Here is a 57,671-nt window from a genome sequence, read left to right as displayed (position 1 = left end):
TGCAATCACGAAAGCACGTAAGATGAACTAGCGTGTAAAGCCCCTTTACGGGGCTTATTCAAAGTAGTCTGGAAAACATATTATCTAGGCTTACTAAGCAACAGCTTCTACAAAGTTGAGGTCGAAACGTCCGTCCGGATCTTCTACTTTGATAAGCTCGTTAAGCGGTTTGTTTTTTAATGCCTTATTTTCAGCAAAGATGTCTAACAATAGTGGTTTTACTGCGTTTCCGCATAGCGCCTTGGCGAGTGCTTCATGAGAAAGCTTGAACAACAGGTCCATATTCTCGTCCTCGTCTTCAACGAGTTCTATATCTTCCCAGCTCTCGAAAATGTCTCTCAGTTTACTGACTTCTGCGCAGTCATCTTCAAAGTCAGATAAGATGATAAACTCGTCTGAGGCAACGTTTTTATGTTGTTCAAAACGGCTTTCTGGCAGGCTATAGATATTCCAATTTACATCGTAATGCCAAAACTCAACAGATAACGACATATGAGAATAAGCGCTTTGATTTACATAAAATTTTAGTTCGTTGATGCGCCTTTTAATAAGTGTAATTAAAACGTTTTCGTAAGCTTCAATAAGCGTATTTTTATCAAACATAATGTATCCTAACTGCGGTCTTAAATGCTAAGACTACGTGCTCCTATATTTGTTCTCAGTATTAATTCCACTCTACTATGTAAATGTGAACTTTTGTTACTGGCGTTTGCTAAAAGGTAATTTATCCAAAACAGGTTAATTTAACCACCAGTGTAGAAAAAATGCCAGTCTCTGCCGAGCCAATATGGCTTTAAATTGACAGTGTACGTTTAGTCAAAATAAGCTTGCTGTTTCGTTGTATAGCCATCGCACGATAGGCCCTTTGCTTTGATCTCTGCGTTGCACGATACCCATTTCGACGACCAGCGGGTTAGGAATATGTTCGGTTGATAGCTCGACCAGTTCGTTCATGTACCATGGCGTGTTGACAACATGTTCAGGTACTAATGCCCAACCAACCCCTCTAATAGCTAAACCCATGATGTAATAGTAACTGTCAATATGCCAGTGGCTTGTAGATATGGCTTGTGACTGAGTATTACCAATGCGGTCACGTATAACGAGCTGCCGATGTTGGTTTAGCTCCTCAATGCTTGGAGCAGAATGTTGTGCAAGCGGGTGGTGAGGGGAGCAGATCAAGATTTGTTTAAAGCTGCTAATTGAGGTGAAATCCAGCGATTCTGGCAATGGTTTTTGGTGAAATAAAATGCCTATTTCTGCCCTTTTTGCGCTCACCCATTGTGCAATGTCGTCTTGGGAACCATTAATAATGGCTAATTTTAATAGCGGAAATTGCTGAGCTAATCGTTCAAACAATGATTCAAATGCGATGATGGGCACTGCTTCATCCATGGCAACAGTGAGAGACACCTCTTCGCCACTATTAAGAGAATTGGCTCTTGATTGCAGGCGCTGACACTGCATGAGCACCGCTTCAGCTTCTTTAAACAGATCGAGACCAGCTTGATTTAACACTGGCAGTCTGGCGGAGCGGTCAAAAAGTGCAAAACCTAGATCGGCTTCCAAATTGGCAATTGCGGTGCTGACCCGAGATTGTGCCTTCCCCAAGTGTCTTGCTGCAGCTGAAAATGACCCCAACCTGACGGCGGTAACAAAGGCTTCAAGTTGATCGAGTGTCCAATGCATAATGATTAACCTATCCGAATTTCGGATGGATACTAACTTTGACCAATCTCAATTACAAGGATAATAACGGTTTTTCTTGCTTAAGGATTTCATCATGCTGTTAGATTCAGCGAGCAAAACCCCCACAAAAGACACCAACGTTACCCGCACTTTTTGGCGTTATACCATCCCTGCCGTTGTCGCAATGATGGTCAATGGATTGTACCAAATCGTCGATGGTATTTTTATTGGTCACTACCTTGGTGCTCAGGGGTTGGCTGCTGTAAACCTTGCTTGGCCCATTATAGGGATCATTATTGGTTTTGGCGTTTTAATCGGGATGGGATCTGGCAGTTTGCTGTCGATATATCGTGGCGCTGGCGACAATACCGATGTGCAGCAGCTGATGGGCACTAGCTTTTGGCTCATCGCTATCTTGACTGTGGTTGCAATGACTGTCCTTGTATTATTCGGACCTACTTTGCTTGAGCTTCAAGGTGCATCGGGTGAACTTTTACATTCCAGTTTGGCCTACTTACAGGTATTGAATTGGGGAGCTGGGTTACCATTGCGGCAGGTGCGTTGCCGTTACTACTAAGAAACAATGGTAAACCAGAATTGGCAACGGCTTTGCTGATTGTAGGGGCGCTCGGCAACATAGTGCTCGATTATTTTATGATTGTGGAAATGCAATGGCAACTACCCGGTGCTGCACTTGCTACGCTGATTTCACAAGGGATAGTCGCACTTGCAGCGCTCTACTTTTTACTCACTTCTGGTGAAGAAAATAAACCCAAAGGTGCGTTTAATCAGCCCCTAGCCCTAGAAATACTAAAGCAAGGCGCAGCAGGATTGGTGATGTTTTTGTATTTTGGCTTTATCGTTGCGTTACATAACAAGCAGTTGCTGATATTTGCCAGTGAAGTTGAGGTGGCGGCCTTCGCTGTGGTTGGTTACCTTGGCGTTATTTACTATTTTATCGCAGAAGGCGTAGCGAATGGTGTCCAGCCGCCTATCAGTTATTATTATGGAGCAGGCCTTTACCAGCGCATTCACACTATGTTTAAGCTGGCGCTCAAAGTGAGCTTGGGTTTTGGTGTGATGATGGTAACTATGTTTTATCTGTTTCCGAAGGATGTACTTGGGCTCTTCAGTGAGGATTTGGCTTTGCTCAACGCGGCCGAGCGTGGTTTGCAGCTGCATCTATCCACGTTATTCTTGGATGGTTTTATATTTCTTACCTCGATGTACTTTGTTGCGGTAGGTAAAGGCGGTAAAGCGTTGGTTATTTCACTTGGAAACATGTTGGTGCAATTGCCGTTTTTATATTTATTGCCCTTCTGGTTTGGTGTCGATGGGGTGTGGCTTGCGGTGCCTATCTCAAACATCACATTAACCGTTATTATCATCCCTCTGCTTTGGCGTGATTTATATCAGTTAAAGCATGCAGATATGGAAGCTACGTCAGGTGATAAGCTGTGCGCTTAGTTGCATACTGCAGGCGCTTATTTTAAGCGCCTTCTTAGGGTTATCTTTGGCGTACGTAGTAATTTTTTACCACGCAATCTAAATATCTCACAGCATTCACATGTCTAAATTTAAGCGGTTCGTTTAATTCTCCGAATAAAGGTATTCCGCCACCTAAAATAGTTGGAATGGTCGTGATAATTAGCTCATCAATGAGATCTTGTTGAAGAAAGCTTTGTATGGTTTTTCCGCCATCAATGTAAAGATTTTTAAAGCCCTGCTGAGCCAGTTGTTCGGCGATATCTGTCAGTTCACCCCGTACAAGCGATACCTTATCTGAAAAAACTTTTGGCACTTCTTTAAGCGTATTACTTAATACAAAAACAGGTTTATTGTATGGCCAGTCGCAATCAAATCCTTGGATTGTCTCAAAGGTATTACGTCCCATGATGATGGCATCTATGCGGGCCATAAAATCGGCGAACCCCAAGTCTGAACCTTCAGGGTTGGGTAAATCATGTAGCCAATCTAAGTGGTTGTTTTTATCCGCGATAAAGCCGTCTAGGCTTGCCCCAATATAGACGATGTTTGCCATTTTATACTCCAATTGAACCCTAAACTATTTCAAGATAAAATAAATTCTACACTGTAGAATTTATTTTATCTTAGCGAGAGTAAACAATGAGTGTCAAGGATAAGAAGCGTGGCCGACCGTTAGCGGAAGGTAAAGCACTAAGTCAGGAGCTGATCATACAAGCAGCCAAATTGCAGATGAAGGAAAGTAGAAAAGTGCCTAGTATTCGAGCGTTGGCGAGCAGCCTAAATGTCGATGCGATGGCAATTTATCACTACTTTAAAAACAAACAGGCTTTGCTCGAAGCTTTGACCTGCTCTTTAGTCGATGAAATATATGAACCTAGCTGCGATGAACAGTGGCAAACAGAGCTACAAAAGCTCAGTGTAAGTTATTTACAGCTACTCGACGACTATCCAGGGCTGTTAACTGTGCTGCTATCAATGGACTCAGTAGGTCCAGCTGAAGTGTTTCAAACCCGATTTGAGGTGATCACTCAAACGCTTGAATTACAGGGGCAGGCACAACAAGATGCGATTTGCTTACTGGTTGATTATTTACATGGTTTTGCACTTGCTATGGAGTGTCACCCAGATAGAGAAGCGTTAAATGTCTCGATGACAAACGGTACAATTGCACTAATTTGTAAAGCGATTGAGGCTTAATGTCATTGCGTTGTGGCGTTGTAAAGGGGCATTACAACACATAGAGGCGAAGTACCTGTTAGGGACGCTTGAGATAACGATTGGGAGTGGTGCCGATTATTTCTTTAAAATCTCTAATAAGATGTGACTGATCGGTATAGTTCAACTGAGCAACAATGTCTGCCATTGTAGTCGCATTGGATTCAAGCAGTGCAAGTGCTTGGTGCAAGCGGTACTTTCGAATTAGCCATTTAGGACTAAAACCGATGTAGTGTTGGCAAAGCCTTTGTATTTGTCGTATTGGCATGTCGCATTGTTTGGCAAGTTGCTCAACCGTAAAAATATCGCTGTGATCTTGCAAGGTGTTGAGAATACCTTCGGCCATAGCAGCACCTGTGCTTTGAGGGAGTGTAAACGACATTAAAAATTGTGATAGCACTTTTACCCGCTCTGCATCATCACTTGCCATGGTTAATGAAGAAACAAGCGAACTCGATGGCATATCGCAAAGATGCTGCAAAGAAAAGGTTTTATCGACACATGCCAAAGGAGTGATATCAAATTGTTCTACTAGGGCACCGACCCTAAATTTAACCCCCAAGAGCTGCCCTTTTCCATGCATTGTGTAATCGTATACTTTGCTTACAGGGCCAATAATTTTTATCTCATCGGTACTTAGCAGTAAATGAAAGTTGGGATCTGGTAAGTTTCGTTGTGTATGGGTTTTATTATCCGGCAAACACCAGTCGACAAACCAAAATTGCTCGACAAGACCTTTTAACTCTGTGCATGGGAAATACCGTCTAAGCTGGTAGTTTGGAGCGCTTTGTTGTTGGTGGAGTACACCGGTGACTGGACTAAGGTTAGATTTCATCGTTGCCTTGTTATGGATAGAACTCATTGTTTGTTGTCGCGTTTTTACAATACCAATTTTAAATTGCGTGCTAGATTTAAAACAAGCTGCATGAAACTGCAGAGCAAGATCAAACTCTTTTACTATAAAATTAAGGGAAATGCGATGCAACTAACAGGTGTGTACGAAATTATCAATTGGCAAGAAACCACAGAAAAACAATTTGATGATGGTGCCAAACTCTCCAAAGCCGTGGTGAGCCTCAGTTACGAAGGCGAAATTGAAGGCAGTAGCGAAGTTTATTATCAGCTTCACTATGCCGAAGAAGGAGATGTTGAGTTTAATGGCTTTGAAGCAGTAATCGGGTACTTTTCTGGGCAACAAGGCAAGGTTGTATTGATGCACGATGGTCGTTTTAAGCACGGTAAAGCACATAGTAATTTTACAGTGGTACAAAGCGATGTTGATGCTATTGCTGTGGGTGATAAAGGGTCGTTTGAGTCGACTGAGGGAAAAAAGGCAAACTACCAAATAACACATAACTGATAGCTTCAATGTTATTGCGCTAGGCTAAGTAGCGGTGTCTTCTTATGTCTAGCGTGTACAGCGCATCCACTAACTCCGCAAAGTGACTAATGACAACATCTGCTTGCTCTGCGTAGTGAGGTTTGTCATTAGGGGCAAACAAGCATGACGGCATGTTGGCGTTATGTGCCGCCTCTATATCGTAGAGGTAATCGCCAACATAAACACATTGATAAGGTGGCACTTGCCAGGTCTGAGCAACTTGCAGCAGCGCGGCTGGGTCTGGTTTGGCTGGCGCATCGTCTCTTGTTAAAATCAATGGAATTGGCAATCCCGCTGTTTTAAGCTTCAATCGCGCCGCTTTTGCAAAGTTTCTGGTCACAACGGCAAGCGGGACCCCCATTCTCGAAAGGTGCGCAACAGACTCCTTAACCCCAGGAATAACTTCACAGTGCTGTGCGTCACATAATTCATGTTGGTGGACGATGTTCATAGCCTCTTCACGCATGTAAGGTGAAGGCAATGTACTGATAAAACTGAGTAAGTCTTGCCCTACCGGACAGCCAATTTGCGCCCGAATAAGTGAGAAGTCGAGTTCAGATGTCACTAGTGTGCCATCTAGGTCAAAAATAATGCCTTTAACCGGTATCCTATCCATTTTTAATATCCTTTGGTTTCGCATGTGTACTGCGTAGCCCTACTTAAAGGTAGGTACGTAATTGAAGTTTGTAAAGATCAAGACGATGGAGTTTTGCTTTTGCGAGATGAGTGGCTCACTGATGGTAACGGTGAGCCACTTTTTAGTCTTTTCGAAGTTTTATGCGAGTTTGCGTAGTAGCCCTTGCGTGTTTTGTTTCATGGTGTTCGCCACCATAAAGTAACCAATCACAGCGACGAATGTTGCGCCAGTTGCAGGCCCTAATAGCCAAATATAGGGGTGCAAACGGCCATCCACATCGAATGTTTGAACTTGGATCACCAACAGTGCAATGTCACTGACCACGGCAGCTACCAGTCCTGCTAATCCGCCAAGTAATAAAAATTCATAAAGCGTGGCGAGTTTTATCAAACGACCTTTGGCACCGAGTGTGCGCAAGATAACGATTTCCTGCATACGTTCGGCAAGGCTTGCCTGAACCTGAGAAATGAGCACCAAAGAACCGCTGATAAGCACGATACTAAGTACAAAGCTAATCGCCAGTGAGACTTGAGAAATCATCGATTGTGCCTGTTTGAGCTGGCTCTGAATGTCGATCATACTAATTGTTGGATACGCTTTCAAAAACTGACTAATAACCTTAGTGTCTGCTATTTCAAGCTTGGCGGCAGTAAAGTAAGTCACAGGGAATTGGCCGGCGATTTTATCGTTGAATATCATCACAAAGTTAGGTTTCAGTGAGCCCCAATTGACACTACGTAAACTCGTCACTTTGGCTTCAATTGTTTGACTATTGATTAGGAAGCTAAGCGTGTCCCCCACTTTTATCCCTACCCGCTCGGCAAGCCCTTGAGCGACGGAAACTTGAAGCGCATCAGAGTCATCAAACCACTCGCCATCGACTACTTCATTACCCGCTGGCAATTCATCTAACCAAGTAAAATTGAGCTCGCGCCCTACCCCATCACGTGCATCTTCGTCTTTTTCTTCACCCTCTTGCAGTGAGACCCTGCGTGCAAACTCTTCGCCATTTAGCGCATTTACACGACCCAAAAAGACGGGATAAAAATGTTCATGTTTGATGCCACTTTCATCGAGTTTGCTTTGCATTGGCTGAATTTCTTGTTCCATGATATTGATAAAAAACGCATTGGGTGCGTCTTCAGGCACTTGCATCTGCCAATCTGAGATCATGTCATTTTTCAGCACCACTAAAAACAACATTAATTTGATAGCCAGAGCAAAGCTAATAAGCTGTACCGCATTTGCATTGGCACGTTTTTGCAGTGTGGCAATGGCAAGAGACCAACTTGAGCCCGGACTCAACCCTAGTTTTCTGCCCGCTGAAAATAATAGTCGTGAGATCACGTATAGCACGGCCATGAGTAGCAAGGTTGCGCCGAATAAAATCGCGGTGATCTTAATATCGCGACTAAATAGCCACATTAACCCGAAAATTGTTAATACTGAAAGCGCCATATGAATTCGACTAATCGCGATGGTGTCTCCAAGGTTGCGTCTTAGGACGCGCAGCGGCGGGATGTCAAATAAATCTAATAGTGGTTTTAATGAAAACATCATTGCGCATACCACACCCACGGCAATGCTCAACAGCCAAGGCCTAAACCCTGCTTCAGGCAGGGCCGTATCCATAAAGTTAATCAGGTAAGCGGCCCCAACACTTTGCAGCCCGTAACCGATAGCTAGACCGACTACAACGGAAAAAAAGGTCACTAAAGAAAGGTGTAAAAGATAAATACGGCGGATGGTTTTGCGACTACCTCCGAGCGTTTTCATCATGGCGACGGGATCATATTGGCGCTCACAGTAGCGCTTTGCAGAAACCGCCATCGCTACGGCAGCGAGCATGATCCCAAATAGTCCAGCAAGGAGCAAAAAGCTCTCTGAGCGAGCTAAGTTTTCACCTAAGGGTGATTGCCTATCTTTTATTCCCTGCCAAGATTGGTTGCTTTTGAGTTGTGGCTTGAGCCAAGTGTAGTACTCTCCCAGCTGCTGCTCTGAGCCCGAAAATAATAGTCGGTAGAATACTCGGCTCCCGGGTTGAATGGCTTTAGTCACCGCAATATCATCATGATTAATAAGGACGCGTTTGTTCCCCGCCAGCGAGAAGAAAGGGGCATCAGGCTCGCTAATAAGCACCTTACTCACTGTAAACTGCCCTGCCCCTATTTCTACCACATCGCCAATTTTAAGGCCAAGGGAATAAAACAAGCCTTCGCTGAGCCATACATTGCCCTTTTTCGGAGCGGCTTGAACTTGGTAATTCTCGCCATTAAGGCTATCTCTTAAAGTAAGTTTACCTCTAAGTGGATATGTATCTGTCACCGCTTTTAGCGCGCCAAGTATTAACTCATCGTTGGCAAATAACATCGAGTCAAAATACACTTGCTTGGCGGTATTTAAGCCAAACTCTCGTGCTGTGGTCAGTACTCGGTCGTCGAAATCATGGTTGCTCGAAAGCCGCCTGTCAGCAGCGATAAAGTCTGCGGATTTTTGTTCTAGATTCAAACGGATCCGCTCGGTAATGGAAGACAAGCTAAACACAGTCAATACTGCAAGCGCAATTGCAGCTAGGATGATGGTGAGCTCGCCTCGTCTAAATTCCCTAGAGAATAAAGTAAGTGCTAACTTAAACCACATTGACAGCCGCTCCTTGTTTTATTACTTCTAGTTTTCCAGCTTCAATATGAATGATGCGATCACACTGTTGAGCGAGTTGCTCATCATGGGTAACAAGCACCAAAGTGGTGCCATTCTCTTTGTTTAGGTCAAACAGCAAACGCTCGATAAGATGGCCGTTCTTGCTGTCTAAATTAGCCGATGGTTCGTCGGCGAATAGGATTTTGGGTTTGCCAACAAAGGCTCTGGCTATAGCCACTCGTTGCTGTTCGCCACCCGAAAGTTGTGAAGGATAGTGCGTTAGACGATGAGACAAGCCAACTTTTTCTAATAACTCTGTCGCTTGATTTTTTGCACCTTTGTCCCCAGCTAATTCAGCAGGAAGCATCACATTTTCAAGTGCTGTTAAGCTTTGCACTAACATAAATGACTGAAATACGAAGCCGACTTTTTCTGCTCGCAGTTGAGCTCGAGCTTCTTCATCCATTTTTTGTAATGATTCGCCATCTAAATGAACTTCTCCTTTGGATGCGATATCTAATCCGGCAAGCAAACTAAGTAAGGTTGACTTACCTGAGCCTGAAGCGCCAACGATAGCCACGGACTCACCTGACTTGACAGTGAAATCGATATCACTAAGGATAGTGAGATTACCTTCAACGGTAGAGACCTGTTTAGTAAGGCCTTTTACTTGGATCATATTTAACTGAGAAAGCACTGACATGAAGTACTATTTCCTAAAGTTGTTGTTCATACTTGTTATTGTAATGACGCCGTTAAGCGCAAATGCCAAGCAAAAACTCATGATAGTTGGTGATAGCTTAAGCGCCGCTTATGGCCTGAAACAAGATGATGGTTGGGTTAAATTGTTACAAAATAAATACGAAACAGAACAAAATCCGATCGAAATTATCAATGTTAGCGTTAGCGGTCAAACAACAGGTAATGCTGTGGCAAAAATAAATCAGCAATTGAAAACGATTTCGCCTACTCATGTATTAATCGAATTGGGTGGTAATGATGGCCTACGCGGATTTCCTGTAAAAAGGTTAAAGGCAAATCTCACACTGCTGGTGCAATCTAGCCAACAAGCAGGCGCCAACGTTGCCGTAATGGAAATCCAAATCCCCCCTAATTTAGGTCCTCGCTATACCAGTATGTTTACCGAGAGCTACCAACAAGTGACAGAGCAAACCGGTAGCTACCTAATGCCCTACTTTATGCTAGAAGTGGCGGCCAAACCGGAATTAATGCAAAGCGATAACTTACACCCCAACAAAGAAGCGCAACCTCTAATCCGCGACTTTATGTATCAAGAAATCAATCAATGGCTGGAAAAATAAGCATACAAAGCACAAAAAAACCCGCTAAGAGCGCGGGTTTGGGTGTGTTTTAGTTTGAAACTTTAACTTATTGCAGTAGTGCTTAATTAACTACATTGCGATTACTTGAAGTTTGCGATACTCGTTTTAGTCGCATCTACCGTTTTCCAAGCATATGATTGACCAACTACACCATAAGGCACGCCGCCAAGAGACCAGTTCGGGTTAGCAAAGTAGTCGTATTGTGTTGCATTACCAAATACATGTGGATAAGCCATGATACTAGCGAAGTTGTCTTGTACACCGTGGCCCATGCCATCAACGTATACACCACCGCTGGTGTCACCTTGTTTGCGTGAATGCGCTAGACCTTGGTTGTGACCAAGCTCATGTACAAAGGTTGTTGCACCACAATCGATACCTGTAATGCTGAACATACGGTTGCTCATGCTTGAATATAGGTTGCCATTGCTACCTTGACCTACCCAAGCTAGACCACATGTGATGTAGTTACCATTGCGCTCACCTGTACCAAGTACCGCAACCATATCTGCACGCCAAGTATTACGAAGGTTAGCTACATAGCTACTGTTAGTCACAGAATCTAACCAAGCACTCGTTGGTGTGATGTTGTAGTTACCTAAGTTTTGTGTACCTGCAAGACGTAGTTGCAGATCGATGCCATTTTGGCTGTAAACTTGGTTTGTAAACGCAATCAGCTGATTGATTTTAGTATTAATGTTTGACGTAGCAGCCGCAGATTGATCGGTATAAAGAATGCCGATATCGACGGTTACTGCTGATGCGCTTGCAGATAGAGCGAGTGCCGTTGCCAGCGATGCTGCCTTTACTGTTGTTTTCATTGTTTTTCCTTTCTTTTTAGTTAACGTTACTTTTGGGTTGAAAAATATCTTTCTTCACAGAAACTGAGTTATGGTCTGTTTCGTCATGGCTATCATGCGGATGTAGTTCTTCTTCTTTGTGGGAGCGGTATAAGTCTCGCTTGGCAGCAATCCAGCCAAATTGATCTTTTGATTCAAATACATAGTTGCCACTTGGGGCGGTAAGTTGACCATATACGGCGTCTTTGCCTACGGTTAAAACGGTGGTATGGAAACGACCATCAGCACCGGTTACCTTACCAAAAACACTTTTATCGCCGTTTTCCGCTAAAGATATGCCTGTCACTTCTGCTACAAATGACTCTTGTGTTTGCGGAATTAACAATTCAAAGTTATCACCGCCTTCTAATTCTCTTAGTGTAGGTAAGTCAAACTCAATATACGCTTCGTTGCTTAAATCTTGTGGTAAAACCTTTGCGGCTGAAAGCACTGCTTTTGCTTTATTTGATACCTTATTCACAGCGTAAAAGTCGTTGCCCTTTTGTATTGGCGTCGCTGTAGGGGTGACCTGCTCAGGGCTCGATTCAAGCGTCTCATGCTTTGGAGTTGCCTGGTTATCAGTTTCTAAGTTGTGTGAAGCTTGAATTAAATTTACCTGTGAAGGTTGAGCTTCTGGCATCATTTTCCAAAAGGCAATTCCAATAAAACCAATAAGTAATGCAACAATGAGCACTCGCATAATTCACCACGATGACGTTAATAAGTAGTGAAATACTATTCATGATGCGGTCTTCTTATCAACTTTTAATTTACTGAATGTTTTCATTGATGATAGTTGAAATTAAATATCTTCATGATATATATGTATAAATGTCATTAACAAATCTTTACAATGTGAGCGTGTTAAGTGTGTTATGGCTTGTAATTGTCAAGCTAATGTAATCAAAGTGTGCTGTTTCAAAGTGTTTGATTGGATTAGCTTTATTTTTTGAAATAGCTGATAGTTTTATTATTTTTTGTCTGAAATAATGGTATTTCAATTTAATCTTTTGATCTTCATCGATATTTTTATTCATAGTCCTGATGCGTGTGCAGGGTATTTTGCCATTTGTTTTGAAAATTGTAGTTTGACTTGATTAAGTAACTGATCTGGCGTGAGCTCTGTTGTATTGTCGATCGCAGGCATAATAACAAAAGTTTTACTGCGGTAGTCTATTGCCATAGGCACAATGGGGACTTCGGCGGATTGCGCAATGTAGATGAAGCCTTTTTTCCATTCTGGAGTGTATTTACGAGTTCCTTCTGGAGCTAAGCCCAAAATCAATTTGTCGCTGGCATTAAAAATATCGCGAACCTGCGTGACCATACCATGCGGTGTATCTCGCCTAACCGGAATTCCACCCCATTTGCGTAATAACCAGCCAAATGGTGGGGTAAAAATGGTGTGCTTGCCTAAAAAGCGAATTTCAACATCAAGTGCAAGCTTGACAGCAATGCCAATAAAAAAGTCCCAGTTTGACGTATGCGGCGCGACGGCTGCTACAAACTTTTCTTCACTTGGGAAGGTGCCAGCTATCTTCCATCCCATCATCTTAAGCATCAAGCTACCAAGCTTTCGACCAATCGGGCTGTTTGAGCGTGGGATATTGGGTGGAATATTGATCAAGGTAATGGCCTTCTTTATTTGTGTTATTTGTTGGTGGTGAATTCATTCTAGCTGAAAGTTCTAGGGCCTGTTGACCGTTGCTGCAAAAACAAACTTGAAAGATAAACAGGGCTTAGGCACTAAGCGCTGGTGTGCGATGTTATCGTATAAAACGAATTACTGATTAGGCTGATAAATCTACAAAAAACTAGTAGATCCTTTACTTACACATACCAATCCCAAATTAATTAACCAAAGCCGATAATTCAAGTGTCAGTAGCTTATCACGCTGGACTGGGCCTAGTTGGGCGATATGCACTGGTGGATAGGTTGCCAAGTATATTTGGCGTTAAACAGGGTATCCCTTGTGTGACCACTCAAGTTTGGGTTTTGAAGTTTTAAAGCTTTCCTATCCTCAAATTTGGCTTTTGCAATGGCTTCACGAGTAATTGGATGATTGAAAAATAGTCTATCAAACGAGCCGTCTTCTATTGCTTTGTTGAGGCCATAGCTAAGGCGTTCTTTGAGTCGACTATTATTTTTATTGACGAAAAAGTACATAGCAGTGGGATAACAAAACGCGAACCTAGACTCTACTACTGTGCTATCCATGCTTTGTAACTCTGTCCATGGTTCGTGAAGTGCGCGAGGGAAGAGCTCAAAGCGTTTTTCTTCTAACATCTTTGGTAGCAAAGAAGCCATGCTAGTGACTACAACAAAGCCATTTTTTTCGTAGATTGAAGTATCGGGCCAGTCGATACCACTACCAAGCGTGAAACTCATTAATTGGGCGGGAGAGTGAAGCAAAGAGAGTCTTTCTTCGGTATCTTTGTGGATGAGAAATAAACGCGCGCCCATCATTCCTTTTAGTAGCGGCACATATACCGTCGCTAAACTCTTTTCTCTTTTGATGGATGTCATACTCCAGTGAACATCTAAAAGCTTCCCTTGCTCCAAAATTTCTAAGGTGCGTCCTTGAGGGGTATGATCGAAAGAGTTTTCACTGAGTTGGTAAGCGCCATATTTATCGCGGCTCTTATTTAGAGCCAGCCTTAATAACGCGATGTAGTAGTCTTGTTTTGGATCTGCAAATTCTTTAGAGATGTTATAGCGCACTAAATCGTTTGCACAGACGCTAAATGACGTCAGTAATATGCAGGTCAACACCAGCTTTATTGAGGCTATCATTCCTTTTCCTCATCGTGCATTAAAAAGTATTCTTTAACTTTAGCGCAGAACTTGAGTTGATAAAGTAAAAAAGGCACCGGAGTGCCTTTTAACTTTAGCGAGTTAGATAACCTAAAACGTGATGCTTAGCCAATCATCATTACCATCAAAGTGCAACGACCTGACTTTTCCTTTGCCTTCAAAGTTTACTAAATTGACTTGTTCTGACCACACATCTCTGAGTGCATTATGGCGCATTTTAAGTTCATTTATTGGTGAGAACAGCGGTGTTTCTTGATATACCCAAAAAAATTGGCCATCAATTTCCGCACCAACCAAATTTAAGGGCAGCACTTTACCTGCGCCTGTTTTTAATTCAACGCGCTTACTGACATAATTCGCAAAGCTTACTCTATCAGCAACATTGTTAAATATATCGGCATTGTGACTAAATAGGCTCTCTACCGCATGCTCAGTATCATGGAGATAGAATCTGTGCATGATTTCGATATTACCACTGCGTTCGTTAAATAACACCGTGGTGACCGCTGCTTTTAATTGGTGCGCTTGACAAAGCGGTGAAATCAGCACAAATAAACAGGCTAAGCGCCAGGTTTTCATTAGTTATCCTTTTTCTCTTCAAGTGGTTTTAGCTCGGCTTTAACGTCTTGCATGATATCGCGATACACTTTACCTTCACGTTCTTTCTTTTTATAGAGCTCTAGGCGAGATTCTATAATGCGTCTTGGGTAATGGTTATTCTCAATATCAACGTCAGCAGTTTCCCACCGCGGGTCAACGGTCACGGACGCAAGCGGTTTATCTTTATCTGTAATAATTAGCTTGCTGACGTTACGGGCATTGCGACGCCAAATCTCGGCAGGGATAGTCCGCTCTTCTTTGCTACCATCTTGGTACGTGAGCTCAAGTAAGATTGGCATCACGAGTCCACCGACATTACCAAACTTAAGTACGTAATAGTTTTTGTCTTCTTTTACCGCGCGCTCAAGAGTACGTTTTTCCCAAGGTTTAAGCTCAGATAAAAACTCACGATACTCATTTCGTTCTTCATTGGTTACCGTAAACTGGTCATTACTATCGTAAAAGTCTGTTATGTCTTGGTTTTTATCAATCCAAAGTGCGCGCCCTTGTTCTTGATTGCGTTTGACGAATAACGACATTGGTTTGTTCTTTTCAAACTCTCGTAGGCGGCCAAAATCGATGTCTGGGTTTTTGGTGTCCAACCGCAATTGATAGATTTTATCTAATGAGATATCGACATGATCTGTGCTGTAAAACCAGCCACGCCAGAACCAATCTAAATCGACCCCAGAAGCTTCCTCCATCGTTCTAAAGAAATCTGCTGGCGTTGGGCGTTTATATTTCCAGCGTAGGGCATATTCTTTAAATGCAAAATCGAATAGCTCACGGCCTAAAATCACCTCGCGCAGAATATTAAGCGCTGCAGCAGGTTTCGTGTAGGCATTTGGACCGAGATGCAAGACGCTGTCTGATTGCGTCATGATTGGAGACTGATCTTCAGATTTCATGTAGGCAGCAACATCTCTTGGCTCAACGCCCCAAGGAATGGTGGGATCCCATTCGCGGCCAGCAACGCCATCTAAAAAGCTATTGAGGCCCTCATCCATCCATGTCCATTGGCGCTCGTCTGAGTTGACTATCATAGGGAAGTAGATGTGCCCTACTTCGTGAATGACAACGCCGATTAAAAAACGTTTCTCGGCCAGTGAATAGGTGCGAGAGCCATCATCTTGCAATTTCGTACGCGGACCATTGAAAGTGATCATCGGATATTCCATCCCACCGACAGGACCATTTACTGATTGCGCGGTTGGATAGGGGTAATCAAACGAGAAGCGTGAATAGACTTCCATGGTATGAATAACGGCTTCGGTGGAGTACTTTTTCCACAAGTCACCCCCCTCTTTGGGGTAAAATGACATGGCCATCACGAGAGGCTGCTCGTCACCACCTTGCTGATAGCCTTTAGCATCCCACATAAATTTACGTGATGAAGCCCAAGCAAAATCTCGCACATTCTTGGCCTTAAAGCGCCACGTTTTGGTGTCGTCTGTACCCGCTTTTTCGTTCTCTAGCGCTTCTTCTTCAGTAACGACGAATACCGGGCGTTTTGCTGTTTTTGCTTGCGCTAGTCTGTCACGCTGGGTTTTGCTCAGAACTTGCTTTGGGTTATCTAACTCACCGGTTGCAGAAACGATATGATCGGCCGGCACCGTGATTTCAACGTCGTAGTCACCAAACTCGAGCGTGAATTCACCACTGCCAAGAAACGCCTTGTTGGTCCAAGCTTCATAATCTGTATACGCCGTTAGGCGAGGGAACCATTGCGCGAGCAAAAAGATGTCATTACCGTCTTTTTCAAAGTGCTCATAACCCGAACGTGCGCCAACGGCATCTTCTTCAACAATATTAAAGGCGAAGTCCATACTAAATTGTAGATCTTTACCTGATTTGAGTGGTTCGTTTAGGTCAACACGCATCATGGTATCAACAATCGTGACCTTGAGCGGTTTACCGCGACCGTCCTTGACATTATTGATGATAAAACCAAGCTCAGTGTCATCCATAAACTGCTGGCGTCTGAGTTGATTTAGTGAAATTTTTGCATGTTTTGTAACCGGATTACTCTGTAATTCGTTCCCAAAAGTTGCTGTGCGTTCAGCAATTGAATCATTTTTGAAGATATTTTGGTCTAATTGTAGCCATAAATATTTGAGGGTGTGAGGAGAGTTATTTTTGTAATGTATGGTCTGCGTAGCGGTTAACCTTTTGGCTTTCTCGTCCAAGTTTACATCAATATCATAATCCACCTTTTGTTGCCAATAACGCTCTCCGGGCTCACCGGCTGCGCTGCGGTAGATATTTGGGGTCGGTAAAGTCTCATCTAATTGGCGAAACTTATCTTCAAAATGCCCTTTGGTTTGCGAAATGGCGCTGGCGTGTGCGACACCGGATAGCGCTAGTGCAACCAATAAAGGCATGGCTGGTGTTGATTTTTTCATTGTTATTTCCCATTTTATCGTGCCAAAGCATTGACCAATAAACATTTTTATTTCAGTTTTTGCTCGGAGTGAGTAGAGGGGATTTGCATGGTGACAAAGGAAGACAAATAAAACCTTCTACGTGTCAATAAACTGACAAATAAAAACACATAAATCAAAGTTTTGAGATAAAGTAACAAGATTTAGGCACGACTGAAATTACGCTGTTTTGAGTGTTTTTTAATCTGTTGTTTTTGATAGAAAAAATACAATGCTCAAAAAAATTAATTTGTATGCCAAAAAGGTATTTTGCTGGGTTATTGTCTACATTTTATAAATAAATAAAGAAAACAAAATTAGTTGTTGATATTGACCCAAGTTTGTCTTTAAAATCGCGCACTTTACAATCTATGGGTAAAACTGGCGTTAGTTTTGCTCTGTACTAAATACCCGTTTAGCGAATCAAATGTGGTGGGCAGTATGGATTTCTACATACTAAAAAAACAAGAGAAGTTTGTTGCAATTCCTGCAGACGAACAAAACTGTAAAGATTATTTAGATGACGGCTATTTTTATGTTGATAAAGTAGCTGCCTGTAACGAGAAATCGGCGATTAAACGCGTGCAAGATAAGCATAGTCGTGTTTTCAAGTTACCTGCTAAATTCTTTTTACTGGCATTACCTATAATCATTTTTGCTTGGTGGCAGTTGACTCACTAAGCTGTTAAAGCGTCAATATTCACAAGACGAATATTGCTCGACGATGCTATATTAGCGTTTCTATAGGAAAAGGAACGCTAAATGAAGGTTTTACACACGTCTGACTGGCACTTAGGGCAATCGTTTTACGAGCATGATCGCAGTGAAGAGCATCAGCTGTTTTTAGACTGGCTATGCGATGCGCTGGTTGAACAGCAAATTGATGTACTGTTGATCAGCGGTGATATTTTTCATACCGCAACACCGCCCGCGAGTGCTGAAAAGCAACTGTATACCTTTATCCAAAAAGCATCTCAACTGTGTCCTCAGCTGCATATTATTCTGATTGCAGGCAACCACGATTCCGCTAATCGCATTGAAACCGCAAAACCACTCTTAACCTTATTCAACACCCATGTTATTGGACGCTTTAACAAGCAAGCGCCTGAACAAGTTGTTATCGATTTACCCATCGCCGCGCAGCATATGCATGTTGTGGCAATGCCATTTTTGCGCAGTGCTGATTTACCAAAACCGCTAGATGACGAGTTTGACTATCAAACCGGGGTACAATTAGCTTATCAGCATGCGCTAAGCACGATAGAAGAAGTGAAAGGTCCTATTGTGCTAATGGGGCATCTGCACGCCAAGGGTGGAACGATTTCTGAAGATTCTGAGCGTAACCTCAACATTGGCGGCTTTGATGCGGTGTCTGCCGGCGTGTTTGGCGAGCAGTTTGACTATGTTGCGCTAGGCCATTTACATAAAGCGCAAACCGTCGCTAAGCAAAGTGCTATCAGATACTGCGGCACACCTTTGCCAATGTCATTTTCCGAACGCAATTATAAGCATCAAGTATTGCTCGCTGAATTTAATGAGCAAGGTCTGGTCGATGTAAACCCCCTTTACGTTCCCCGTTTTAAAGATGTGTTATATATCCCTGAAGATGGTGCAAAGCGCTTGGCTGAATTATGCGAAGCTATCGCGGCGCAGGATTTTAGCAAGTTCGATAGCGCTCCCTATGTTCGCTTAAAATTATCTGCAGCTGAAACCAATAGCCGCTTTCGAGCCGAGATTGATGAAGCGCTAAAAGGGAAGGATATTAAGTTTTGTGGTATTGAGCGGGTGTCTAAAGGCGCAGCCGCCAGTGAGTGGTTGTTTGAAGATTTGGGCAAAGTTGAATCGTTATCGCCCAATACCTTGTTGGATATTGCCTATCGCGAAATTGAACCTGAGCAGGAAAAAGCACCCGCGACATTACATGAAAAGTTAGCAGAAGTGATCGCGAGCATGGAGGAGTAGTGCAATGAAACTTGAAAAAATATTAATCACCAACCTTGCCTCTATAGAAAGTGCTGAAGTCGACTTTACTGCGGCACCACTCAAAGACACCGGTCTTTATGCCATTACCGGTGATACAGGGGCGGGAAAAAGCACTTTACTGGATGCGGTTTGCCTTGCATTTTATGGCAAAACCGCACGGTTAAAATCGGACGACAAAGAGAGAGTTACCTTTAATGGCGATAACATTAAATTAAATGACCCGCGAAACTTATTGCGTCGGGGCTGTGTTGCAGCATCTGCGAGCGTGGTTTTTATTGCTCAAGATAGCAAGCGTTATCAAGCTACCTGGTCGGTAAAACGCGCTAGAAAAAGCCCTAAAGGAAATTTAAAAGACGCTACAATTGAGTTGTTCAGCCTACCAGATATGACCCTAGTCTGTGAGAAGAAAAAAGAAACGGGACAAAAAATCGAACAGCTAGTCGGGCTTAACTTTGAACAGTTTACTCGAGCTGTGTTGCTTGCTCAGCATGAGTTCTCCGCGTTTTTGAAGGCTGGGGGAGATGAACGGGCTCAGTTACTAGAATGTCTTACGGGTACCGAAAAGTTCAGCAATATAGGTAAAGCGGTTTTTGAAGCGCACAAACAAAAGAAAATCGAGCTGCAATCCCTGCAAGATAGGCTAGGTCAAATTGTGCTCTTGTCACCAGAGCAGCTTGCAGAACTTGAAGCACAAAAGTTGGGATTGCTTGATACAAGAAATCGACAACAAGAGACAAGCACAAAGCTGCAAGCTCAGCTGCAATGGCTCGCGGATGTCGAGCTAAGAAAGCAAAAAATAGCTGAGGTGGAACACACGCTACAAACGCTTGAGCAGCAAATAGAAGAGGGAAAGCCACAGCAGGAATATGCGCAGCAAGTCTTAAAAGCCAATGAGATGCGTGATAATCGTGAGCAGCATGAGCTGGCGGATAAACGCGTTGCGCAGCTATCTCAAGAGCAGCTAGCACTGCAGCAACAAGATTTTGTATCCGCTATTGCAACGCTAAAAGCAAAACAGCAGCAACTGGAACAGCTGCTTATTACGCAGCAAACCAATTTTGTAAAGTTAGAACCAAGCTTTAACAGCATTCGTATATTGGATGAAAAGCTGAGCCTACACAAAGCGCAAGAACGAGAAACTAAGCCCTATCTAGATAAACACGCCAATCTTATTGCGCAACATGAAGCTGCAATACAGAAGTATCAAGTGCAACAAGGCGAGATCGCTACTGAATTACAGCAGCTAGAGCATGAGCAAGCGAACTTACACTCAGTTAGCAATATTGCGGGGCAATGGAGCGTGGTTCAGCCTCAATTTGATGATCTGCAAAAGTACCAACAACAACGCAACGATCATGAAACCCAGTTGCAAAAATTACCGAACGAACAGCAAGCGCTAGGTATACAATTGAGCAAACATGAGGCTGAGGTAAAGCACCTACAAAAGGTTTATGACACCGAAGCCAGCGCGCTCTCAGCGTTAAAAGAAGCACTCGCACCTTTGACTCAACAAGACCTAAATTTGGCATTGCAGAACTGGTCTCTATGCGTGCAAGCCTATCGTAGTATCGAAGAAGGGGATGCCTTGCTGCATCAGTTACGAGCACAACAAACTCAACATCATATTGGCTTGGAAAGGCTTGAGATACTGATTCGAGATACCAAGCAGCAAGATGAGTTGTCTAAGCAGCGCCTAGCCCTAACTCGTGATAACTTGGAGCAAGTGCAGTTACGCGCAAGTGAGCGGATCAGCGATTTACGCGCTCAATTGCGAGCAGGGCAAGAATGCATGGTATGTGGCTCAAAAGAACATCCTTATGGTGTAGAGCACATCGATGCCCATTGGGAGCAGTTACTATCGGATTTTCGGTCTCAGTATCAAGCTGCTGAGCAAGCTCGTGAGCAAGTGTTGCAGCGTTATAATCAACAAGTCGGTGAAAAAGAGCGTGAAAATGCGCTATGGCAGTCAGTCACTCAGGAAATTGCTCACTGCACTAAGCAAATAAATGAGAATCGCGCTCGATTAGATGCGTTGAGTGATGAGTATAAAGTTGGCAGCGCTGAGCAAGCTGAATTGCAACTCGTGAGTATTCAGTCACGGCTAAATGAACTATCCAAGTTACGCAATAATATCGACCGCCAGTGGCAATTGGTTCAGCAGGCACAACAACACCTCGAACAGGCTAAACATAAAGGGCAGGCACTTCAGCAGCAGCACCATGATTTAGGCAATCATATTGCCTTTTTGCGAACCGAATATGATCAGCTATCACAAACAGTGGCTGCCTTACGCAATCGGCTTAAAGCGTTAATTTCCGATAAGTCGTGGTGGCAAGACTTTGATTCATCTCCTCAAGCTGCCATTAGGCAACTTAAAACGGGGGTGCAAACTTGGCTAAAAACCACCGAGCGCACCGATGCGTTAACGGCGGAAAAAGTTCAGCTTGAGCATCAATTACATCTTGTCAGTCAACAAAAACAAGATGAAGCGCAGCGACTTGAAGAATTAGAACATACGCTTTTACAACACCAGCAGAATATTGAACGCCTCAATCGCGAACGTGCTGAATACTTACCACAGCAGCACACCAGATTGGATGATTGGATTGCAGAGCTTAAGCTGCAAGAACAGCAAAGCCGAGAGCAGATCACACAAACCCAGCTAGCGCTGAGCCAAACCGAAGCACAGCGTGAAAAGACCCAACACAGTCTGACGCAACTAGAAAAGCAAATTGCCGAGCAAACATCCCGGTTGCAGCAACTTAATGCGCGTTTTGAACAATGGTTGTTCGACCAGCAAGGGCAGCTAGACAAAGTAAAAGTATTAGCGTTACTTGAGGTTTCTTTGGATGAAGCTCGAGCGAATTTAGAAAAGTGTGCGCAAGTTCAGCAAGCCTTTCAAAACACTAAGCTGCAGCTTAGTCATCAGCGTGAAGAACTCAGCCAACTTGAAAGTAAGTACCCTGATGGGGTTGATAGTGAACAAGTTAAGCAAAGTCATGCCGAGACGACGCAAGCACTTGAACAAACTCAAAATCAGTTACTACAAGTGCAAAGTGCATTAGAGGTTGATGCTCAGAATAAACAACAATTCTCTTTGCAAGCCGCAAATCTCGCTCAGTTGCAACAAGACTACGAGCAGTGGCATTTGCTAGATAAGTTATTAGGCGACGCAACAGGCAAAAAGTTGCGTAATTGGGCGCAAACGCAAACGCTAAAAATCTTATTGCAGTATGCTAACCAGCAATTGCATACGCTTTCTAGACGTTATCTGCTTACCAACATTGAGCAATCTTTAGAAATTGCGGTCATAGATAAAGATATGGCTGACGAACAACGTAGTGTCAACACCTTATCTGGAGGGGAGTCCTTCTTGGTATCTTTATCTTTAGCACTTGGACTTGCTGCACTTTCATCAAATAAAGTGCAAATACATTCATTATTCATTGATGAAGGGTTTGGTACGTTAGACCCCGAGACGCTAGGTGTCGCAATTGATGCACTAGACGCGTTGCAATCACAAGGCCGCAAGGTTGGAGTGATCTCGCATGTTGCTCAGATGAGCGAGCGGATCGCCACCCGTATCCATGTGAATAAACAGCCGGGAGGCTACTCATCTTTAAATTTAATACCACGAACATAAGGAAATTTGGATGCCGACTTTTACGGGCGAAGAAGCCCAAAACTACGACTCTAGGATCACAAAACTGGTGCCAGGTTATGCGTTAATTCACCAACTTACCGGGGCGCAACTTTTAGCACTTTACCCAGATAGCGCAACCATTTTGGTTGTGGGTGCAGGGACAGGCAAAGAAATTGTAGAACTTGCTCAGCTAAACCCGAGTTGGCGGTTTATAGCGCAAGATGTATCTGCTGATATGTTGGCAATTGCAGATCAGCATTTTACTAAGTTGGGTCTACAGGAGCGTGTGCAGATCCATCATGGCGCGATTTCACCACAGGCCTACCAAGCGGATGCAGTACTGTGCTTGCTGGTGATGCACTTTGTAAAAGATAACGGCGATAAAGCAAGCTTGTTTAAACAAATGAGTGAGCAGCTAAAGTCGAATGGGCGTCTTTTTATTGCCGACTTAGAAAAACCTGCGACAAGCTTTGAACGTGAAGCGCAATTAATTGTTTGCAAACAACTTGGGCTGACTGATGTTGGCGAGCAGCGTATGAGGGTGAATTTAGAACATGAGTTTTACCCCGTGGATAAAATGCGCCTTGCAGAGTTGCTAGACACCGCAGGTTTTGGCATTGCCAAACCTTTCTTTAAAGCCCTTGGCTTTGCGGGCTTTGTGGTAGATAAGCAGTAGTTTTTATCTAAATAACCTGAGCTTCGGATAAATAAGCCAGACCATATTCGGGTTTGGCTTTCCATTCTTACTCTTTCAAAGTAGCTTACATTAAGTTAGTAAAATAGTGATCTATACCAAGCCAATTGCTGCTCTGCCACTGGCGTCACCGCGCTTTATCTAAACCTCAGGTCATTTACTTCTAAAAAGTTAGTAAAACTCTGATCTCAATGACCATGATGCGGAAGGGAGATCAGTATTTTACTTAGTAAAAGTTTGATCTATGCACGAATTGGCATGCTGTTTAGTTGCCGCCTAATATCTAACTTTGTCTTATTATATCTACTAACTTATTGATTTTTATATTACTAAGTTGGCGGTAATCCAAAAATGGCGAAATGATAAGGCGCAAGTTATAGTCAACGGCGAACTCATCATCTAGCCAAATTAGATTGTTAGTAAAAATCTGATCTCCAAGCAATGATTTCGCGTAGGTGCGTCCTGCAATTATATGCCAATCGTATGTTTTTGCTGAAAAATCAGGCGTTGAGAAGAGCAGGGCTTCTTGACTTGAAGCTTGAAGTAACGCGCTATCTCGATATGACTGCCAAGTTGAATAGTTAGTAATATCGTGATCTGGCAGCTTTGCAGCAAATAAAAACTTGGCAAAAACATTGAAGATTTTCCGCCAACCATTGCCGCAATGCGCATTAATATGTTCGATCTCCCTATTGGCTAACGCACTGACTTGCATCAAATTATTATAAGGTTCTATGCGTGGCGGATGTTCAATATAAAACGCAACCTTACCCGTTGCTACACCCAAACCATGAGTTAGTATTTTTTTGCTCTGTGCTGTATTCATCATACTTTGCTGCGATCTATTCATTTACACGTAAGTTTAAAATAAATAAAGTGAAATTGGCATGGTAAGGGTTTGAATTAAATTTTGCTTTTACTAGATAAAAATCGAACCTATCGTTAATCTTAGTGCTTGGTTACTACGTATGACATCAAGATGGAATATGGAGAACTTATATGAAAGTACGACAGCTATTTTTCACAGCGATTTTAGTGCTCGCAGTTTCAGCATGCACAGGGCTGCCTGAGGGCATCAAACCAGTTAAAGACTTTAATGTTGAGCGCTATACAGGCACTTGGTATGAAATCGCGCGATTAGACCATTCATTTGAAAGAGGAATGCAGAACGTCACGGCAACTTATAGCCAAAATCCCGACAGTTCAATTAAAGTCGTAAATAAGGGATATGTAACAGAGGAAGGAGAGTGGAAAGAAGCGGTTGGCAAAGCTAAGTTTGTTGCAAATGATGAAATAGCGCATCTGAAAGTGTCATTTTTTGGTCCGTTTTATGGCAGTTATGTGGTATTCGAGTTAGATGAAGACTACCAGTATGCATTTGTTACCAGCTACAATCGTGATTACCTTTGGTTGCTTTCTAGAGCACCTAAAGTGTCGGATACCGTAATGAACAAGTTTAAAACCATGTCAGAACAATATGGTTTTAACACCAATGAACTTATCTATATGAGACACGAAACCGTTCGAAAAGAATAGTGTAAACCCCCTTTACACTAAAGTTCCTTTTATGGGTATTTTAACTTGCTAACAGAAGGGAGGCTGTATGTGAGTTGAGTATAAGTGTCTTATTCCTGTAGGAAATGGTTAATAAATCATTCAGTCAACTGTAACAGGAACACTTCACACTGTTGCACGCTTTACAAAAAATAATACTTAGGAACTGGAGTAACTCATGAAGCGTGTAGCATATTCTCTTATTGCAGCAGCAGTTGCAATGGCACTTACAGCCTGTGATGGTGACGATGGAGCACAAGGTCCTGCGGGTCCTCAAGGTGAGCAGGGCACTGCTGGCCAAGACGGTGCAAACGGCACTAATGGATCGAATGGTACTAATGGCTCAAACGGCACAAATGGACAAAATGGTACTGACGGACAGGATGGTCAAAATGGACAAGACGGCCAAAATGGTCGTGATGGTAGTTACAGCGTACCAGGCCTTGTTCGCATCGCAACCGTCCCAGCTGGTGCTGAAGTAACTGGTCTATTTCTTTCTGAAGGGGGTGATTTGTTCTTCAACGTTCAGCACCCAAATGACACCAACACAGCTACTGATAAGTTCAATAGCAAGCCATTCAATACAGGTACTGTCGGTGTACTAACCGGTGTGAACTTTAATAATCTACCTGCAAATATCCCAAGCGCGCCAGTTCCAGCTTCGACCATGGAACAACAAACCGTGATTTCTGCAATTGGTCAATATCAAATTCTAGGCCAAACAGGTGACACATTCGCAAACCTTGGCACTAAAGGGTTAGCGGGTGGTTTGGGTGTACATTACAGCATCTCAACTGGTGAAGAAATCATTAAAAATGATAACCCTGATTTCAATGGTTATATTCCAGTCGATACAAACACAGGTTATCTATTCACAAACTGGGAAGCGTACCCAGGTGGTGTCAGTCGTTTGAAAATGAGTAAAGCGACAACGGGTAAATGGTCAATCGAAGAAGCCATGATGGTAGACTTCGACGGTGTTAAAGGCACAGCAGCCAACTGCTTTGGTTCAGTATCACCTTGGGGCACACCGCTGACTTCGGAAGAATGGATTGTCTGGTCTGAAGTTGATTCAACACAAGATCCACAGTGGAATAATCCTGCTGAAACAGGCAATGACACAATGGAAGCGTTAATGGCACCTGATTTCCCTAACCCTTATCGCTACGGTTACATTGCGGAAATCAAAAATCCTACAACCGAAACGCCTGATGTTGTAAAACACTTCACAATCGGTCGTTATGAGCATGAAAACTCAGTTGTAATGCCTGACCGTCGTACTGTTTATTCATCACAAGATGATACCGGTGGCGTACTATTTAAATTTGTTGCAGATCAACCAGAAGACTTAAGTGCAGGTACCCTATACGCAGCAAAGCTAACTCAAGATGCGGGCCTTACCGATCCGGCTGTAACTGGCTTTGACATTAGCTGGGTTGAGCTGGGTAGCGGCAGTAATGCACAGATTGAAACTTGGGTGGCTGAGTACGACGGCATCAATGAGACTGACTATGTTGAAGGTCAAACAAGCTATTTGTCTGTTGCTGATGTAAAAGCGTGGGCGGAAGGCGCTGCTACTTATCCAACAGTTGCAAACGGTGGCGGTAAAGTAACGGCAGGTAAAGCGATGGACAACCGCGCTATCTTCCTAGAGTCTCGTCAGGCTGCACGCCAAAAAGGCGCTACGGCTGAATGGCGTAAACTTGAAGGCTTAAGCATCAACCATAACCGCGTACTTGAGGCGGTAACTGGTCAAGATGTTGTTGCCGGTGAAGTGGTAGATAAAGCCTATATGTATATCGGTATCTCTGATATCGACAACACCATGATTGATGGCGAAGGTGACATGCAGCTTTCTGCGCGTGTTAAAGATTGTGGCGGTGTATACCGTGCACATATCGATAACAACTATAACCTAACTCGTATTGAGCCGGTTGTTATGGGTGCAACTTACCGCTCGTCACTAACTGGCGCTGAGCGTTGTGATGTCAATCAGCTTTCACAGCCTGATAACGTAATCGTTATGGAAGATGGTCGCATCATTATTGGTGAAGATGGCTTCCAAGAAAATAACACGCTTTGGCTATATGACCCTAAAGCAAAATAATTAAGCAAGTAGCAGTGCACTGAATGGTGCGCTGCTTTTTTTTAGCAAAATTTTGGAGTCATAAAAATGAAATACGTTAGCCTAACTCTAGTGGCATTGACGAGCGTAGCCTTGTTTGGTTGTAATGATGAACAGACTCAAGGGCTAACCAATACCGCACTTATGTCGGCGCAAACTACAGCACCTTATAAACAGGGTGATGATATTCCTGCGGCCGCATTTATGCAGCACAATGAAGTCTATAACCCCGAATCAGTGATCCCTCCTCAGTGTTACACCAAAACGGATGGCGTGAATAACCCTTGCTATGCCTGCCATCAATCATATGATGAAAAAAACCGACCAAACATGATGCGTGATGCCAATTTACAAGGCGCCTATGAGTTTTCCGATCTTGGATTTAAAAACCACTGGAAAAATTTGTTTAAAGATCGTTCTGAGCTTATCAAAGGTATCTCAGATCAAGATATTACTAACTGGGTCAACCAAGATAATTACAGCCCTTTCATCGAAAAACTAAAAAATAACCCTGATTGGAAAGGTGAGATCACCCCGCTTAACAACTTGGCATATCCAGAAAAAGCGTTCGATGAGCTTGGTATAGCAAAGGACGGCAGTGGCTGGGTGGCATTCAATTATAAACCTTTTCCTAGTACTTTTTGGCCAACCAACGGCTCGACGGGGGATGTCATGATCCGCCTTGCTGACGCCTTCAGAGAAAAAGGCGAAACGTATAATCAGGACGTTTACCTTGCCAACTTAAGCCTAGTTGAAATGGCTGTAAAGGGACTTGACGAAATATCAACGCCAGTGATTTCTGAATCGCGAGTTGGCGTAGATTTAAATGGTGATGGCAAACTCACGAAGATCACTAGCATGCTGCGCAGTGAACGTTACCTTGGTGATGCCAATACTATCGAGCTTGCTCATCAGTTATACCCACAAGACACCGAGTTTTTACATACCGTTCGGTATATTGGGGTGGATGATAATGGCCAAGTATTTAATGCGCCAAGAATGAAAGAAGTGCGCTACATGAAGAAGCACAACTTTAAATCCAAGCAGTCACTCGGTGCTGCTTACTACAGAGAAGCGAAAGAAAAGTCATTCGAAAATTACCCACAAACGCTTTATTTGGGCGACCAAGGGATCAATAACAACTTTGGTTGGACGATTAACGGTTATATAGAGGATAAAAATGGCGCACTTCGTCCGCAACATGAGCAAGAGCTTGCATTTTGTAATGGTTGTCACAAAACCATTGGCTCAACCTATGACCAAACCTTCTCGTTTGCGCGTAAAGTTGAAGGCAAACTGGGTTGGGGTTATATCAATTTAAAAGAGATGCAAGACGTACCTAACAAAGGCGAAGAGCAGGGCGAATTCTTGACCTATATGATGCGTGTTGGCGGCGGTGATGAGTTTAGGCAAAACCAAGAGATGCTAATGCGCTGGTTTAACGAAGATGGCACGGTAAACAGCAAAAAAGTGCAGTCTGCGAAGAACCTTTATGAATTGATCACACCATCAAAACCACGTGCGCTGGCGCTGAATAAAGCCTACTTAACCATTGTCAAAGAGCAAAGCTACCTGTTCGGTCGTGACGCCACTATAGTAAAAGCGCGTAATGTGCTTGAACAAGTCGATGATTCTCAACAGCCTCTAGAGCCAGAGCACCGATATGTGTGGGATATGCAGCTGGATTGGAATAAAGCCGAGTAAATCGTGTTCAGGGTAGGGGCGCTTCCTACCCTGAGTTGATAAAGGCTCAAAGATAAAGGGACTGGCACTGATAAACTGCCATCATCCTAAGAGGTAGTTTCAAATTGAAATTGCACGCTAATCTTCTTATCACATAGACCTTGAAGGTAAGATAAAGCTTAAGCTCGGATCTGAGCAGAATTACTCTTCTCGTTTTCTGGATCAGAATTTAACTAACCAACAGATTTCCTTTGGCACTTAGATCAGAATTTTACTAAGTTAGTCCGAGAACAAGACTACCAGATCATATTTTTACCAACTGATTAAGCTAATTGAGCTCATGAGATCATGATTTTACTAACCTAACTTAGTTTGAGTTAGTAAATTTGCGGTGTATAGCGTCATTATTGCTGATATTTTATGCTAAATGATGTGGTTTCAAAGAGTTAACAAAGGAATGTTAGTAAAATTGTGATCTAAAAAAGGCGCCATTAGTGGCGCCTTAGTTAAAATATGATCCAATACAGCGTACTGAGCAGCATAGTGATAATGACTAGGTAAAATAGTGATCTGAAGTAACTAGGTTTGGTCGCGAAGATAGCGACAAGTAGTAATACTGCTAAGGTCATATAACCAATAAACTCTAAGCTACCGTAGGTCCCCTGAGTTTTAAGAGCAAGTGCTAAGCTGCCGCCGAGGCAGAGCCAGCTGGCAATGGTTAATTGGTTTGTTACGTTACCTTTTGGACGTGTACCAAATACTTCTTTATAGTGATTGGGCTTTGCTACTGCAAAACCCATAAATGCTAGTAGGCAAAGTAAAAACGTTAGCCATTCCATTAGGCGCTTACCTCGCGTTTTGCTTGGCGACGCGGTGTCGCTGGTGCTGCTTTGGTACTGCCGAGCTTTTTGGCTTGAACCAAGAAACCGAATGCGATACCAAGAGCCATCACATCAAAACCAAATAATACCCACTGACCATTAATGAAATAGCTCACGAGGCTGCCATCAGTCGTTAGCATGTTTACGACAGGCAGTAAGCCCCATATGATTGCATTTACTTTCGCAGATAGCATCCACGCGAGCCTATCCGACTTAAATATAGCGGCCAGAGTGAATATTCCCCACGTAACAAAGAACGCCAGAACTTCTTTGTCTGCACGTCCTGTTAATTCTATTGGAAGCAAACGGTTTGCATAAAAGAACATTGCTGTTGCGGCTGGCAGCCCCATGATGGTGCCTAAATTGAGCGACTCCACAAGCCTAAGGCCTACACCCGGCTTGTCATCACCCTTGAGCTTTTGGCGTAGTCTTTTTGCCCACATAACAGCACCCGTTGCAATCATGGCACAACCTGCTAATCCGGCAACAAAGTATAGCCAACGTAACAGTGGCTCCGCTAAACGCCCGGTGTGCAGTGCTATCATTCCGCCGTAGAGATTTTCAGCGCCAGACAGCGTCACATTGTGTGTTTTTAACAACTCACCAGATGCCGCGCTATACATCCAACTGGGTGGATCATCCTGCACTGCGCGTTGAGCATTGGCATAAAGCTTAATCGTTGCACTTGCATCCCCTGGCGATGAGATCACAATGCGGCGAAGCGGTGCGTCACCAGAGTTAGTAAAATAATGATCTAACGCTGTATTTAATGCGAGATCCTGCAGTGGCTGTCCTGTTTCAGGGAGCTCAGCAAGAAAGGGGTAGCGCTCGGCTCTAAGCGTTTTTGTATCTTCAAAGCGCTGTTCCGCAGGTTGTGGCAATAACATAAAAATAAGCGTCACTAAGCCAGTGTAAGTGATCATAATATGAAACGGCAATGCCACTACTGAAGAGAGGTTATGGGCGTCAAGCCAACTTCTCAGTCCTTTCCCGTTTCTAAATTGGAATAGATCTTTGAATATGCGCTTATGGATCACCACGCCAGAAATAAGCGCAATTAGCATAAACAGAGTTGCAAAACAGACAATCCAACGCGCGGTGATCGCGTTCATGTAATGTAAGTCAAAATGCAAACGATAGAAAAAGTTACCACCTTTAGTCTCTCTAAACTCAGGAAGCGCCTCCAGCGTTACTGGGTCAAGATACTCAGAGTGACGTTTTCCGCGCCTTTCTCCTTCGGCTGGCTTTTCGGAGTACATCAATAGCAAGCTCGGGCGACGCTCTGTTGGCATTTCAATACGCCAAGACTCGGCGTTTGGCGCTATCTCTTGAAACCGTTCGATACTCTTTTTGACCGTTTCATTTTGTTGGGCACTATCATAATGAGGTAGATGGTGTGTTGCAGGTTGCGCCCACAGACTGATTTCATGTCTGAAAAAGCTCGCGGTACCGGCAAAAAAGATTAAAAACAGCAACCAACATACGAGTAAACCAACCCAAGTGTGTAGCCAAGTCATGCTGCGGAAAAATGACTCTCTCACAGGGAGCCTCCAAAATGCGTCAAAGTGCCGTAGAGAATACAAAGTAGTCCGATCATGCCAAGAAATACCTTTTTAAAAGAGCGGCATCCAAACACCCAAATAAAGACAATGGCGTAAAAGACGATGCCGGTTGTTAATGCATATAAAAGCGCATCTAGGCGCGGAGTAGGTAAAGTTAAAGCCAATAAAGATGAAGCTAAAACGGTCACGTAATAGCCGCCGAAAATAGCGATAAAAAAGCGTGCTAGTACTTCAGCTCTATATAAAATAGCCTTATGATTTGTGTTATCCCGACTAGGCATAGCACCCCTTTAAAAGACAGCAAACGTAATAGAATATTATCCAATAATTTGCATCTAAATGATAGTGATTCGCACTTGTTTTAAGTTGAGTGGAGGCGTTTTAACGACTAAGTACTTAAGTTCGGCCGGTTGAGTAGGGATTTGAATATGGCTATGCCATAATGGCCCTCGTTGATATGGGCGAAATTAAATAAGAGAAGATGGAAGTTTTTGAACGGGTTAGGCAATGCAAGCTGTGTGATAAAGCGCTTCCTATGGGGGCAAAACCTATTATCCAAGGCAGTTGCAAGGCTAAGGTGTTGATTATTGGTCAAGCGCCGGGATTAAAAGCACATCAAACTAGCCAGCCGTTTAATGACCCAAGTGGAGATAGATTGCGCGATTGGCTCGGTGTTAGTCGAGCACAGTTTTATAACCCAGATTTATTTGCTATTATGCCAATGGCGTTTTGTTACCCGGGTAAAGGGAAGTCTGGAGATTTACCACCACCGAAAATTTGCGCGCCAACTTGGCACCATCAGGTATTAGCTACGCTCAATCAGGTGTCGCTGACACTACTTATTGGGCAATATGCGCAAAAATGCTACTTAACGCAATATTCATCAGTAACTGAGATGGTTAAAAATGCTGACTTTTCTAACCAAAGTCATTTGCCATTACCTCATCCTAGTCCCCGCAATCAGATCTGGTTAAAAAAGCACAATTGGTTCGAAAAAGACAGTGTACCGCAGTTAAAAACAAGAGTTTCAGCAGCGCTATCATCTTGATAATGTGTTAATTAAATATTTGCATAATACTTTAGTGTTAGGTTCTGAGTTTGAGGCAATTAGGTAGGTTTAAAACTAAGGAATAAAGGTCATATCAGTTAATATTTATCATCATTTAGTTGCGTAATTACGAGTATTACCTCATACTCCAGCCTGTTTACATAAAGAACATTTATTAACATTTTCAAAGGACTTGATAATGATATACAAAACTACCGGTTGGGCTGCTGTCTTGCTCTCGCTCGTCGCATTTTATCCTAGTATGCAACCTGGTGCGTTTTCAGTAATGGGCTTCTACTTATGCCTGTTCTCCCTCATTATCGCAGCATTTGCGAGCCATATGGATAAACCGATTTATTTTCGCAGTGTGATCTCATTGTCGCTTATCAATATCTTATTATTTAATGACGGTACACGTGCAAGTCTGTGGTTTGGACAAAGTGACTGGGTTTACATGGGATCTATGTATGGCATCTTTTTAGTCGTGGTAAGTATTTGCGGCTTTTTAGTGAGCCGAGACCTCTTTGTATCGACGCTAGAAGGCAAACCTGAGGCCGAGTAAAATAGGTGCACACGCAAGAGCCTGTGCACTGGATTAGCGGTAAAGTATGCTTAATTTTTTGCGAGGGACTGGGTTACTGTTGTGGTCGGGCGACCAATCAACTGACTGAGCGCATTACTTTGGGTTGCCAAATATCCTTTTTGTGCTTGGGTCTCAGCGTCAACCAATAGTGCGGCAAAACCTGCAGGCACACCGAGAGCAACCAAGTAGGCCAGATACTCTTCGTCAGATACAAACTTTGCTTTTACTTCAATTTGAGTATGTTTTGACACGGCTTGTGCCAAACCTTCTATTGTAAATGCATTGTCGCCAGCCAATTCATAAACCGAATTGTCGTGGCCAGCGCTACTTAATACGGTAGCAGCAGCCAGTGCGTAGTCTGCACGAGCCGCGCTATTGATCTGAGCCTGCGGCGCGATTGAGGTAATGGCATTATTTGCTGTAAATACAGGTACTAAATCAGTGTAGTTCTCGTTATACCATCCATTTCTCAGCATGCTGTAAGCCACGCCGCTTGCTCTCAAATACGCCTCTGTTTCTTTGTGCTCTTTAGCCAGCTCCAGTGGTGAGTTGTCCACATTCAAAATACTGGTATAGGCAATTAAACGCACTTGGTTTTTCACTGCGGCGTCAATAACTGCTTTGTGTTGAGGTGTGCGGCTTCCGATCTGATTGCCTGAGATCAGCAGCAGCTTTTCAACACCTGCAAGTGCTGCATCAAGTGTATGCGGTTTGTCGTAATCAGCTTGCCTTACGGTGACCCCTAAATTGGTGAGTGCCCTTCCTTTATCGAGATCTCTAACTAGAGCCACGATGTGCTTGGCTGGGATCTTCTGTGCCAAAAACTCGATAACTAATTGACCTAATTTGCCTGTTGCGCCTGTGATTGCGATCATGATGTATACCTCTTTTTAAAACGAGAATGTATTGGATGTGGCTATTATGGGTGGTAATTTTTGTTATCATAAGTGGGTTAATTCGATATGGTGAGTTCTGAAATTGAGTACAATAGACTTAAATGCATTAAAACTCTTAGCAATATTTGCAACGGTTGTGGATATGGGAAGCTTTGCTCAAGCTGCGCGAAAGTTGGCTACTAGCCGTTCTAGAGTGAGTGAACAAGTGTCCCAGTTAGAGACTATGTTAGGCGTTCGACTACTGCAGCGTAGCACGAGGCAACTTACGCTAACGCGGGAGGGACGTGACATTTTGGCTCAAGCACATTCATTGCACGCTATTTTGGATGATGTTGAGGTACTGCTCGATAACAAAGAGCCTCATGGTATGGTCTCAATAACCATGACACACGACACTGCACATAAGTTTCTGTTACCAAAACTTTCTGAGCTCACGGCGCGATATCCGAAGATCCAATTAAATATCATCGTTGATGATGACAAGCGCGATATTATTAACGACCAAATAGATCTCGCCATCAGGGTTGGCTTTCCTAAAGACAGCGCACTGATTGCAAGGCAATTACATCAAGAATGTTTTAAGCTCTATGCAAGTCCTAAACTGATAGCATTGCATGGGTTACCAAGCAAAGACACACAGCTAAACCAGCTACCTTGGTTACTGTTAGAGCAGGCTAAATCAACGGGGATGACGCAGTTTTATCGCAGTGGTGAAGCCGTAAACTTTACACCAACTCAAGTGCATTGGTGCAATTCCCCTATGCTGTTACAACAAATGACAGTATCAGGGTTAGGAGTTGCGCAGTTATTGCCTTCTACTGTGAAGCAAGAAGTTGAACGCGGGGAGTTACAAATGATCTGTCCTGAGTTAAGTAGCGAGCAACTGGTGTTTTCTCTCATTTATCCATCACGTAAACAAATCCCACCTAGGACACGGGCGGTGATTGACTACCTATTGGAAGCGAATCTGTTTGGATAGTTTTGGTTCTCATATTGACAATTTTAAGTCGATGGAGAACGCATACCTTTACCAAACATAAATAAACACGCGCTGTGTAAAGGCTGTGCACTTATTTTTATTTGCTGTTCTCCTTTGCACAAAAAATCATGCGAAGGTTAACAAATTGAAACAAAATGGTCTTTTTTACGTCACTAAAGCTTGAAAAATAAAATTGATAAGATAGACTCGCGTTTACAGTTTAGATACAAAAACGCAACTTGGTTTTGTGCGCTGTCAGTCAATAATAGGTACTAAATACACTTGTCTACTGTTTAATCAGTGGCTGAAAGCGCGAGCACAACTAAAGAAAAAGGAATGTGTTGGTGGGTGAATATGACAAACGTTTTACAGGAGATGATTTACGCCGCATGCGTAAAGTGGCAGGTAAAACCACAAGTGAAATGGCAAGGCTTGCCGGAGTTGAACGAGGTACCTACGAAAATTACGAAAAGGGTGTGAGTAAGTTTCCTTACGAATACTTTGAAATTTGGTGTGACGCGTGTGGAGTAAACCTTACACCACTGCGGGACCAGATTAAGGCCCTACGAGAAAAAATAGACACGCACTTTTATGTCACTTCAGTTGAGCCTGATGCTCAGATGTTACAAAAAGCTATCCGCCACCATTGGCACATCGAGATCCAGCAGCATTGGGTACTGGATGTCGTGTTTAAAGAAGATGCCTGTCAGATAAGTGAGCCGACTTCGGCGGAAAACATGGCGCTGTTCAGACGGGTTGTTCGCAATCTAGTAAAGCAGCACACAGGCCGTAAAGATTCGATACGTGGCAAGTGTGTTCGGGCCAGCTTTGACGATAAATTCAGGGCAGAGCTTATCTTCGGTTAATGGTCGTAAACGAAGTATGCACTCACCCTGGGTTTGTCTCTAATTTAACCTTGTGTATTTTCCATGATTGTTAATCCAGTAGTGTAAACAATATCTTTTCTATTTATTTTATCACTATCGCATAACTCGTATTGGTGTGTCTCAAAACTAATCTTATCTGCCGCATGAATATATCCTAAATCGACGGTGATATGCTTTTGAGTACTATCACTCTCGTTAGTTGGTTCTAAATACTCTTTTACACCTAAGCCATTTACCTTTAAATATACTGGGCCACATCCAGTACCTTCTTTGCCGTGGTGGTGGTAGTAGCCGACAGTCGCGTTATATTCTCTTGAACCATATTCTTTTGGACTGATACTTATGTAGGTTAGTGCAGGTACTGTATATCTTCCACGAGAACCTACCGCCTCTGTAAACTTAATATAGTCCGTTCTAAATTTACCGTTTGGGCCAACTTCAAGCTCTGCGGTTTTAAAGCACTCCTTCCCTGTTGCTGGTGAAGTCCATTGTTGCCCCGTGCCACCCGCTATATATTCTTCATGTGTGGTACAGCCTTTTACACTGTTGATCATTCTAATATAATTAGCAGTGTTGTTATCTCTTGAAAAAACATCAAGCGTAACCGTAATACTGTGATCTTCACCGTCTATGTTAACTTTATCTAAGCTTCTTATCTTTACTAAATCCTCATCACCTTTAAGGGTGTAAGTCATCTTGTTAGTTTTTTCTGATTCATTTTGAGTACCCATGCAACCCACAAGTACAGAAAGACTTAGCAATAATGGTGCTGTAGCAAGTGTTTTTGTATATTTCAATTTAATACCTTTGTGTGTGTTTTATTTTTTATTATGATAATTATTTCTGCATTCCATGGTCAATGGTTTTTTAAATTAATATAAATTTTTTGTGAATTTTTGTTTTTTCTATAATTTATTATTAGGAATAATTTTTTGTTTTTTATTAAGCCTGCTTAAACTTAATTTGCGCGACAAAAAATAATGCTAGCGTTTGTGTAATTAGGACGGCCGCATGGAGGTAAACTGGAAAACCCAAGGTGGCATCAATGGTCGAAAGCGCCAATTGGGAAATATGGAAAGTGGGCAACAGCCAAGCAAACCATTGCATTGCTTCAGGAAATAGCGTGATAGGCAGCCACAGGCCAGAAAGCAATGAGAGTGGTAGGTAAATTAAGTTAACCACCGCAGGTGCCGCTTTTGCTGACACTGACAGCCCAACTAACAGCCCTAACATACACAAAGGCAAGGTGCCGAGTAGGGTAATGGCAATCACGAGTAACCATTGAGCTAAACTTAAAGACACGCCAGAAAATAATGCCAGCAAGCTCATTAGGCAGGCTACGAGCAATGAAAAAGCCGTCGCACTCACACATTTTGCGAGCAGATACTGATAGGGAGAAACGGGAGAGAGCTGCTTGAGTATCAGCCAACCATTTTGCTTTTCAAGGGCGACGTTAACGCCAAAGGAAAATAGCGCAGGTCCTATCATGCCAAATATCAGATAATTGATATACATATAGTTATGGGAGTCATGATGACTGAACACCACGCCGAAGAAAAGATAAAACAAGCAAGGAAATAGTGTGGCTGGGATCACAAAACCCTTACTTCTAAATGTGCTCAAAAGTTCAGTTTTGCTTTCAAGTATAAAGGATGCTGTGTTTATCATGGTTAAGCACTCCTAGCATTCATTAGGGATAAATAAGCTTCTTCGAGGCTCATTGGGGCTACATACAAATTGCGGATAGAAAATTTTTCTAATACCTGCTGCACAATATGGTTTGGCTCATCCGTCAATATAGTGAACTGATCGCCTTTAACATGCAGATCTATCATAGGAAATGCGTTAACCAGTGCAGCAGCAGGCAGGTCGCTGGTGAACTTGATTTGTGAGCGACGATAGGTGTTGGCAAGCTCAGGTATGTCGTTAATTTTGGTACATTTTCCTTCTTTTAAAACTAATAATTCATCCGCTAATGCTTCTGCCTCGTGAAGATAGTGTGTGGTAAGAAGTACCATTTTATTTTGCTGTTTTAATGTGCGTATGGCCTGCCACAGTTGCTGTCTTGACTCTACATCCATACCAACACTAGGTTCATCCAAAAAAACAATGTCGGGATTGCCTGCTAGTGCAATTGCCATAAACAGTCGTTGCTTTTGACCTCCAGATAACGTATCGAAAGTTTGTTCTAAAAATGGTGCTAATTGGCAGAGTGAAATTAACCGCTCCAATGGAATTGGGGTTTGATGGTAACTTGCAAATAACGCCAGAAACTCCCTCACCTTGGTTTGCAGAGGTAGCCCGCCTAACTGCATCATGGCACCTACGCGCTGGCGACAAAAGTCAGACTCTGGCTGATGACCAAGAACAGAGACTCGTCCTGATGTGGGTCTTAGTCTGCCAAGCATTATATTGATCAGGGTGGTTTTTCCTGCGCCATTTGGACCAAGAATGGAATAAACCTTACCCTGTTCAAGCGTAAGGTTTAGGTCTGCTAATATTGGCTTAGTATTGTTGTATGCAAAACTGATATTTGATAACTCAATGGCGTTGCTCACCGTCTTCGCTCCTACTGAACTGTACGATTTGCAGTATGCGTTGCTATAAGATGAAGCGTGAGTGAGGGTTGTCAGAAAATAAAATGACAAATGTCAGAACTTAAAAGGTAGCTCACAGGCATTGCAGCACCTGTGAGTATTTAAGCATTACAGCCCCGTCATTTTTGATAAATGCGTAGAGAGGGCAAGTTGGATCTTAGTGTCAGGGGCCTTTACAGTAAACAAAGCCTCTTCAAAATCGCCTTTTGAAAAGCTATCGTGAATGTTATTCGACAGTGCATAAGGCTCACTTGGCATGCCGGTAAATGGGAAGATCATCCGATCCATGCCGCCATCACCATCTTCGTCATGGATCACGTGGATCGCATACTGGCCTGCAGGCACGCCTTCAAAAGTGACCGTCGTGGTAGGAGTTTGTGGTGTGACAATCAGCTTGCGAAAAAAGTGAGCGTCTGGATCATTCACATTTTTATCGCTGTGGTAGTCAGTGCTATTGTCAAATAACAGTACTAGCATTTGACCATCGGTATTGGTCACATCAGTGATCTCAACCGTAAGATTCGTTGGGGGACCTGCAACCGTATTTACGCTTACCGGACTTGTTGAACTACACGCCGCAAGTAGTGCCAGCGCAAACAATAAACTTAGGGACCTCATCCTTTGCTCCTATTAAGGGTTAAATTGTAGCCCCACAAGCTTGTCAGATAATTGTGTAAATACTGTTAAAAATTGTTAGGTGAGAGCAATGTTAAAGACTGTTCTGACCAGTGTGGCTACGCGTTGTAATAGATTGGAACAATCATTCGACGCAATAGAACGAAATAGCCAAATTTGACTAATTTTATTCTCGCGCAGGTTTGGTAGGCTAACTATTAAATAGTTGCGCTGAACTGATTATTCCAAGTTCAAGTTAACCCGAGAGCTATTATGAACATTATCCGAACGAACAAAGCACAGGCAACACAAGATGGTGCTGGTGTAAATATTAACCGCATCGCTGGATTTGAAAACTATGGGGAGCAAACGCTGCTTGAGCTTGACCCAAGTAAAAACCTTGCTCTCTTAGCGACGGATGATGTTGGTTTTTTGATCCTTGCAGGGCAGCCGATTAATGAAAAAATAGCGCATATGGGACCATTTGTGATGAATACCCAAGAGGAGCTTCATCAAGCGGTAAGAGATTATCAACAAGGACGCTTCGGCGATATTGTATAGGGGGTTTACATGGGATTATTAATTGAAGGTCAGTGGCACGATAAGTGGTATGACACAAAAAGTAGCCAAGGCAAGTTTGAGCGTGAGTCTGCAAAACTAAGAAATTGGGTAACAGCAGACGGCAGTGCGGGGCCAACGGGTAAAGCGGGTTTTAAAGCCGAATCCGGACGCTACCATTTGTATGTTTCCCTTGCGTGTCCTTGGGCTCATAGAACGCTTATTTTCAGACAGCTTAAACAATTAGAGGCGCATATTGATGTATCGATTGTAGACCCTGATATGTTAGATCAAGGTTGGTGTTTTACCAGTCAGCGTCCAGAAGTCGGTGATAGCCTGTATCAGCTCAGTTTTATGCATCAGCTGTATGCGAAAAAAGACCCAAATTATTCGGGTCGAGTCACGGTGCCAGTCCTTTGGGATAAACAAACGGAGCAAATCGTGAGCAACGAATCGAGTGAAATCATTCGTATGTTTAATTGTGCCTTTAACCAGATAACGGGAAACGACACTGATTATTACCCAGAGGCGCTACAGCATGAAATCGATGAAATAAACGACTTTGTTTATCACAACATCAACAATGGCGTATATAAAGCCGGATTTGCGACAACCCAAGATGCTTATCACAGTGCGGTAAGCGCGTTATTTCACGCGCTAGATAAGCTCGAAGCAAGACTCGCTGCGCAACGTTATCTTGTGAAAGGACAATTAACGGAAGCCGACTGGAGACTATTTACGACTCTCATCCGTTTCGACAGCGTGTACCATGGTCACTTCAAGTGCAACATTAAGCAAATCGAAGATTACCCCAATATTTCTGCGTATGTGCGTGACTTATATCAACATCAAGGTATTGCAGATACGGTTGATTTTTACCACATTAAAAGGCACTACTACTTTAGCCATACGATGATCAATCCAACCCAAGTGGTACCAGAAGGGCCAAGCATTGATTATCACCGTTTTCATAACCGTAAAGGCATCACGTTGTAAATAACCTCCGTGTGCAGGGTAAGTAATCTTTGTCTTTGTTTCTATTTGGACTAGATTTAATAATGCGTTTGCTTGTAGCTGCCTTTTGTGCTTAAGTGCAAACGCATTTTAGGTCTTTATGCCTAACAGTTAGGCCACTGTCCAAGGAGAAAATGTGTCTTCTTCCAATATTGCTAAGGGCGCTATTGTACTGCTGCTCGCCGTGATGGTGAGTGCCATCTTATATTTTGAAAATAGTATCCATCGCGACCTGAACGAGGGCTTCTATCAGCGCTTAGAGCAGGTACATTCGGCACAAAACAATATTTACTTGGGAGAGATCGACGATAACCGCCGGTTTCTTTATTTTCTGCTAGACACCCCGCCAATTCAGGGTATTGCAAGAGCGGAAAAAAACGATGGTATCGACCCTCAAGAAAACACGCCGCTTGATGTTTGGCGGGCACGACTAAGTACGATTTTTAGGTCAATGTTATATTCGTATGATGGCCTTAACCAAATCCGCCTACTTGACGCCCATTCTGGGATGGAAATGGTTAGGGTTGAGCGACAGCTAGGGCAGGTAATTGCTGTATCCGATAGCAAACTACAAGATAAGAGCGAAAGTGATTACTTTATCCAAGCACTGCAACTGCCAGAACGCACTATCTATTCCACAACAATCAACTTAAATCGCGAGCACGGACAGGTCGTCACGCCTTTTCAACCAACCAAACGTTTTACTTTACCGACTTACGATATAGATAACGACTTATTTGGTATATTGGTAATTAATACCAATGCTGAAAAGATGATAGATAGAATTGTCTCTCAAGCGCCAAGTATGCAAAAAGTGATGCTCTTAGGTGCAGATGACTCGTTTATTTATCATCCTGAATTTTCGCTACGATACAGCAAAGATATAAACCCCGAAATCAACTTTCAAACATTATATCGCGTGACGCCATGGTCCAATAAAATCCAACTGGTGGAAGAAAAATCAACGGGAGAGCAGTTTCTTGCGCTCATTAGCAAGGTTGAAGGGGCTAACTTTAATAACCTAGAAGTTAAGCTCGTTAATCTTATCCCTTTTGCTGTTTATCAGCAAAGCCTCAATGAAAAACGATTAACCACCTATGTTTTACTCGCTATTGCCTGCGGTGTATTCGCTCTCGTCTTTTTTGCATTTTGGCAATATACGAGCAGTTTACGTGCGCTCGATTCAACGCGAGCAGAGTTTAAGGCGATTTTAGATGGCGCATCAGATGGCGTGCTTGGTTTCGATTTTAACCTTAAGTTGACGAGCTATAATGAAACTTCAAAACGGTTTTTTAAACAGCTAAATGATGGCCGAATTGGTTCTAGCGCGCGCTTCTTACCAACGCAGATATATGAATTTATTACCTACAACTCAAACACAACTTTGCGTGGAGAATGTGTTAAACCAAAAGAACTATTGCTAGAAGTTACAGAGCAAGATGGGCTTTGGATTTCTCTTAATTTATCACCCATATATGCAAGTAATGGGAGAGTTAAGGGGGTCGCGCTATTTGTTGAAGACATCACCGCTAAGAAAGAAGCGGAAGCACAGTTAGTTGGTGCAAATGAGCGACTGGAACAAGAGGTGAAAGATCGTACTAAAGAGCTGGTGGTCGCTCGGGATAAAGCAGCGAAAGCGTCAGAAGTGAAAAGTGCATTTATTTCCACTATCAGTCATGAAATGAGGACGCCCCTCAACGGTATTTTAGGGTCTCTAAACTTGGTGAGAAAAGAGCCCGTTACTAAGCACCAACATAAGTACCTAGAAATGATGGAAACCAGCTCGACTACGCTCTTGTCGTTAATTAACGATGTACTGGACCTGTCGAAGATTGAGGCGGGCAAGCTGGACATTGATAATGAACCATTCAATCCGCTCTCTGTCATTGAACATGTCGCGCTTTCTATGTTGGCTAAAACCAAGGAAAAGGGGATCACTTATATTTTGGACCAAACTGGTTTAGCGCATATTGAACTATGTGGTGATGCGGCGCGCGTTAAACAAATAATTTATAACCTCCTTAGTAACGCAATTAAATTCACTAAAAAAGGTCATGTGAAGTTGACCGTCATCACCGAACAATTAGAAGACTCGGTATGGCTTAAAGTCACTGTGGAAGACACTGGGGTTGGAATTGAAAAAGCTAATCAAAACAAGCTATTTCAATCATTTAGTCAAGAATCTGCTAATACCTCGAACGAGTTTGGTGGCACAGGACTTGGACTCTCTATTTGTAAGCAGTTAGTCGAAAAGATGCTCGGCCATATTCACTTTGAGAGTGAAAAGTTTAAAGGCAGCAAGTTTTGGTTTGAATTACCCTTTTCTAGTGCGCAAACTAAGCCCATCAACGTGCCTGAAGTATTGGCCGGTAAAACAGTCTCTGTGCTCAGTAAAACCAAATTGGAGTCAGACTCTATCGCTAAGCTTATCGCTAAATGCGGTGGTAAGTACCTTGAGAAAGAGATGCAGAGTGATATATGCATCATTACCAATGAGCAAGATTATATTCAAATGAAATCAGCTCAAAATCACTTTGAAAAACTTATTTTAGTGGGGGATGAACTTCAGAATATTAACGATGCTGATAACATAGTGCATATTTCTTCACCTCTTCGAGTTGGAGAATTTGTCGCGCTATTTGACTTAAATAAAGCAATTCGATTACAGCCTAGCTTGAAGAAGTCAGGTGAGACAGCCGCGTTAAGTGGTAACTTGGTCGCGGGCTGTCACTTTTTGGTGGTAGACGACAATCAAATCAACCGGATTGTGGCAAAAGGCATGTTGGAAGGACAAGGAGCTAAGGTGAATTTTGCCGTTGATGGTCAAGATGCTGTGAATAAACTACTGTTATTTGAGCATCAAGAGGTTGATTTTGATGCTATCTTTATGGACTGTAATATGCCAGGAATGGATGGGTATCAGGCCACAAGAGCGATCCGTCAAGGTCAAGGTGGTGATAAGTATAAAGATGCGATCATTATTGCGATGACTGCCAGCGCCCTTGCGGGTGAAAAAGAACGTTGTCTCAATGCAGGAATGAATGAGTTTGTGACTAAACCTGTGGTCGTCGAACAGTTATTTGACGTGCTAGATGCGCTAGGTGTGCATGCTAAGGATGATGATTCTGTACTTATTCACCCAGTTGAAAGTGTAGCAGAAGAACAAACAGGCCTGCCGATAAACGAAGCAGACGTGCTTGAACGCCTCTCTGGGGACGAAGAATTACTTAAAAAGGTGTACACCTTATTCTTGAACGACTCTGAAAATCAAATGCAACAGCTTAGATTGAGTATCAAAAATAGTAATTGCGACGCATCGGCAAAATACAGTCACGCACTTAAAGGTCAAGCTGGTGATTTAGCCGCAGAAGCTCTCTTTGACTTGCTAGATAAAATAGAGATTTATGCGCGTGAACACCAAGCTGGGCAGTGTAAATCACACTTGGAACAAGCGCAAAGTGAATACGAAAAAGTCGTCGTATTTGCGAAAAAACGTGTGAGTGAGCTAGAGTTCGCAGATATCAACAATGGCTAGAGTGAGCGAGGCCTTCGTTTAATAATGGTGGGTTTACTCATCATTATTAACTTCTAGGCCAGTCATAATCCATTTGGGTTGCGGTCTTTCTTGCTACCGATTGCCCAAAGCGCTTTTTCACCAGTTCTAGACTCATATCGATACCTGCCGAAATACCCGCTGAGCTAGTAAAATTCTGATCCATTACAAACCTTACGTCCTCAACGACTTCTAAAGAGGGATATTGTTCTCTCAAATCGTCGATATCCTGCCAGTGGGTGGTGACTCGCTTGCCATCAATAAGGCCTGCTTCGGCATATAAAAACACACCTGTACAAACAGATGCACACTGAGAGGTATGGTTCGCTGTTTCTGCAAGCCAATTAAGTACGTTGTGATCACTGCAAATTTGGTGATGCAGTCCGCCGACTACGATGAGCAAATCAAACTTTGGATGCGAGTAAATACTGTAATGGGGGTTTACACTCATGCCGCCACGCGAGGTAACAGGAACATGACTTGGTGCGACAAGGCTGACGTTAATTGGGGTTTCGATAAATCGCTTTGCGGTATTGAATACCTCAAATGGGCCACAAAAATCTAAACACTCCGCACCGTCATAGATGAAAATACCAACTTCCATTATTTTTCCCTACAGATCAGTTTTTTACTAACTTGGCTGATTTTAGTTAAATTTTCAAGGTAAATTGTAACAACCCATGAAAAAACTCCACTCACTATAGTTTTAGTGTCTTTAAGCTACTATGAGTACTAGCATTTTTGCTCTATCGCAGAGAACCTTGTTTCTCCCGCAAAGCGATTGCACTTTTAGAGACGATCCGTAATATCTATCCCACGATAACAACAAGCGATGAAACAATATGTTCAAACCTTCCATCACATTATTAAGTGCAGCTGTATGTTTAGCCCTTGCGGGTTGTGCGGGCACAGCAGAGCAAAGCCAAGAACCAGTAAAATCACTGCAAAGTAAGCAATATGATAACGTGCTTTTACAGGAGTTTTCAGGTCCTTATCAAGGCGTTCCTCATTTTGACAAAATGAAGCTTGAAGATTTAGAAGCTGCGCTTGAAATTGGTATGGCTGATAATTTGAAAGAAATTGAAGCAATAGCCAATAATCCAGCTAAGCCAACTTTTGAGAACACCATTGTTGCACTAGAAAGAGCGGGTGCTCCTTTAGATCGCGTTTTTACCTACTACGGCCTTTGGAGTGCAAATATTTCAAGCCCAGAGTTTAGAGAAATCCAATCGCGAGTTGTGCCTAAGTTTTCAGAGTTCAGCTCTAAAATCACCCAAAACCAAGCGCTTTTTGAACGGGTAAAAGCGGTATACGAAGGCGCTGAATATAAAAAGCTAACGGCAGAAGAGCAGCGTATTACTTGGATGCGTTTTAACGGCTTTGCCCGCAATGGAGCGACGCTAAAAGGTGAAGACGCTAAGCGTTACGCGGACATTAATCTTGAGCTATCAAAGCTACATACTAAATTTGCAAACAACGTCCTTGCAGATGAAGAAAACTATGTAGTCTATCTCACTAAAGACCAGTTGTCAGGTTTGCCTGAGTCGTTTGTTGCGTCGGCAGCGGCTGCTGCAAAAGCGCGCGGTAAGGCGGACATGTACGCGATTACCAACTCTCGTTCATCAATGGATCCATTTTTAACCTACTCAACAGAGCGTGAGTTACGCGAGAAAGTATGGAACAACTACTATAACCGTGGCAACAACGGTGGCGAGTACGACAATAAAGCGATTATCTCTGACATCCTAAAGCTTAGACATGAACGCGTTAACTTACTCGGCTACGATAATTACGCGCAGTGGCGTCTTGAAGACCGCATGGCGAAAAAGCCTGAAAACGCGATGGCGCTGATGAAAAAAGTATGGCCTGCTGCAATTGCGCGCGTGAAAGAAGAAGTAACAGACATGACATCTATTGCTAAGCTTGAAGGCAATGATATAAAAATCATGCCATGGGATTACCGTTTCTACGCTGAGAAGGTTCGCCAAGCTAAGTATCAATTGGATTCAAACGAAGTTAAAGCCTATTTACAGCTAGATAATTTGCGTGAAGCGATGTTCTATGTAGCAGGCCGTCTGTTTAACTTTGAATTCACCGAAGTGCCAAAGGGCTCGGTGCCTGTATTCCACCCTGACGTTCGTGTTTGGGAAGTAACAGACAAAACCACTGGTGATAATATCGGCCTTTGGTATTTAGACCCGTTCGCACGTAAAGGTAAACGCTCTGGTGCGTGGGCCATATCATATCGTAGCCATACAACATTTGATGGTAAAACAAATGTGCTTAGCTCAAACAACTCCAACTTTGTGAAAGCACCAGAAGGTGAAGCGACCTTAATTTCTTGGTCAGATGCAGAAACCTATTTCCACGAGTTTGGTCACGCGCTGCATGCGCTTTCATCAAACGTGAAGTACCCAAGTTCAAACTCTGGTGTGCGCGACTACACTGAGTTCCAATCTCAGCTATTGGAGCGTTGGTTGGCAACAGACGAAGTGATCAATCGTTACTTAGTTCACTATAAAACAGGCAAACCTATGCCTAAAGCGCTAATCGAGAAAATCAAGAAGTCAGCAACCTTTAACCAAGGTTTCGCGACGACTGAATACCTTGGTTCGGCTATTATGGATATGCTTTTCCATACCACAGATCCTGACAAGATTGGCGACCCTGTTGCATTCGAAAAGTCTCAGTTAGGTGCGCTAGGCATGCCGGACGAGGTCGTGATGCGTCATCGTACAACTCACTTTGGTCACGTATTCTCAGGTGAAGGTTATTCAGCGGGTTACTACGGTTACCTGTGGGCTGAGGTATTAACTTCTGATGCAGCAGAAGCGTTTGCAGAAGCGCCAGGTGGCTTCTACGACAAAGACGTTGCACAGCGTTTAGTGGATTACCTATTCTCAGTTCGCAACTCAATGGATCCAGCAGAAGCGTATCGCAAGTTTAGAGGCCGTGACGCTGAAGTTGAAGCGCTTATGCGTGATAGAGGCTTTCCTGTAGAGAAGTAAAAAGTTTACTCTGCTATTCGGATAATAAAAAACCCCTGAACCAAGGGGTTTTTTATTAAGCTTTAGCTTTTGGATTTTGTGCCATCACCAAATAGGGATTTAAGGCCATCGGCAAATTGCTTTATTTGTGCTTTCATTGAGCGCTTTACGCTAACTTCAATGCTACCCAAAATCATTCTGCCGTGAATATAAATTCGTGGACGCTGTTTCACCTGCCCTGCAGATGCAAGCGTATTTCTTGTGTTTTCTACTGAACCCATAATATTACGAATATCGGTGACGACATCGACTGTGTCTGGTACAAAGATTTCGTCACTGCCTAAAATGCAATCTATATAAATATGTACTTCAGGGTGACTAAAAATTGCGTTGCTAAAATCTAGTTCCAAGCTGCCAAGGTAGTTTTTTAGGTGGATCTCTTTAGGTACGACCCACTCGCCACTGCGATGGTTGGAACTAAGTATAGAGGTAATGCTTATCGCCTCAGCACCATCTACGCTTGAGGTAAATTTTGGACCCAAACGAGCGGCTTTTTCGCTGTAATATCTTGCATCCGACTTTAGCGGTAAATCAGCACTAAGTGCTGCAATTTGTTCTTGTTCGTTCAGGTCGTATGCTTTATCCAATCGTCTCTCGAATGCATCAGCCGAAAGCTCACCGTGGCTGTAATTTAGAATTAACCGGTCAATCACCTCTTCCCTGACGGATTCGAGAGGTCTATCTTTTAATGGTACAGACATATGGTTGGTTCCGTTCTCTTGATTTATGCTTATAGAAGCAACAACTAAGCCAATATTAAATCATATATAAAACAAATGATTAGTATTTTACTATATCGAATTGGTCTATTTATTTACTAACATTTAGCTGCAAAAAATAGTATTTGGTCAAAATTACCACTCGTAGACGGAGAGTAACGCAGTAGTCCAAGTGTGGTTTGATATTGTCAGCCACTTTGCTATGGTAGTAGGTGTTCGCAAAACAACCAAAGGAGATTAGTTATGGCGAAGAAAAGCGATGTTAAAGCGCTTAAAAAAGAGCTGAAAGCGCGTAAAGCAAAGATTGAAAAGCATGAAGCAAAAATCAAAAAGCTGAAAAAAGCGATTAAAAAGGCTTAAAAGCCAAGTAGCCCTAACGTAAAGGGATAAGCAAGTGAGCGGTAAATATACCGCTCTTTTTGCGATTAAATCGAAAGATGGCTATATAGCAACCAAGTTCCCACACAGATTAAGATCACCCCACCAAAGGTTTCAGCTCGACTACCAAGGAACTTTCCAGCCGAATGCCCAATCATCACACCAATTGTTACCATCATGGTGGTGGCAAGGCCAATGAGCGAAGCGGCGAGCCATATATTCACATCAACAAATGCGAGACTGACACCGACAGCCATTGCATCAATACTGGTACCAAACGCTGTGATAATGGTTTTTAACCAAGGTTGCTTTGCGTGCTGTGCTGGCGCATCGTCATTACCCTTAAGGCTCTCATAAATCATATGAGCGCCAAGTCCTAACAGTAAGATAAAGGCAATCCAGTGATCCCAAGCCTCGACATAGCCAGCTGCAGATTGTCCTATTAACCAGCCAATCAGCGGCGTACAGGCTTCAATAACACCAAAAATGAGGCCGATTTTTATGGCTTCGGTAAGCCGAGGTGATTTTAGGCTGGCGCCTTTACCGATTGCCGCGGCAAACGCATCGGTAGACATGGCGTATGCTAACAGTAGCAGGGTGACGAAATTCATTTACATTGCTCCGGTCGGGCGATTTGAGTCCACGACATATCCACACGCCCGACCACAGGCATGGATATATCGATGGTCTCGCCAACCGAGAGGTGTCCGCACCATGGCATTTTGGCCAATGATGTTGATACGAACTCTTCCGAGCATTGGAAGCAGGCTACTCCCCAACGAGTTGCGATAATATCAAGAATTGTTCTAAATAGAAATCTAAGTTTATAGCTAGCTCTACACGATATGGTGAATGAGTTGGCTCCATTTTTAGTTATTTATCTTATAGCAATACACTAAAGCAGCTCCCTTTTCCTAATTCAGAGGTTGCGCTGATCCGTATGGAAACGGTCACCACTTACTATGGTGATAACAGCTGCTAGCTTGCCTCTCCAAACACTCGATTTTTACCATTCTTTTTAGCTTCATATAGCGCGTTATCTGCTCTTTCTACTAACTCTTCAACAGTTTGATTGATATTATCCTCACTAAGTGAAGCGACACCAGCACTAACCGATACAGCTTTTAGTGGTGAAAGTTTATGTTCAATAGCGGTTTCGAAAAAGGTTTGTACCACTCTTTGCGCGATCTCTAAGGCGAAAGAATAGGGGGTGTTTGGCAGTAAGATGGCAAACTCTTCACCGCCATATCTGTACAGAGCATCCATAGGTCGACGAATATGATTTTTGGCGGTGCTTACAAAAACCTTCAAGACATCATCACCCATCAAATGACCATATTCATCGTTATAGAGTTTGAAATAGTCAACATCGAGCATCACGACACTAAGCGGGCTAATGGAGCGCTTTGCACCACGATAGTGGCGCTCCAAGTCAGTATCAAATAATCTGCGATTAAACGCTTCGGTAAGCCCGTCAACGTATGAATACTCTCTAAGTTGATCGGCTTGCTTTTTATACTTTAGGTGGGTAAGTACGCGATTAAACAGCGTGCGTGCTACTATTGGTTTACTGATGAAATCGACCGCACCTGCATCCCAGCACATTTCTTGCTGATTTTCTTTAATGTTGGATGTCACAAATATGACAGGAATTCGGGCGGTTATTGGATCTTTTTGAAGCTCTGTACAAGCCTCTATACCCGTTATCCCTTCTAGCATCCAGTCCATTAGGATTAAATCTGGCAATGCAAGTTTTACATATTCCAAGGCCTTCTCAGCACTTTCAAAAGCGACGACTTTGCATATGTCTTCTAAACATGCGCATAGCACCTTTTGAGTGAGTGGCGAATCTTCTACGACTACTATGGTACAGTTATTTAGTTCTACAACATCTTCAAACATGCTATTGCCTTTATTCCTATTGCAGGCTTAGATTGTGTGCTATGTCTTTATGTTTAAAAAGTCAAAGTGCACTTATGTTGCTATTAACAGGATTAATATTAGGTAAGTATCGCACTGTAAATAAAGCATCTGGCACGAATAATAGTGTAGACATTTTTGTGATGAAGCACACTTGTTATTTAACATTTCCATTACTTTTATCTTGAATAATATCGCTTTCCTACTATAGATCTTATTACCTGTTCCCAATGTAAATTCCTATGACAGACTCAACCCCACTTGAGAAAGCAGACAGATTTGTTGGTGATGATTCTCTTTCCGATTTAATTTTTGACAATATTCCGGACTACGCCTTTATCAAAGATGATCAGCTTAGGATCGTAAAAGCGAACAGTGCTTTTCGCTCCATGTATCCAGAAGAAGCCAGAGAGAAAATTATTGGCTACACCACACTTGATTCTTATCAACCAGAAGAAGTGGAAGAGTTCATCAAAGATGATAAAAAAGCCTTGGAAACAGGGTATGCAGAGTGTTTGGAGATTATCAATTTCCCAGATGGTGGTGTAAGAACATTATTTACTCGCAAAAAGCGATTCTATGATGCCAAAGGCGCGACGTTTATTTTAGGACTTTCCAGTGACGTGACCGAAAGGGAGCATCTTGTCGCCCAGTTAAAGCGCTCCAATGAAGCCTTAGACGAATTTGCTTATATTGCCTCTCACGATTTAAAAGCGCCACTCAATGCGATTTCCAAGTTGGTAACTTGGATTGATGAAGACTACGGCGATGAGTTACCCGAAGGCGCTAAGGAGAATTTTGATTTAATTCAACAACGTGTATCAAGAATGAGTAAATTGCTCCATGACTTGCTGATTTACTCTCGGGTAAATCGAAAGCATAGCGAAAACGAAACGTTTGAATTCAGCGAGTTTACAAAAGAGATATTTGACTCTATTGATATTGAGGCGAAGCTGAAATTGGAATGTACTTCTTTAATTGTCACCTTACCAAAAACTGCGCTTGAAGTAGTTACCCGCAATTTAATTAGCAATTCGCTTAAACACCACGATTGTGAAAATGGCTCACTAATAATCCACGTTAAAGAAAGCCCAGAAGAGTATGAAATACATTTTATTGACGATGGACCGGGGATCCCACCTGAGTATAGGGAGAAAGTATTTGAAATGTTCCAAACGCTTAAACCTAGAGATCAACAAGAAGGTAGTGGTATGGGTTTGGCAATCATTAAAAAAGTGCTCAATCACTATGGCGGTTCAGTTGATATCGTAGATAGTAACGTTGGCACTGAGTTTGTGATCAAGTGGCCAAAAGTAGATACCAGAGTTAATCCAAATTAGGTATTCATTTTATGCAAAATAATGATATTACAGTGCTGGTCGTCGAGGATGATGACATTGACTATATGACCGTAAAACGCAGTTTTGCAAAGCGTAAGATAATGAACCCTATGGTTCGGGCAATTGATGGCGTTGAAGCGTTAGAATTCTTACAAACTAAAAAAATAGATTATCCATTTATTGTTCTATTAGATTTAAAAATGCCTCGCATGGGTGGGCTTGAGTTTTTAGGTAAGTTGAGAGAAGACCCTGAGTTAAAAGATACGGTTGTGTTCGTACTCACCACTTCGAAAGATGAAGATGATATTCATCATAGTTATGAAAAAAACGTAGCAGGATATTTTTTAAAAGAAGAAGCAAGTAACTCAATGATGAGCCTTGTTGATATGTTGGATGGATATTGGCGAATTGTACAGTTTCCAACTAAGTAATGAGGTGGTAAATGAATATATTGCTCGTTGATGATGATGTGGTTGACCGAAAGATGATCCGCCGTTCCTTAGTGAAAGGCGGGATTGAACATCATTTGACAGAAGTTAGTACAGTAGAAGAAGGAATATTTGCGCTAGAAGAGCTTTGCTTCGACCTATTATTACTGGATTACAATATGCCGTCCAAAAATGGTGTGGACTTACTCATCGAACTTAAGCGTATTAACCATATTAAAGATTTAACCATAGTCATGATCAGCAATTCGCATTCTGAAGAGTTGGTTTTGAAATGTCTAGATTTGGGCGTACAGGACTTTCTACTCAAAGAAGAAGTCACCGCATCGCTCTTGAGCCGGTCTATTATTCAAGCAAAGAAACGCTTTGAGCTAGAAAGTCAACTGCATAAAAGCTACCTGCAAGTAAAGCAGATGGCTGAACGCGACTCATTGACGGGATTGTATAATCGTTACTATTTTGAAGAAACCTGCCAGCGGCTGATGCAAGCCGATAAAAAGCGCTATAAGTGTGCAGGGATCCTTGTCGTTGATATCGTCGATTTTAAAAAGATAAATGACCGCTTTGGCCATGAAATCGCTGATCAACTTTTACTTGAACTAGGAGCAAGCTTTAATAGACATACCAAGCAAGAAGATATTGTCAGTCGCTTTGGAGGAGACGAATTTGCTTGTTTGATGGTGTCTTGTGACAACCCGCTTCAAATTAAAATAGAAGCTGAAAAGCTTGTTCGTTTGTTGAGTCGAAGCTATTCAATTTATGAGCTGGACATCTACTGCCAAGTAAGAATGGGAATTTCTCTGTACCCACTCAATGGTAATAATGCAGATGACTTAATACGTTTTGCTGATATTGCACTATTTAGGGCTAAATCTTCCCAAAGTGCGATGGCGTGCATTTTCGAAGATAATATGCAGACTGAGTTCCAAATGAAGTATAACGTGGAGCAAGACTTAAGAGGAGCGATAGAGAGGCAAGAGTTAGAGTTAGCGTTTCAACCAATTGTAGATATTCAGCAGGCCAAAGTCGTGTCTCTCGAAGCGTTGATCCGATGGCCTACTGCAAAATACACAAGTAGTCCTCAAGAGTTTATTACAATAGCTGAAGAGTCAAAGCTCATAGAACCGTTGGGAAAGTGGATTATTGAGCACGCGATCACCACATTGAAGCAGATACAAACAAAGTGCGGATATCCTATTCGTTTAGCAATAAACCTGTCGCCATTACAGCTCGGAGACATTTCTCTACCAGCATTTATCAATGATTGTCTAAAACGAGTCGATATTGACGGTACTTTATTTACCTTTGAGCTAACAGAAACTGCGCTTTTGGATGAAAGTGAACGGGTAACATCAAGCCTAAGCCGCATAAAAGAGCTTGGCTGCAAGATTGCGCTAGATGATTTTGGAACGGGCTATTCTTCAATATCACATTTGCTCAATTATCCAATTGATATTGTCAAAGTGGATAAATCGCTTACCGACAGAATTGAGGTAGACGATAGAGGGAAAAGGATATTTATGGGTTTGATTGATATGCTTAAGAGCCTACAATTGAGCATTGTTGTTGAAGGTGTTGAGAACTATCAGCAGTATTATGTGTGCAAAGAAGCACGAGTAGATAAAATTCAGGGGTATTACTTTTCAAGCCCTGTTTCCGAAAAGTCCGTAGTGAAAACGATAAAAGCGGTAAATAGAGAGCTCGCCAGAGAATTTAAAGCAACGCAGTAAAAAGATAAAGCCAGCAGTTACGGCCGGCTCCAGCAATGTTTGTATTAAGCACCAGGACCACATTCCAAGCAGTGTTTGATAATATCTGGGCCAAACTTCAAGTTTGCATTTAGATTTCGCAGTGCCGTTCTTAGGCCTTCTTCTATCACTGGGTGGTAGAAAGGCATTTCGAGCATTTGTGGCACGGTCATCTTGTTTTGTAGCGCCCAAGCAAGTAAATGCGCCATATGCTCAGCAGCTGGGCCGACAAATTCGGCACCTAAGAATAATCCGGTGCCTTGCTCAGCGTAGACTCGCATATGGCCTTTGTTTTTTAACATCACGCGGCTGCGGCCTTGGTTTTCAAAGCTTACCTCTCCGATGGCAAAGCAGCCACAATTGCCATATTGCTTTTCCAACTCTTTATAACTTGCTCCAACCATGGCAATTTGTGGGTCGCTAAATACCGCCGCAAGCTTTGCACGGCGCAGTCCCACTCTCACATCAGGGAAGCGACCGGCATTTTCACCTGCAATTGTGCCTTGATCTGCGGCTTCATGTAGAAGCGGGATCTGGTTGCTGGCATCACCTGCAATAAAAATCGGGGCGTTACCTGAGCCATCAAGACATTGCATGGTATGTGGGTCGGCTAGCGGTACGCCTCGGTCATCAAGCTCTAGCGTGGTATTTTCTAGCCCTAAGTTATCAACATTGGGTACACGACCAGTGGCTGCCAACACATAGTCAAACTGCTCGGTTTGCGGTTTCCCTTGTTTGTCAATATAGGTAAGCTCGGCTTTGTCACCGACCTGTTTCATATCTGATACTTTGGCATCTGTGTCGAGGTAAAACTCATCACTGAACACAGTGGTGGCATAGTCTTTGACGATTGGATCGGTTAGTGGTCCAAGGCCACCGCCGACACCAAATACTTTGACCCTTACGCCAAGTCGGTGTAGCGCTTGACCTAGTTCTAAGCCAATCACGCCGGGGCCAAATACGGCCACTGAGTCGGGTAAATTGTCCCAGTCAAAAACGTTATCGTTAATGACTAAGCGGTCGCCAAAATTATTAAACACACCGGGGTAGCTAGGTCTTGAACCTGTAGCGATAACAAAACGTTTGGCTGTGATCTGAGTGTGGTCGTCCAACTGTACCGTATGGCTGTTGATAAATTTTGCACTGCCGCGTAGTTTATCTTGCTCAGGTAGTTCGTCGACAGCTTCGACGACAAAGCCAACGAAGCGATCTCGCTCATGCTTTACTCTCGCCATAACCGCTTTACCGTCAATTTCAGCGGGTTTTACATTAATACCAAATTTAGGTGCGACTTCAATTTGATGTGCAGCTTCAGCTGCGGCAATCAGTAACTTGCTCGGCATGCAGCCAACCCGAGCGCACGTTGTGCCGTATACGCCAGACTCAATCATCAGAACTTCTGAGGTATATTTTTTGGCATTTCTATAGGCGCTGAGACCTGCTGTTCCCGCACCAATCACGACTACGTCGATGTTTATCTTTTTCATTTTTTGCTCCGAAATCAGAAAGTGTGATACCAATTTACTTAATTAAGAGGTCTATTTGAGGCGAGAAAATCTTGTCGATAACCAGGCAAAAATTTTGCTATTTAGTTGTTCTAAATGAGAAATTTTTAACGCAGTTAGCGTCAGATTTGCTCCTTCAAATTGAGCAAGTATTAAGATAAATTGGTATACTCCCCCCATGACAGTGTCACTAGTCATTGTGTTTTGTTGTGTTGAGGGGGAACATTTTGACTTGGTGAGCAAGTTCACCAAGTCATGTTGTGGGGGATGAGTGATTAAGCGAAATATTCAGCTAAATCGTCTGAACCACCGATGTGTTTACCACCGATAAATACTTGCGGCACGGTTTCGCGACCAGACAGCGCTTTAAGACTGGTTAGCGATGCTTGTTGACCAAGTACCAGCTCTTCATATGCCAGTCCTTTTTCTTTTAGCAAAGCTTTGGCTTTTTCACAGAATGGACAGCCAATCTTGCTAATAACGGTAACCGGCTCTGGTTTGATTTGGCGCGGGTTAATGTACTCCAGCATAGTATCTGCGTCTGATACCTCAAACGGGTCGCCAGGCTTTTCTGGTTCGATAAACATTTTGTCAATCACACCATCTTTTACCAGCATTGAATAACGCCAGCTGCGTTTGCCAAAACCTAAATCGTTTTTATCAACTAACATGCCCATGCCGTCAGTGAATTCGCCGTTACCGTCAGGTAGTAGTGTAATATTCTGCGCTTCTTGGTACTGTGCCCATGCGTTCATTACAAACGTATCATTAACGGATAAACACACGATTTCGTCGACACCATTTTGTTTAAATACGCTAGCAAGCTCGTTATAGCGCGGTAAGTGCGTTGACGAACAAGTTGGTGTAAAGGCACCAGGCAAAGAAAATACAACCACAGTTTTACCTTTAAAAATTTCATCGCTGGTGACGTGCTTCCACTCTTCATTTTCTCTAATTGGGAATGTAACCTGTGGTACGCGTTGACCTTCAATATTCTTTAACATTTTGCTTTCCTTCTTAAGTTGATGTAGCCATTATGCCGCGCGCATTTTGATTTGTATAATTGATAGTTAAGATTAAAGTGTTCAATAAAATTGATTGTTTTCAACTTCAAATATTTGTATTTTTTAACCTAGCCAATGCCGCTAAGTTGAGGTTAGTCAATTTTTACGGGAACAGGGAATATTTAGATGAAAGCAAACTTTGAATTAATGGCGGATTACAATCGCTGGATGAACGAAAGATTATATGAAGCTGTTTCGGGATTGAGCGTCACGGAATTACACCAAGATCGAGGGGCTTTTTTTGGCTCCATCATGGGGTCGTTAAACCATATTCTTGTTGCCGATATTATCTGGCTTAAGCGCTATACAGAGCATAGCTATCATGTTGAAGCACTGAACGCTGTAGCAACGATGCCGCTGCCGACAAAGCTTGATGCGATGCTGTATGAAGATTTTGCAGCGTTGAGACAGGCAAGGGCTGAAATGGATAAGGTGATTATTGAATTTGCGAATGAAGTCACTGAGGAGGCGCTTGCAGCCGATTTACACTACAAAAACACACAAGGTAAAACCTTTTCTCGCAAGTTTGGTTTTTTAGTGCATCATTTATTTAATCATCAGACGCACCATAGAGGGCAAATAACGACATTACTCAGCCAGATTGGTATTGATATGGGAGAAACCGATCTATTAGCCCGGATCCCCATATCATTTGGTTAGTGCTCTGGCTGGTTTTACCGCTTCGTTATGTCTAGTGTTTTGTGCTAGCAGCAATGAGAAGGGTTGTAAAGCTAGACATTAGCTCTACAGGCCTTTAAAAACAGTGGTCGGTAAAGCCTGTTAAGAAGAATTTCACTCGCTAACTTTCACAATAACTCTGAATAGAGCTCCTCTAGCCACTCATGAAGGTCCTCTATGGAGTCAAAATCTTCGTCTGTTAGTTCTTCATACTCTGTTAGTGAAATAAGATTTAAGTCTATAGCCTCCCGAAGTTGGGCTCTGACTTTAATCAAGTCATAAGGGTAGTCTTCTCCAATGCCGACAGCTCTTCTCAAAATACTGGGGTCATAGCTTTCGACATGACAATAAGTTTTTAAAATGGTTCTTAAAGGATCTTTAAGTTTATTCATCGTATATTTACTTCTTTAGTTCAGGGTATAATGTGTGCAATTTAATGTTACCATCTTCTATTAGATATATAGCTTTGGCGTTTCCGTTTGAAAAATCTGTAACCTCGTATCCAGTGGGGTTTTTCTTGGAACCTAGTCTAGTTATTCCCCGTACAGCACTTCTGTAGTTAGAGCCAAAAATATCTTCAAGTGGTATTTATGCGCTCCTCGTTTATTCCGTTGAAACAACGCTATTGAGCGAATCAAGAAAACGTCGGCCCACGTCACACTGACTCCTCAAACCACAAGCCGAATAGCGTAGTGGGAGGTGGTTTATCCGCCGAGAAGTTATGCTTTTCTGGTGTGGTGTTGACGTCGTCTAGGCGTTTTACCGTGGCTTGCATACCTTCGATGGCAGCGTCTGGGAGCAGTAGGTCGTAGTGCCAACTGGTAGACATGTCATCAAGTGAATCGCGTAGGCCTTTGACGATGTTTTTAACTTCCGTGGCGGATTGTTTTCCTAGGTCTTGCCA

The 57,671-nt window shown here is 42.9% G+C and carries 53 protein-coding genes, 3 pseudogenes and 1 riboswitch (1 of these 57 running past the window's edge); of the genes and pseudogenes, 26 read left to right on the top strand and 30 right to left on the bottom strand.

Annotation, left to right across the window (positions count from 1 at the left end):
* Positions 1-31 carry the 3' portion of a helix-hairpin-helix domain-containing protein gene (locus MHN32_RS15910; protein ID WP_010605577.1) on the top strand. It extends 206 nt beyond the left edge of the window, so 31 of the gene's 237 nt are visible here — the last part of the coding sequence; its start codon lies beyond the left edge, outside the window; its stop codon occupies positions 29-31.
* 62 nt (positions 32-93) lie between these two features.
* Here the strand turns inward: MHN32_RS15910 and MHN32_RS15905 are convergent, their stop codons facing one another.
* Positions 94-603, bottom strand: a complete 510-nt coding sequence (locus MHN32_RS15905; protein WP_102058171.1) for a hypothetical protein — start codon at positions 601-603, stop codon at positions 94-96.
* Between the two features lie 213 nt (positions 604-816).
* Positions 817-1,689, bottom strand: coding sequence for a LysR family transcriptional regulator (locus tag MHN32_RS15900; protein WP_102058172.1), 873 nt, complete (start codon positions 1,687-1,689; stop codon positions 817-819).
* A 94-nt stretch (positions 1,690-1,783) separates the two neighbouring features.
* Here MHN32_RS15900 and MHN32_RS15895 point away from each other — a divergent pair, with 94 nt between their 5' ends.
* Positions 1,784-2,266, top strand: a complete 483-nt coding sequence (locus MHN32_RS15895) for an MATE family efflux transporter (RefSeq protein WP_239422312.1) — start codon at positions 1,784-1,786, stop codon at positions 2,264-2,266.
* Entirely contained in the window at positions 2,218-3,156 is a 939-nt protein-coding gene (locus MHN32_RS15890) for an MATE family efflux transporter (protein ID WP_239422311.1), read from the top strand. The genes MHN32_RS15895 and MHN32_RS15890 overlap by 49 nt, the downstream gene beginning before the upstream one ends.
* 40 nt (positions 3,157-3,196) lie before the next feature.
* On the opposite strand, the gene MHN32_RS15885 is transcribed toward MHN32_RS15890, so the two are convergent.
* A complete protein-coding gene (locus MHN32_RS15885; protein ID WP_239422310.1) occupies positions 3,197-3,730 on the bottom strand; it encodes a dihydrofolate reductase family protein in 534 nt (177 codons plus the stop codon).
* An 86-nt stretch (positions 3,731-3,816) separates the two neighbouring features.
* Between MHN32_RS15885 and MHN32_RS15880 the strand changes: the two genes are divergently transcribed.
* Positions 3,817-4,374 (top strand): TetR/AcrR family transcriptional regulator, encoded by a 558-nt coding sequence (locus MHN32_RS15880; protein ID WP_102058175.1) that lies wholly within the window; start codon positions 3,817-3,819, stop codon positions 4,372-4,374.
* A gap of 58 nt (positions 4,375-4,432) precedes the next feature.
* Here the strand turns inward: MHN32_RS15880 and MHN32_RS15875 are convergent, their stop codons facing one another.
* The gene (locus MHN32_RS15875; RefSeq protein WP_239422309.1) at positions 4,433-5,227 is read right to left on the bottom strand and encodes a helix-turn-helix domain-containing protein; all 795 of its coding nucleotides are present in this window, start codon (positions 5,225-5,227) and stop codon (positions 4,433-4,435) included.
* 144 nt (positions 5,228-5,371) lie between these two features.
* On the opposite strand from MHN32_RS15875, the gene MHN32_RS15870 reads away from it, so the two are divergent.
* Positions 5,372-5,752 (top strand): DUF3224 domain-containing protein, encoded by a 381-nt coding sequence (locus tag MHN32_RS15870; protein ID WP_211865420.1) that lies wholly within the window; start codon positions 5,372-5,374, stop codon positions 5,750-5,752.
* 19 nt (positions 5,753-5,771) lie between these two features.
* Here the strand turns inward: MHN32_RS15870 and MHN32_RS15865 are convergent, their stop codons facing one another.
* The 3 genes from MHN32_RS15865 to MHN32_RS15855 all read right to left on the bottom strand — a co-directional run bounded on the left by MHN32_RS15865 (position 5,772) and on the right by MHN32_RS15855 (position 9,753).
* Entirely contained in the window at positions 5,772-6,389 is a 618-nt protein-coding gene (locus MHN32_RS15865; RefSeq protein ID WP_010605585.1) for an HAD-IA family hydrolase, read from the bottom strand.
* 159 nt (positions 6,390-6,548) lie between these two features.
* Positions 6,549-9,050, bottom strand: coding sequence for an FtsX-like permease family protein (locus tag MHN32_RS15860; RefSeq protein WP_239422308.1), 2,502 nt, complete (start codon positions 9,048-9,050; stop codon positions 6,549-6,551).
* The gene (locus MHN32_RS15855; protein WP_010376092.1) at positions 9,040-9,753 is read right to left on the bottom strand and encodes an ABC transporter ATP-binding protein; all 714 of its coding nucleotides are present in this window, start codon (positions 9,751-9,753) and stop codon (positions 9,040-9,042) included. Before MHN32_RS15855 ends, MHN32_RS15860 begins: the two co-directional genes overlap by 11 nt.
* On the opposite strand from MHN32_RS15855, the gene MHN32_RS15850 reads away from it, so the two are divergent.
* On the top strand, positions 9,752-10,372 hold the full coding sequence (locus MHN32_RS15850; protein WP_010605587.1) for an arylesterase: 621 nt from the start codon (positions 9,752-9,754) through the stop codon (positions 10,370-10,372). The genes MHN32_RS15855 and MHN32_RS15850 overlap by 2 nt on opposite strands.
* Before the next feature lie 101 nt (positions 10,373-10,473).
* Here MHN32_RS15850 and MHN32_RS15845 read toward each other — a convergent pair whose 3' ends face one another.
* The 6 genes from MHN32_RS15845 to MHN32_RS15820 form a co-directional block, all read right to left on the bottom strand.
* A complete protein-coding gene (locus MHN32_RS15845; protein ID WP_010605588.1) occupies positions 10,474-11,214 on the bottom strand; it encodes a reprolysin-like metallopeptidase in 741 nt (246 codons plus the stop codon).
* A gap of 16 nt (positions 11,215-11,230) precedes the next feature.
* Positions 11,231-11,932 (bottom strand): hypothetical protein, encoded by a 702-nt coding sequence (locus MHN32_RS15840; protein WP_102058179.1) that lies wholly within the window; start codon positions 11,930-11,932, stop codon positions 11,231-11,233.
* A 333-nt stretch (positions 11,933-12,265) separates the two neighbouring features.
* Entirely contained in the window at positions 12,266-12,859 is a 594-nt protein-coding gene (locus MHN32_RS15835) for a 1-acyl-sn-glycerol-3-phosphate acyltransferase (protein ID WP_206471867.1), read from the bottom strand.
* Positions 12,860-13,138: 279 nt separating this feature from the next.
* Positions 13,139-14,026, bottom strand: a complete 888-nt coding sequence (locus MHN32_RS15830; protein ID WP_010605591.1) for a hypothetical protein — start codon at positions 14,024-14,026, stop codon at positions 13,139-13,141.
* 111 nt (positions 14,027-14,137) lie between these two features.
* Positions 14,138-14,626: a DUF6702 family protein gene (locus tag MHN32_RS15825; protein ID WP_235367092.1), complete on the bottom strand. Its 489-nt coding sequence runs from the start codon at positions 14,624-14,626 to the stop codon at positions 14,138-14,140.
* Positions 14,626-17,049, bottom strand: a complete 2,424-nt coding sequence (locus tag MHN32_RS15820) for a M1 family metallopeptidase (protein ID WP_235367091.1) — start codon at positions 17,047-17,049, stop codon at positions 14,626-14,628. The genes MHN32_RS15825 and MHN32_RS15820 overlap by 1 nt, the downstream gene beginning before the upstream one ends.
* Positions 17,050-17,508: 459 nt before the next feature.
* Here MHN32_RS15820 and MHN32_RS15815 point away from each other — a divergent pair, with 459 nt between their 5' ends.
* The 4 genes from MHN32_RS15815 to MHN32_RS15800 all read left to right on the top strand — a co-directional run bounded on the left by MHN32_RS15815 (position 17,509) and on the right by MHN32_RS15800 (position 23,369).
* On the top strand, positions 17,509-17,748 hold the full coding sequence (locus MHN32_RS15815) for a hypothetical protein (RefSeq protein WP_010376069.1): 240 nt from the start codon (positions 17,509-17,511) through the stop codon (positions 17,746-17,748).
* 81 nt (positions 17,749-17,829) lie between these two features.
* A complete protein-coding gene (sbcD, locus tag MHN32_RS15810; protein ID WP_010605594.1) occupies positions 17,830-19,029 on the top strand; it encodes an exonuclease subunit SbcD in 1,200 nt (399 codons plus the stop codon).
* 4 nt (positions 19,030-19,033) lie between these two features.
* A complete protein-coding gene (locus tag MHN32_RS15805) occupies positions 19,034-22,693 on the top strand; it encodes an AAA family ATPase (protein ID WP_239422307.1) in 3,660 nt (1,219 codons plus the stop codon).
* Between the two features lie 10 nt (positions 22,694-22,703).
* On the top strand, positions 22,704-23,369 hold the full coding sequence (locus MHN32_RS15800) for a class I SAM-dependent methyltransferase (RefSeq protein ID WP_010605596.1): 666 nt from the start codon (positions 22,704-22,706) through the stop codon (positions 23,367-23,369).
* A 301-nt stretch (positions 23,370-23,670) separates the two neighbouring features.
* Here the strand turns inward: MHN32_RS15800 and MHN32_RS15795 are convergent, their stop codons facing one another.
* Complete coding sequence (locus tag MHN32_RS15795; RefSeq protein WP_239422322.1) at positions 23,671-24,213, bottom strand: hypothetical protein; 543 nt, start codon at positions 24,211-24,213, stop codon at positions 23,671-23,673.
* A gap of 173 nt (positions 24,214-24,386) precedes the next feature.
* Between MHN32_RS15795 and MHN32_RS15790 the strand changes: the two genes are divergently transcribed.
* The 3 genes from MHN32_RS15790 to MHN32_RS15780 all read left to right on the top strand — a co-directional run bounded on the left by MHN32_RS15790 (position 24,387) and on the right by MHN32_RS15780 (position 28,770).
* Complete coding sequence (locus MHN32_RS15790; RefSeq protein ID WP_239422306.1) at positions 24,387-24,923, top strand: lipocalin family protein; 537 nt, start codon at positions 24,387-24,389, stop codon at positions 24,921-24,923.
* A 196-nt stretch (positions 24,924-25,119) separates the two neighbouring features.
* Positions 25,120-27,048, top strand: a complete 1,929-nt coding sequence (locus MHN32_RS15785; RefSeq protein ID WP_239422305.1) for an alkaline phosphatase PhoX — start codon at positions 25,120-25,122, stop codon at positions 27,046-27,048.
* Positions 27,049-27,114: 66 nt separating this feature from the next.
* Positions 27,115-28,770, top strand: coding sequence for a hypothetical protein (locus MHN32_RS15780; protein WP_039495439.1), 1,656 nt, complete (start codon positions 27,115-27,117; stop codon positions 28,768-28,770).
* Positions 28,771-29,255: 485 nt separating this feature from the next.
* Here the strand turns inward: MHN32_RS15780 and MHN32_RS15775 are convergent, their stop codons facing one another.
* Genes MHN32_RS15775 through MHN32_RS15765 form a run of 3 tightly spaced genes read right to left on the bottom strand, consistent with a single transcriptional unit; the run spans position 29,256 to position 31,473 of the window.
* The gene (locus MHN32_RS15775) at positions 29,256-29,588 is read right to left on the bottom strand and encodes a DUF3325 domain-containing protein (RefSeq protein ID WP_239422304.1); all 333 of its coding nucleotides are present in this window, start codon (positions 29,586-29,588) and stop codon (positions 29,256-29,258) included.
* Complete coding sequence (locus MHN32_RS15770) at positions 29,588-31,171, bottom strand: PepSY-associated TM helix domain-containing protein (RefSeq protein ID WP_239422303.1); 1,584 nt, start codon at positions 31,169-31,171, stop codon at positions 29,588-29,590. The genes MHN32_RS15775 and MHN32_RS15770 overlap by 1 nt, the downstream gene beginning before the upstream one ends.
* On the bottom strand, positions 31,168-31,473 hold the full coding sequence (locus MHN32_RS15765) for a hypothetical protein (protein WP_239422302.1): 306 nt from the start codon (positions 31,471-31,473) through the stop codon (positions 31,168-31,170). The genes MHN32_RS15770 and MHN32_RS15765 overlap by 4 nt, the downstream gene beginning before the upstream one ends.
* Before the next feature lie 200 nt (positions 31,474-31,673).
* Here MHN32_RS15765 and MHN32_RS15760 point away from each other — a divergent pair, with 200 nt between their 5' ends.
* Positions 31,674-32,240: a uracil-DNA glycosylase family protein gene (locus MHN32_RS15760; RefSeq protein ID WP_239422301.1), complete on the top strand. Its 567-nt coding sequence runs from the start codon at positions 31,674-31,676 to the stop codon at positions 32,238-32,240.
* Between the two features lie 199 nt (positions 32,241-32,439).
* Entirely contained in the window at positions 32,440-32,802 is a 363-nt protein-coding gene (locus MHN32_RS15755) for a hypothetical protein (RefSeq protein WP_239422300.1), read from the top strand.
* A gap of 50 nt (positions 32,803-32,852) precedes the next feature.
* Here the strand turns inward: MHN32_RS15755 and MHN32_RS15750 are convergent, their stop codons facing one another.
* Complete coding sequence (locus MHN32_RS15750) at positions 32,853-33,698, bottom strand: SDR family oxidoreductase (protein ID WP_239422299.1); 846 nt, start codon at positions 33,696-33,698, stop codon at positions 32,853-32,855.
* Between the two features lie 103 nt (positions 33,699-33,801).
* Between MHN32_RS15750 and MHN32_RS15745 the strand changes: the two genes are divergently transcribed.
* The 3 genes and pseudogenes from MHN32_RS15745 to MHN32_RS15735 all read left to right on the top strand — a co-directional run.
* Positions 33,802-34,698, top strand: a complete 897-nt coding sequence (locus tag MHN32_RS15745; protein WP_239422298.1) for a LysR family transcriptional regulator — start codon at positions 33,802-33,804, stop codon at positions 34,696-34,698.
* Between the two features lie 338 nt (positions 34,699-35,036).
* Positions 35,037-35,222, top strand: a pseudogene (locus MHN32_RS23780) (helix-turn-helix transcriptional regulator); the annotation flags it as partial.
* 21 nt (positions 35,223-35,243) lie between these two features.
* Positions 35,244-35,564: pseudogene (locus MHN32_RS15735) on the top strand (ISAs1 family transposase); the annotation flags it as partial.
* Positions 35,565-35,608: 44 nt separating this feature from the next.
* On the opposite strand, the gene MHN32_RS15730 reads toward MHN32_RS15735, so the two are convergent.
* The 4 genes from MHN32_RS15730 to MHN32_RS15715 form a co-directional block, all read right to left on the bottom strand.
* Positions 35,609-36,382, bottom strand: a complete 774-nt coding sequence (locus MHN32_RS15730; RefSeq protein WP_239422297.1) for a hypothetical protein — start codon at positions 36,380-36,382, stop codon at positions 35,609-35,611.
* Positions 36,383-36,527: 145 nt separating this feature from the next.
* The gene (locus MHN32_RS15725; protein ID WP_239422296.1) at positions 36,528-37,253 is read right to left on the bottom strand and encodes an ABC transporter permease; all 726 of its coding nucleotides are present in this window, start codon (positions 37,251-37,253) and stop codon (positions 36,528-36,530) included.
* 2 nt (positions 37,254-37,255) lie between these two features.
* On the bottom strand, positions 37,256-38,143 hold the full coding sequence (locus tag MHN32_RS15720) for an ABC transporter ATP-binding protein (protein ID WP_102058197.1): 888 nt from the start codon (positions 38,141-38,143) through the stop codon (positions 37,256-37,258).
* Positions 38,144-38,290: 147 nt separating this feature from the next.
* Positions 38,291-38,800: a DUF2141 domain-containing protein gene (locus tag MHN32_RS15715; RefSeq protein ID WP_239422295.1), complete on the bottom strand. Its 510-nt coding sequence runs from the start codon at positions 38,798-38,800 to the stop codon at positions 38,291-38,293.
* A gap of 270 nt (positions 38,801-39,070) precedes the next feature.
* On the opposite strand from MHN32_RS15715, the gene MHN32_RS15710 reads away from it, so the two are divergent.
* From MHN32_RS15710 to MHN32_RS15700, 3 genes are all read left to right on the top strand, one after another.
* Positions 39,071-39,358: a pirin-like C-terminal cupin domain-containing protein gene (locus tag MHN32_RS15710; RefSeq protein ID WP_239422294.1), complete on the top strand. Its 288-nt coding sequence runs from the start codon at positions 39,071-39,073 to the stop codon at positions 39,356-39,358.
* Positions 39,359-39,367: 9 nt separating this feature from the next.
* Positions 39,368-40,351, top strand: a complete 984-nt coding sequence (locus MHN32_RS15705; RefSeq protein WP_239422293.1) for a glutathione S-transferase family protein — start codon at positions 39,368-39,370, stop codon at positions 40,349-40,351.
* A 154-nt stretch (positions 40,352-40,505) separates the two neighbouring features.
* On the top strand, positions 40,506-43,904 hold the full coding sequence (locus MHN32_RS15700) for an ATP-binding protein (RefSeq protein ID WP_239422292.1): 3,399 nt from the start codon (positions 40,506-40,508) through the stop codon (positions 43,902-43,904).
* Between the two features lie 46 nt (positions 43,905-43,950).
* On the opposite strand, the gene MHN32_RS15695 is transcribed toward MHN32_RS15700, so the two are convergent.
* Positions 43,951-44,526 carry a DJ-1/PfpI family protein gene (locus MHN32_RS15695; protein WP_010605612.1) on the bottom strand — a complete coding sequence of 192 codons (576 nt, stop codon included), beginning with the start codon at positions 44,524-44,526 and terminating at the stop codon, positions 43,951-43,953.
* 238 nt (positions 44,527-44,764) lie between these two features.
* Here MHN32_RS15695 and MHN32_RS15690 point away from each other — a divergent pair, with 238 nt between their 5' ends.
* The gene (locus MHN32_RS15690) at positions 44,765-46,930 is read left to right on the top strand and encodes a M3 family metallopeptidase (RefSeq protein ID WP_239422291.1); all 2,166 of its coding nucleotides are present in this window, start codon (positions 44,765-44,767) and stop codon (positions 46,928-46,930) included.
* 62 nt (positions 46,931-46,992) lie between these two features.
* Here the strand turns inward: MHN32_RS15690 and MHN32_RS15685 are convergent, their stop codons facing one another.
* From MHN32_RS15685 to MHN32_RS15675, 3 genes are all read right to left on the bottom strand, one after another.
* Positions 46,993-47,670, bottom strand: a complete 678-nt coding sequence (locus tag MHN32_RS15685; protein WP_239422290.1) for a LiaF domain-containing protein — start codon at positions 47,668-47,670, stop codon at positions 46,993-46,995.
* A 443-nt stretch (positions 47,671-48,113) separates the two neighbouring features.
* A complete protein-coding gene (locus MHN32_RS15680) occupies positions 48,114-48,677 on the bottom strand; it encodes a manganese efflux pump MntP family protein (protein WP_010605615.1) in 564 nt (187 codons plus the stop codon).
* Between the two features lie 19 nt (positions 48,678-48,696).
* A riboswitch (yybP-ykoY riboswitch) is annotated at positions 48,697-48,855 on the bottom strand.
* A 189-nt stretch (positions 48,856-49,044) separates the two neighbouring features.
* Positions 49,045-49,968: a diguanylate cyclase gene (locus tag MHN32_RS15675; RefSeq protein WP_102058204.1), complete on the bottom strand. Its 924-nt coding sequence runs from the start codon at positions 49,966-49,968 to the stop codon at positions 49,045-49,047.
* 260 nt (positions 49,969-50,228) lie between these two features.
* Between MHN32_RS15675 and MHN32_RS15670 the strand changes: the two genes are divergently transcribed.
* The 3 genes from MHN32_RS15670 to MHN32_RS15660 are packed head-to-tail and all read left to right on the top strand — an operon-like array spanning position 50,229 to position 53,502.
* Positions 50,229-51,326, top strand: a complete 1,098-nt coding sequence (locus MHN32_RS15670; protein ID WP_239422289.1) for a PAS domain-containing sensor histidine kinase — start codon at positions 50,229-50,231, stop codon at positions 51,324-51,326.
* An 11-nt stretch (positions 51,327-51,337) separates the two neighbouring features.
* Positions 51,338-51,757: a response regulator gene (locus MHN32_RS15665; RefSeq protein ID WP_239422288.1), complete on the top strand. Its 420-nt coding sequence runs from the start codon at positions 51,338-51,340 to the stop codon at positions 51,755-51,757.
* 11 nt (positions 51,758-51,768) lie between these two features.
* The gene (locus MHN32_RS15660; protein WP_239422287.1) at positions 51,769-53,502 is read left to right on the top strand and encodes an EAL domain-containing response regulator; all 1,734 of its coding nucleotides are present in this window, start codon (positions 51,769-51,771) and stop codon (positions 53,500-53,502) included.
* Between the two features lie 44 nt (positions 53,503-53,546).
* On the opposite strand, the gene MHN32_RS15655 is transcribed toward MHN32_RS15660, so the two are convergent.
* Together MHN32_RS15655 and MHN32_RS15650 are read right to left on the bottom strand one after the other, a co-directional pair.
* Entirely contained in the window at positions 53,547-55,007 is a 1,461-nt protein-coding gene (locus MHN32_RS15655; RefSeq protein ID WP_239422286.1) for a dihydrolipoyl dehydrogenase, read from the bottom strand.
* A gap of 293 nt (positions 55,008-55,300) precedes the next feature.
* Positions 55,301-56,029, bottom strand: coding sequence for a glutathione peroxidase (locus MHN32_RS15650; protein WP_069021877.1), 729 nt, complete (start codon positions 56,027-56,029; stop codon positions 55,301-55,303).
* 186 nt (positions 56,030-56,215) lie between these two features.
* On the opposite strand from MHN32_RS15650, the gene MHN32_RS15645 reads away from it, so the two are divergent.
* Positions 56,216-56,749: a DinB family protein gene (locus MHN32_RS15645; protein ID WP_239422285.1), complete on the top strand. Its 534-nt coding sequence runs from the start codon at positions 56,216-56,218 to the stop codon at positions 56,747-56,749.
* A gap of 146 nt (positions 56,750-56,895) precedes the next feature.
* On the opposite strand, the gene MHN32_RS15640 is transcribed toward MHN32_RS15645, so the two are convergent.
* Positions 56,896-57,159 carry a hypothetical protein gene (locus tag MHN32_RS15640; protein ID WP_239422284.1) on the bottom strand — a complete coding sequence of 88 codons (264 nt, stop codon included), beginning with the start codon at positions 57,157-57,159 and terminating at the stop codon, positions 56,896-56,898.
* A gap of 263 nt (positions 57,160-57,422) precedes the next feature.
* A pseudogene (locus MHN32_RS15635) lies at positions 57,423-57,671 on the bottom strand (hypothetical protein); the annotation flags it as partial.

Source organism: Pseudoalteromonas sp. Of11M-6, from assembly GCF_022347905.1.
In the GTDB taxonomy this organism is placed as follows: Bacteria; Pseudomonadota; Gammaproteobacteria; order Enterobacterales; family Alteromonadaceae; genus Pseudoalteromonas.
The sequence above is the reverse complement of the archived record's forward strand: the minus strand, read 5'-3'. Positions and strand labels throughout refer to the sequence as shown.

Excerpts from the sequence above, each read along its gene's own strand:
- MHN32_RS15765 (WP_239422302.1), bottom strand. The coding sequence starts at position 31,473 with ATGCCTAGTCGGGATAACACAAATCATAAGGCTATTTTATATAGAGCT.
- MHN32_RS15885 (WP_239422310.1), bottom strand. The coding sequence starts at position 3,730 with ATGGCAAACATCGTCTATATTGGGGCAAGCCTAGACGGCTTTATCGCG.
- MHN32_RS15825 (WP_235367092.1), bottom strand. The coding sequence starts at position 14,626 with ATGAAAACCTGGCGCTTAGCCTGTTTATTTGTGCTGATTTCACCGCTT.
- MHN32_RS15850 (WP_010605587.1), top strand. The coding sequence starts at position 9,752 with ATGAAGTACTATTTCCTAAAGTTGTTGTTCATACTTGTTATTGTAATG.
- MHN32_RS15645 (WP_239422285.1), top strand. The coding sequence starts at position 56,216 with ATGAAAGCAAACTTTGAATTAATGGCGGATTACAATCGCTGGATGAAC.
- MHN32_RS15805 (WP_239422307.1), top strand. The coding sequence starts at position 19,034 with ATGAAACTTGAAAAAATATTAATCACCAACCTTGCCTCTATAGAAAGT.
- MHN32_RS15775 (WP_239422304.1), bottom strand. The coding sequence starts at position 29,588 with ATGGAATGGCTAACGTTTTTACTTTGCCTACTAGCATTTATGGGTTTT.
- MHN32_RS15655 (WP_239422286.1), bottom strand. The coding sequence starts at position 55,007 with ATGAAAAAGATAAACATCGACGTAGTCGTGATTGGTGCGGGAACAGCA.
- MHN32_RS15725 (WP_239422296.1), bottom strand. The coding sequence starts at position 37,253 with ATGATAAACACAGCATCCTTTATACTTGAAAGCAAAACTGAACTTTTG.
- MHN32_RS15755 (WP_239422300.1), top strand. The coding sequence starts at position 32,440 with ATGATATACAAAACTACCGGTTGGGCTGCTGTCTTGCTCTCGCTCGTC.
- MHN32_RS15855 (WP_010376092.1), bottom strand. The coding sequence starts at position 9,753 with ATGTCAGTGCTTTCTCAGTTAAATATGATCCAAGTAAAAGGCCTTACT.
- MHN32_RS15895 (WP_239422312.1), top strand. The coding sequence starts at position 1,784 with ATGCTGTTAGATTCAGCGAGCAAAACCCCCACAAAAGACACCAACGTT.
- MHN32_RS15875 (WP_239422309.1), bottom strand. The coding sequence starts at position 5,227 with ATGAAATCTAACCTTAGTCCAGTCACCGGTGTACTCCACCAACAACAA.
- MHN32_RS15795 (WP_239422322.1), bottom strand. The coding sequence starts at position 24,213 with ATGAATACAGCACAGAGCAAAAAAATACTAACTCATGGTTTGGGTGTA.
- MHN32_RS15665 (WP_239422288.1), top strand. The coding sequence starts at position 51,338 with ATGCAAAATAATGATATTACAGTGCTGGTCGTCGAGGATGATGACATT.
- MHN32_RS15675 (WP_102058204.1), bottom strand. The coding sequence starts at position 49,968 with ATGTTTGAAGATGTTGTAGAACTAAATAACTGTACCATAGTAGTCGTA.
- sbcD (WP_010605594.1), top strand. The coding sequence starts at position 17,830 with ATGAAGGTTTTACACACGTCTGACTGGCACTTAGGGCAATCGTTTTAC.
- MHN32_RS15865 (WP_010605585.1), bottom strand. The coding sequence starts at position 6,389 with ATGGATAGGATACCGGTTAAAGGCATTATTTTTGACCTAGATGGCACA.
- MHN32_RS15845 (WP_010605588.1), bottom strand. The coding sequence starts at position 11,214 with ATGAAAACAACAGTAAAGGCAGCATCGCTGGCAACGGCACTCGCTCTA.
- MHN32_RS15650 (WP_069021877.1), bottom strand. The coding sequence starts at position 56,029 with ATGTTAAAGAATATTGAAGGTCAACGCGTACCACAGGTTACATTCCCA.
- MHN32_RS15710 (WP_239422294.1), top strand. The coding sequence starts at position 39,071 with ATGAACATTATCCGAACGAACAAAGCACAGGCAACACAAGATGGTGCT.
- MHN32_RS15640 (WP_239422284.1), bottom strand. The coding sequence starts at position 57,159 with ATGAATAAACTTAAAGATCCTTTAAGAACCATTTTAAAAACTTATTGT.
- MHN32_RS15660 (WP_239422287.1), top strand. The coding sequence starts at position 51,769 with ATGAATATATTGCTCGTTGATGATGATGTGGTTGACCGAAAGATGATC.
- MHN32_RS15670 (WP_239422289.1), top strand. The coding sequence starts at position 50,229 with ATGACAGACTCAACCCCACTTGAGAAAGCAGACAGATTTGTTGGTGAT.
- MHN32_RS15800 (WP_010605596.1), top strand. The coding sequence starts at position 22,704 with ATGCCGACTTTTACGGGCGAAGAAGCCCAAAACTACGACTCTAGGATC.
- MHN32_RS15760 (WP_239422301.1), top strand. The coding sequence starts at position 31,674 with ATGGAAGTTTTTGAACGGGTTAGGCAATGCAAGCTGTGTGATAAAGCG.
- MHN32_RS15905 (WP_102058171.1), bottom strand. The coding sequence starts at position 603 with ATGTTTGATAAAAATACGCTTATTGAAGCTTACGAAAACGTTTTAATT.
- MHN32_RS15880 (WP_102058175.1), top strand. The coding sequence starts at position 3,817 with ATGAGTGTCAAGGATAAGAAGCGTGGCCGACCGTTAGCGGAAGGTAAA.
- MHN32_RS15705 (WP_239422293.1), top strand. The coding sequence starts at position 39,368 with ATGGGATTATTAATTGAAGGTCAGTGGCACGATAAGTGGTATGACACA.
- MHN32_RS15840 (WP_102058179.1), bottom strand. The coding sequence starts at position 11,932 with ATGCGAGTGCTCATTGTTGCATTACTTATTGGTTTTATTGGAATTGCC.
- MHN32_RS15690 (WP_239422291.1), top strand. The coding sequence starts at position 44,765 with ATGTTCAAACCTTCCATCACATTATTAAGTGCAGCTGTATGTTTAGCC.
- MHN32_RS15870 (WP_211865420.1), top strand. The coding sequence starts at position 5,372 with ATGCAACTAACAGGTGTGTACGAAATTATCAATTGGCAAGAAACCACA.
- MHN32_RS15900 (WP_102058172.1), bottom strand. The coding sequence starts at position 1,689 with ATGCATTGGACACTCGATCAACTTGAAGCCTTTGTTACCGCCGTCAGG.
- MHN32_RS15820 (WP_235367091.1), bottom strand. The coding sequence starts at position 17,049 with ATGAAAAAATCAACACCAGCCATGCCTTTATTGGTTGCACTAGCGCTA.
- MHN32_RS15785 (WP_239422305.1), top strand. The coding sequence starts at position 25,120 with ATGAAGCGTGTAGCATATTCTCTTATTGCAGCAGCAGTTGCAATGGCA.
- MHN32_RS15695 (WP_010605612.1), bottom strand. The coding sequence starts at position 44,526 with ATGGAAGTTGGTATTTTCATCTATGACGGTGCGGAGTGTTTAGATTTT.
- MHN32_RS15750 (WP_239422299.1), bottom strand. The coding sequence starts at position 33,698 with ATGATCGCAATCACAGGCGCAACAGGCAAATTAGGTCAATTAGTTATC.
- MHN32_RS15685 (WP_239422290.1), bottom strand. The coding sequence starts at position 47,670 with ATGTCTGTACCATTAAAAGATAGACCTCTCGAATCCGTCAGGGAAGAG.
- MHN32_RS15860 (WP_239422308.1), bottom strand. The coding sequence starts at position 9,050 with ATGTGGTTTAAGTTAGCACTTACTTTATTCTCTAGGGAATTTAGACGA.
- MHN32_RS15790 (WP_239422306.1), top strand. The coding sequence starts at position 24,387 with ATGAAAGTACGACAGCTATTTTTCACAGCGATTTTAGTGCTCGCAGTT.
- MHN32_RS15680 (WP_010605615.1), bottom strand. The coding sequence starts at position 48,677 with ATGAATTTCGTCACCCTGCTACTGTTAGCATACGCCATGTCTACCGAT.
- MHN32_RS15830 (WP_010605591.1), bottom strand. The coding sequence starts at position 14,026 with ATGATAGCCTCAATAAAGCTGGTGTTGACCTGCATATTACTGACGTCA.
- MHN32_RS15815 (WP_010376069.1), top strand. The coding sequence starts at position 17,509 with ATGGATTTCTACATACTAAAAAAACAAGAGAAGTTTGTTGCAATTCCT.
- MHN32_RS15780 (WP_039495439.1), top strand. The coding sequence starts at position 27,115 with ATGAAATACGTTAGCCTAACTCTAGTGGCATTGACGAGCGTAGCCTTG.
- MHN32_RS15715 (WP_239422295.1), bottom strand. The coding sequence starts at position 38,800 with ATGAGGTCCCTAAGTTTATTGTTTGCGCTGGCACTACTTGCGGCGTGT.